At 60.8% G+C, this 46803-nt stretch carries 44 protein-coding genes, 2 tRNA genes and 2 rRNA genes (1 of these 48 cut by a window edge); 21 read left to right on the top strand and 27 right to left on the bottom strand.

Going from position 1 to position 46803, the window contains the following annotated elements; genetic code table 11:
* From CKW24_RS15415 to CKW24_RS15395, 5 genes are all read left to right on the top strand, one after another.
* Positions 1–107, top strand: a 23S ribosomal RNA gene (locus CKW24_RS15415); the annotation flags it as partial.
* Between the two features lie 168 nt (positions 108–275).
* Positions 276–391, top strand: a 5S ribosomal RNA gene (rrf, locus tag CKW24_RS15410).
* Positions 392–542: 151 nt separating this feature from the next.
* Positions 543–1202, top strand: a complete 660-nt coding sequence (locus tag CKW24_RS15405; protein ID WP_095169033.1) for a paraquat-inducible protein A — start codon at positions 543–545, stop codon at positions 1200–1202.
* Positions 1189–1812 (top strand): paraquat-inducible protein A, encoded by a 624-nt coding sequence (locus tag CKW24_RS15400; protein ID WP_095169032.1) that lies wholly within the window; start codon positions 1189–1191, stop codon positions 1810–1812. The genes CKW24_RS15405 and CKW24_RS15400 overlap by 14 nt, the downstream gene beginning before the upstream one ends.
* A complete protein-coding gene (locus CKW24_RS15395; protein ID WP_095169031.1) occupies positions 1805–4108 on the top strand; it encodes a PqiB family protein in 2304 nt (767 codons plus the stop codon). The genes CKW24_RS15400 and CKW24_RS15395 overlap by 8 nt, the downstream gene beginning before the upstream one ends.
* Positions 4109–4182: 74 nt before the next feature.
* Here the strand turns inward: CKW24_RS15395 and mksF are convergent, their stop codons facing one another.
* The 3 genes from mksF to mksB are packed head-to-tail and all read right to left on the bottom strand — an operon-like array spanning position 4183 to position 8988.
* Positions 4183–7023 carry an Mks condensin complex protein MksF gene (gene mksF, locus CKW24_RS15390; protein ID WP_095169030.1) on the bottom strand — a complete coding sequence of 947 codons (2841 nt, stop codon included), beginning with the start codon at positions 7021–7023 and terminating at the stop codon, positions 4183–4185.
* Entirely contained in the window at positions 7020–7721 is a 702-nt protein-coding gene (gene mksE, locus CKW24_RS15385) for an Mks condensin complex protein MksE (RefSeq protein ID WP_095169029.1), read from the bottom strand. Before mksE ends, mksF begins: the two co-directional genes overlap by 4 nt.
* Positions 7711–8988 carry an Mks condensin complex protein MksB gene (gene mksB, locus CKW24_RS15380; protein WP_177440657.1) on the bottom strand — a complete coding sequence of 426 codons (1278 nt, stop codon included), beginning with the start codon at positions 8986–8988 and terminating at the stop codon, positions 7711–7713. Before mksB ends, mksE begins: the two co-directional genes overlap by 11 nt.
* A gap of 217 nt (positions 8989–9205) precedes the next feature.
* Here mksB and CKW24_RS15375 point away from each other — a divergent pair, with 217 nt between their 5' ends.
* Positions 9206–9964: an energy transducer TonB gene (locus CKW24_RS15375; RefSeq protein ID WP_095169028.1), complete on the top strand. Its 759-nt coding sequence runs from the start codon at positions 9206–9208 to the stop codon at positions 9962–9964.
* A complete protein-coding gene (gene rimI / locus CKW24_RS15370; RefSeq protein WP_095169027.1) occupies positions 9957–10409 on the top strand; it encodes a ribosomal protein S18-alanine N-acetyltransferase in 453 nt (150 codons plus the stop codon). Before CKW24_RS15375 ends, rimI begins: the two co-directional genes overlap by 8 nt.
* A gap of 48 nt (positions 10410–10457) precedes the next feature.
* Here rimI and CKW24_RS15365 read toward each other — a convergent pair whose 3' ends face one another.
* Positions 10458–10862, bottom strand: coding sequence for a serine kinase/phosphatase (locus tag CKW24_RS15365; RefSeq protein WP_095169026.1), 405 nt, complete (start codon positions 10860–10862; stop codon positions 10458–10460).
* Positions 10863–11001: 139 nt separating this feature from the next.
* On the opposite strand from CKW24_RS15365, the gene can reads away from it, so the two are divergent.
* Positions 11002–11646 carry a carbonate dehydratase gene (can, locus tag CKW24_RS15360; RefSeq protein ID WP_095169025.1) on the top strand — a complete coding sequence of 215 codons (645 nt, stop codon included), beginning with the start codon at positions 11002–11004 and terminating at the stop codon, positions 11644–11646.
* 18 nt (positions 11647–11664) lie between these two features.
* On the opposite strand, the gene CKW24_RS15355 is transcribed toward can, so the two are convergent.
* Positions 11665–12189 (bottom strand): SET domain-containing protein-lysine N-methyltransferase, encoded by a 525-nt coding sequence (locus CKW24_RS15355; protein ID WP_177440655.1) that lies wholly within the window; start codon positions 12187–12189, stop codon positions 11665–11667.
* Positions 12190–12472: 283 nt separating this feature from the next.
* Here CKW24_RS15355 and CKW24_RS15350 point away from each other — a divergent pair, with 283 nt between their 5' ends.
* On the top strand, positions 12473–13789 hold the full coding sequence (locus CKW24_RS15350; protein ID WP_095169038.1) for an MFS transporter: 1317 nt from the start codon (positions 12473–12475) through the stop codon (positions 13787–13789).
* 5 nt (positions 13790–13794) lie between these two features.
* Here CKW24_RS15350 and CKW24_RS15345 read toward each other — a convergent pair whose 3' ends face one another.
* A complete protein-coding gene (locus CKW24_RS15345) occupies positions 13795–14310 on the bottom strand; it encodes a RidA family protein (RefSeq protein WP_095169024.1) in 516 nt (171 codons plus the stop codon).
* Positions 14311–15176: 866 nt separating this feature from the next.
* Here CKW24_RS15345 and CKW24_RS15340 point away from each other — a divergent pair.
* Positions 15177–16493, top strand: a complete 1317-nt coding sequence (locus tag CKW24_RS15340) for a PAS domain-containing methyl-accepting chemotaxis protein (RefSeq protein WP_095169023.1) — start codon at positions 15177–15179, stop codon at positions 16491–16493.
* On the opposite strand, the gene CKW24_RS15335 is transcribed toward CKW24_RS15340, so the two are convergent.
* The 3 genes from CKW24_RS15335 to CKW24_RS15325 form a co-directional block, all read right to left on the bottom strand.
* On the bottom strand, positions 16478–17041 hold the full coding sequence (locus tag CKW24_RS15335; RefSeq protein ID WP_095169022.1) for a GNAT family N-acetyltransferase: 564 nt from the start codon (positions 17039–17041) through the stop codon (positions 16478–16480). The genes CKW24_RS15340 and CKW24_RS15335 overlap by 16 nt on opposite strands.
* A gap of 36 nt (positions 17042–17077) precedes the next feature.
* Entirely contained in the window at positions 17078–17446 is a 369-nt protein-coding gene (locus CKW24_RS15330; RefSeq protein ID WP_095169021.1) for a cupin domain-containing protein, read from the bottom strand.
* A gap of 77 nt (positions 17447–17523) precedes the next feature.
* A complete protein-coding gene (locus CKW24_RS15325; RefSeq protein ID WP_095169020.1) occupies positions 17524–18333 on the bottom strand; it encodes an AraC family transcriptional regulator in 810 nt (269 codons plus the stop codon).
* A gap of 141 nt (positions 18334–18474) precedes the next feature.
* On the opposite strand from CKW24_RS15325, the gene CKW24_RS15320 reads away from it, so the two are divergent.
* The gene (locus CKW24_RS15320) at positions 18475–19116 is read left to right on the top strand and encodes a LysE family translocator (protein WP_095169019.1); all 642 of its coding nucleotides are present in this window, start codon (positions 18475–18477) and stop codon (positions 19114–19116) included.
* 25 nt (positions 19117–19141) lie between these two features.
* Positions 19142–19618 (top strand): GNAT family N-acetyltransferase, encoded by a 477-nt coding sequence (locus tag CKW24_RS15315; RefSeq protein WP_095169018.1) that lies wholly within the window; start codon positions 19142–19144, stop codon positions 19616–19618.
* Positions 19619–19686: 68 nt separating this feature from the next.
* On the opposite strand, the gene ggt is transcribed toward CKW24_RS15315, so the two are convergent.
* Together ggt and CKW24_RS15305 are read right to left on the bottom strand one after the other, a co-directional pair.
* Positions 19687–21531, bottom strand: a complete 1845-nt coding sequence (gene ggt, locus CKW24_RS15310; protein WP_095169017.1) for a gamma-glutamyltransferase — start codon at positions 21529–21531, stop codon at positions 19687–19689.
* A gap of 147 nt (positions 21532–21678) precedes the next feature.
* Positions 21679–21755: transfer RNA gene (locus CKW24_RS15305), tRNA-Met, on the bottom strand.
* A gap of 250 nt (positions 21756–22005) precedes the next feature.
* Here CKW24_RS15305 and CKW24_RS15300 point away from each other — a divergent pair.
* A complete protein-coding gene (locus tag CKW24_RS15300; RefSeq protein WP_095169016.1) occupies positions 22006–23211 on the top strand; it encodes an MFS transporter in 1206 nt (401 codons plus the stop codon).
* A 101-nt stretch (positions 23212–23312) separates the two neighbouring features.
* Here the strand turns inward: CKW24_RS15300 and aceE are convergent, their stop codons facing one another.
* A complete protein-coding gene (gene aceE, locus CKW24_RS15295; RefSeq protein ID WP_095169015.1) occupies positions 23313–25982 on the bottom strand; it encodes a pyruvate dehydrogenase (acetyl-transferring), homodimeric type in 2670 nt (889 codons plus the stop codon).
* A gap of 175 nt (positions 25983–26157) precedes the next feature.
* On the opposite strand from aceE, the gene CKW24_RS15290 reads away from it, so the two are divergent.
* Complete coding sequence (locus tag CKW24_RS15290) at positions 26158–26604, top strand: MarR family winged helix-turn-helix transcriptional regulator (RefSeq protein WP_095169014.1); 447 nt, start codon at positions 26158–26160, stop codon at positions 26602–26604.
* An 11-nt stretch (positions 26605–26615) separates the two neighbouring features.
* Here CKW24_RS15290 and CKW24_RS15285 read toward each other — a convergent pair whose 3' ends face one another.
* From CKW24_RS15285 to CKW24_RS15245, 9 genes are all read right to left on the bottom strand, one after another.
* A complete protein-coding gene (locus CKW24_RS15285) occupies positions 26616–27734 on the bottom strand; it encodes a pyruvate dehydrogenase (protein ID WP_095169013.1) in 1119 nt (372 codons plus the stop codon).
* A gap of 210 nt (positions 27735–27944) precedes the next feature.
* Positions 27945–29045 carry a redox-regulated ATPase YchF gene (gene ychF / locus CKW24_RS15280; protein WP_095169012.1) on the bottom strand — a complete coding sequence of 367 codons (1101 nt, stop codon included), beginning with the start codon at positions 29043–29045 and terminating at the stop codon, positions 27945–27947.
* Positions 29046–29067: 22 nt separating this feature from the next.
* On the bottom strand, positions 29068–29652 hold the full coding sequence (gene pth / locus CKW24_RS15275) for an aminoacyl-tRNA hydrolase (RefSeq protein WP_095169011.1): 585 nt from the start codon (positions 29650–29652) through the stop codon (positions 29068–29070).
* Positions 29653–29820: 168 nt separating this feature from the next.
* Complete coding sequence (locus CKW24_RS15270; protein WP_095169010.1) at positions 29821–30420, bottom strand: 50S ribosomal protein L25/general stress protein Ctc; 600 nt, start codon at positions 30418–30420, stop codon at positions 29821–29823.
* A gap of 139 nt (positions 30421–30559) precedes the next feature.
* On the bottom strand, positions 30560–31501 hold the full coding sequence (locus CKW24_RS15265) for a ribose-phosphate pyrophosphokinase (protein ID WP_003171603.1): 942 nt from the start codon (positions 31499–31501) through the stop codon (positions 30560–30562).
* Positions 31502–31547: 46 nt separating this feature from the next.
* Positions 31548–31622 (bottom strand) — tRNA-Gln (locus CKW24_RS15260).
* 36 nt (positions 31623–31658) lie between these two features.
* On the bottom strand, positions 31659–32510 hold the full coding sequence (ispE, locus tag CKW24_RS15255; RefSeq protein ID WP_095169009.1) for a 4-(cytidine 5'-diphospho)-2-C-methyl-D-erythritol kinase: 852 nt from the start codon (positions 32508–32510) through the stop codon (positions 31659–31661).
* A 1-nt stretch (position 32511) separates the two neighbouring features.
* Positions 32512–33129 carry a lipoprotein insertase outer membrane protein LolB gene (lolB, locus tag CKW24_RS15250; protein ID WP_095169008.1) on the bottom strand — a complete coding sequence of 206 codons (618 nt, stop codon included), beginning with the start codon at positions 33127–33129 and terminating at the stop codon, positions 32512–32514.
* A 4-nt stretch (positions 33130–33133) separates the two neighbouring features.
* Positions 33134–34858, bottom strand: a complete 1725-nt coding sequence (locus CKW24_RS15245) for a tetratricopeptide repeat protein (RefSeq protein ID WP_095169007.1) — start codon at positions 34856–34858, stop codon at positions 33134–33136.
* 304 nt (positions 34859–35162) lie between these two features.
* Between CKW24_RS15245 and hemA the strand changes: the two genes are divergently transcribed.
* The 6 genes from hemA to CKW24_RS15215 all read left to right on the top strand — a co-directional run bounded on the left by hemA (position 35163) and on the right by CKW24_RS15215 (position 40520).
* Positions 35163–36452, top strand: coding sequence for a glutamyl-tRNA reductase (hemA, locus tag CKW24_RS15240; protein ID WP_095169006.1), 1290 nt, complete (start codon positions 35163–35165; stop codon positions 36450–36452).
* Positions 36449–37531, top strand: a complete 1083-nt coding sequence (prfA, locus tag CKW24_RS15235) for a peptide chain release factor 1 (protein WP_095169005.1) — start codon at positions 36449–36451, stop codon at positions 37529–37531. Before hemA ends, prfA begins: the two co-directional genes overlap by 4 nt.
* Complete coding sequence (gene prmC / locus CKW24_RS15230; RefSeq protein ID WP_095169004.1) at positions 37532–38362, top strand: peptide chain release factor N(5)-glutamine methyltransferase; 831 nt, start codon at positions 37532–37534, stop codon at positions 38360–38362.
* Positions 38356–39111: a molybdopterin-synthase adenylyltransferase MoeB gene (locus CKW24_RS15225; protein ID WP_095169003.1), complete on the top strand. Its 756-nt coding sequence runs from the start codon at positions 38356–38358 to the stop codon at positions 39109–39111. Before prmC ends, CKW24_RS15225 begins: the two co-directional genes overlap by 7 nt.
* Entirely contained in the window at positions 39104–39895 is a 792-nt protein-coding gene (gene murI, locus CKW24_RS15220) for a glutamate racemase (RefSeq protein ID WP_095169002.1), read from the top strand. Before CKW24_RS15225 ends, murI begins: the two co-directional genes overlap by 8 nt.
* 106 nt (positions 39896–40001) lie before the next feature.
* Entirely contained in the window at positions 40002–40520 is a 519-nt protein-coding gene (locus tag CKW24_RS15215) for an acyloxyacyl hydrolase (RefSeq protein WP_095169001.1), read from the top strand.
* 24 nt (positions 40521–40544) lie between these two features.
* Here the strand turns inward: CKW24_RS15215 and CKW24_RS15210 are convergent, their stop codons facing one another.
* From CKW24_RS15210 to CKW24_RS15185, 6 genes are all read right to left on the bottom strand, one after another.
* Complete coding sequence (locus CKW24_RS15210; protein WP_095169000.1) at positions 40545–40850, bottom strand: YkgJ family cysteine cluster protein; 306 nt, start codon at positions 40848–40850, stop codon at positions 40545–40547.
* Positions 40851–40942: 92 nt separating this feature from the next.
* The gene (locus CKW24_RS15205) at positions 40943–41725 is read right to left on the bottom strand and encodes an SDR family oxidoreductase (protein ID WP_095168999.1); all 783 of its coding nucleotides are present in this window, start codon (positions 41723–41725) and stop codon (positions 40943–40945) included.
* Between the two features lie 72 nt (positions 41726–41797).
* Positions 41798–43243, bottom strand: coding sequence for a deoxyribodipyrimidine photo-lyase (gene phrB / locus CKW24_RS15200; protein ID WP_095169037.1), 1446 nt, complete (start codon positions 43241–43243; stop codon positions 41798–41800).
* A 20-nt stretch (positions 43244–43263) separates the two neighbouring features.
* Positions 43264–44202, bottom strand: coding sequence for a MerR family transcriptional regulator (locus CKW24_RS15195; protein WP_095168998.1), 939 nt, complete (start codon positions 44200–44202; stop codon positions 43264–43266).
* Positions 44203–45165 carry a DUF523 and DUF1722 domain-containing protein gene (locus CKW24_RS15190; protein WP_095168997.1) on the bottom strand — a complete coding sequence of 321 codons (963 nt, stop codon included), beginning with the start codon at positions 45163–45165 and terminating at the stop codon, positions 44203–44205. It abuts the gene before it with no gap.
* A gap of 146 nt (positions 45166–45311) precedes the next feature.
* On the bottom strand, positions 45312–46298 hold the full coding sequence (locus tag CKW24_RS15185; RefSeq protein ID WP_095168996.1) for an NAD(P)/FAD-dependent oxidoreductase: 987 nt from the start codon (positions 46296–46298) through the stop codon (positions 45312–45314).
* Between the two features lie 196 nt (positions 46299–46494).
* Here CKW24_RS15185 and CKW24_RS15180 point away from each other — a divergent pair, with 196 nt between their 5' ends.
* On the top strand, positions 46495–46803 hold the 5' portion of the coding sequence (locus CKW24_RS15180; protein WP_095168995.1) for a TIGR01777 family oxidoreductase. It continues 594 nt past the right edge of the window; only the first 309 of its 903 coding nucleotides appear in the window; its start codon is at positions 46495–46497; its stop codon lies beyond the right edge, outside the window.

Here is a 46803-nt window from a genome sequence, read left to right as displayed (position 1 = left end):
TGAGTCCCCTGAAGGGCCGTCGAAGACTACGACGTTGATAGGTTGGGTGTGTAAGCGCTGTGAGGCGTTGAGCTAACCAATACTAATTGCCCGTGAGGCTTGACCATATAACACCCAAGCAATTTGATTACTCGAAAGAGCATCAGATTGCGGTGTGTGAAGACGAAACGAACCGAAAGTTCGAATCTGCTCAAAGCAGCACACAACACCGAAAGCTATCACATACCCAATTTGCTGAAGCGAGGCCGTCTGGCCACGACTCAGTACCCGAATTTCTTGACGACCATAGAGCATTGGAACCACCTGATCCCATCCCGAACTCAGCAGTGAAACGATGCATCGCCGATGGTAGTGTGGGGTTTCCCCATGTGAGAGTAGGTCATCGTCAAGATTAAATTCCGAAACCCCTATCTGCGTATGCAGGTAGGGGTTTTGTTTTTGTCCGCGAGAAAGTTTCATTGCAGGATCGACACAAAATTGCACAGTTATTTCTCAGCCAGAACACTAGAATAGAGCCCTTATTTTCACAATCAGAGCCCTCTATGCCAGATCCGGTTGACGCCTACGGGCTGTCAGATTTACCGCTGGACAACTTGGTGGCGTGTCATGAATGCGACTTGCTGATGCGCAAGCCACACCTCGCTCATGACGAGAAAGCCTTATGCCCGCGTTGCGGTTATGAGCTCTACGCTCATCGGCACAATGTCGTGGAGCGTAGCCTCGCCCTGGTGATCGCTGCGCTGCTGCTGTTCGTCCCTGCGAACTTTTTACCAATCATGGAACTCAATCTACTCGGACAGACGTCACACGACACTGTCTGGAGCGGTGTTGTCGGTCTGTTCGATACTGGCATGCAAGGCGTGGCGGTGGTGGTGTTCCTGTGCAGCATGGGGATCCCCCTGCTCAAGCTGCTCTGTCAGTTATTGGTATTGTTGAGCATTCGATTTGACATCGGACGCAGCTACGGCCTGCTGCTGTATCGCATTTATCACCACCTGCGTGATTGGGGGATGCTCGAGGTTTATTTGATGGGGGTGCTGGTGGCCATCGTCAAACTGGCTGACCTGGCGTCCATCACCATTGGCTTGGGCCTGGGGTGTTTTATCAGCTTGTTGTTGGTTCAAGTCTGGCTTGAAGTGGTGATGTCACCGCACCAGATCTGGGAAGCGTTATCCGGGGAGGATGCTCATGCGGGCGATTGATGCAGGCATTCTGATCTGTGCTGAGTGCCATCAGTTGAACAAACAGGAACCCGACACCGACGAGCAGACCTGCACGCGCTGTGGCGCGATGGTCCATGCCCGCCGGCCCAATAGCCTGGTGCGCACCTGGGCGTTGTTGATCACCGCCGCGATTCTGTATATCCCCGCCAATCTGTTGCCCATCATGACGGTCAGCGCCTTGGGGCAGGGGGAGGGCGATACGATCATGTCCGGCGTGATCACCCTGGTGCAGCATGGGATGCTCCCCATCGCGGCCGTGGTGTTCGTCGCCAGTATCCTGGTACCGACCTTCAAGCTTGTCGGCATCGCCCTGCTGCTGTTTTCGGTGCAGCGCCGCCAGCCTTTATCCGCGCGGCAACGCATCCTGATGTACCGCTTCATTGAGTTCATTGGCCGCTGGTCAATGCTCGACATCTTTGTCATCGCGATTCTGGTGGCAGTGGTCAACTTTGGTCGGCTCGCCACCATCGAGGCCAATCTCGGTGCAGTGGCCTTCGCCAGTGTGGTGATTTTGACAATGCTTGCTGCAGTAACTTTCGATCCCCGACTGATTTGGGATAACACGGAGTCGGACGACGACCATGACTGATTTGCCTAAAGCTAAAACCCGACCGGCTTCCAACTGGTCGGCCATCTGGGTGTTGCCCCTGATCGCCTTGGTGATTGGTGGGTGGTTGGGCTGGCGTGCCTATAACGAGACCGGGATCCAGGTCCAGGTCCGTTTCGAAAGCGGTGAAGGCATTCAGGCCAACAAGACCGAAGTGGTCTACAAAGGCATGTCGGTGGGCAAGGTCAAAAGCCTGGCGCTCGATGATGAAGGCAAGAGCCGTGGGGTGATCGCCACGGTCGAGATGAACAAGGACGTCGAGCAGTACCTCAAGACCAGCACGCGCTTCTGGCTGGTCAAGCCCAGCGTAACCCTGGCGGGTATCACCGGTCTGGAAACCCTGGTCTCGGGTAACTATGTGGCGATCAGTCCGGGTGAGGGCGAACCTACCCGCAAGTTCAAGGCCCTTGCCCAGGAGCCGCCCCTGTCGGACTCCAAGCCGGGTCTGCACCTGACCATCAAGGCCGAACGCCTGGGCTCGCTGAACCGTGGCAGCCCGGTGTTCTATAAGCAGATCCAGGTCGGTCAGGTGAAGAGCTACCTGCTGTCCGAGGACCAGAGCACCGTCGAGATCAAGGTCTTTATCGAGCCCACTTACGCCAACCTGGTGCGCAAACACACGCGCTTCTGGAATGCCAGCGGGATCAGCATCGACGCCAACCTGTCGGGTGTGAAGGTACGTAGCGAATCGCTGGCCAGCATCGTAGCCGGCGGTATTGCCTTTGCGACGCCGGAGAACCGCAAGGACAGCCCGCCCACCGACCCGAGCCTGCCGTTCCGTCTGTATGAAGACTTCGACGCGGCCCAGGCCGGCATCCGGGTCAAGGTCAAACTCAGCGACTTCGAAGGCCTGCAAGCCGGTCGTACGCCGGTCATGTACAAAGGCATTCAGGTCGGCAACCTCAAGGCCTTGAAGGTCGACTCCGACCTGTCCAGCGCCACCGCCGAACTGACCCTCGACCCGCTGGCTGAAGATTACCTGGTCGATGGCACGCAGTTCTGGGTGGTCAAGCCGTCGATCTCCCTGGCCGGTATCACCGGGCTCGAAGCCCTGGTCAAGGGTAACTACATCGCCGTGCGTCCGGGTGACAAGGGCAGCCCACCCAAGCGCGAGTTCGAGGCACGGCCGAAGGCGCCGCCATTGGACCTGCGCTCCCCGGGCCTGCACCTGGTGCTGTTCACCGAGAACCTCGGCTCGCTGGAGGTCGGCAGCCCGATTCTCTACAAGCAGGTCAAGGTCGGTTCGGTGCAGAGCTATCAGTTCTCGCGGACCAAGAAGCAATTGGTCATCGGCGTGCACATCGAGAAGGAATACGAAGGCCTGGTCAACGCTTCGACGCGTTTCTGGAATGCCAGCGGCATCACCCTCACCGGTGGTCTCACCGGCGGGATCCAGGTCAAGAGCGAGTCCCTGCAAAGCCTGATGGCCGGCGGTATTGCGTTCGAGACTCCGGAAGCCAAGGCGCCGCTGCAAAAGCGTATTCCGCGCTTCCGCCTGTTCACCAGCCATGACGAGGCGACGGAGAAAGGCACCGTGGTCACCCTCAAGCTCGACCGCGGCGACGGACTGCGCAATGGCACGCCGATTCGCTACAAAGGCCTGGACGTCGGCAAGGTGGAAGACGTCGACCTCAGCGACGACCTGCAATCGGTGCTGCTCACTGCGCGTATCACCGTCGTGCCGGAACGCATTGCCCGGGTAGGCAGCCAGTTCTGGGTGGTCAAGCCGCAGTTAGGCCTGATCAAGACCTCCAACCTGGAAACCCTGGTGACCGGGCAGTACATCGAAGTGCAGCCCGCGGTGAAAAACCTCGGCCCGCAAAAGAACTTCGTTGCCCTGCCACAGCCACCCGAAGCCACCGCGCAAGAGGCAGGCCTGAGCCTGGTGCTGAGTGCCGCGCGCCGTGGCTCGCTGAAAACCGGGGTGCCGGTGACTTACCGGGAAATCACCGTGGGCAAGGTCACCGGTTACGAACTGGGGCAGACCGCGGATCGGGTGTTGATCCATATCCTCATCGAGCCGAAGTACGCGCCATTGGTACGCAGCGGCACGCGCTTCTGGAATACCAGCGGTTTTGGCCTGGATTACAGTCTGTTCAAGGGCGCGACCGTACGCACCGAATCCCTGGAAACGCTGATCCAGGGCGGCGTTGCCTTTGCCACTCCGGATGGTGAGCGCATGGGTAACCCGGCGCGGCCGCAGCAGACCTTCCCGTTGTTCGACAAGTTCGAAGACGAGTGGCTGGAGTGGGCGCCGAAGATCTCCCTCGGCAAGTAAGTCAAACCCGCTGTACAAAAAAGGCCGCGATCCAATGGATCGCGGCCTTTTTTGTTTATCCACCGCTAGAGCATTTAGACGGCGTCCAGCTCGGCTTCGGTCGACTCGACGCTGACCGCCGGTTTCACTTCGTCATGCCGACGGATGTACTTCCAGTCTGCCTCGTCGATGTAGATACCGTTCGGCCCGCTGCCACCTTCCAGGTCAATCGCCACACTGGCGCAGACCTGTGGCTTCACACTGGCGAGGATCGGCACAAAGCCCAACTGCAGGCTGGTTTCCAGCAGGGCGGCCTGGTTCTTCTCGTCGATGTCCGCGGCTTCGTCGAGGTAGTACGGCAGGCGCACACGCCCGGCCTGGTCGCGGTCCATCAAGTGCAGCAACAAATACATGTTGGTCAGTGCCTTGATGGTCATGGTGGTGCCGTTGGACGCGGCGCCATCGATGTCAGTGTGGATCACTGGCTGACCGTTGACCTTGGTGATCTCGAACGCCAGCTCGAACAGGTCCTTGAGGCCGAGCTGGTTGTGGTTCGCCGCCACCAGACGCGCCAGGTACTCCTTGGCCTCTTCGTTCTTGTTGTCCTGCTCGGCACTCTGGCTCAGGTCGAACACCGACAGGGTTTCGCCTTCTTCATACTGACCGGCACTGTGGATGATCTGGTCAATGTGCTTGAGGGCTTCCTTGTTCGGCGCCAGGACAATGCGGAAGCTTTGCAGGTTGGACACCTGGCGCTTGTTGATCTCGCGGTTGAACAGCGCCAACTGGTGCTCGAGGCTGTCGTAATCGCTGCGAATATTGCGCAGAGTCCGGGCGATGTCGGTGACGGCCGCACGCCGGGCCTTGCCCAGGGTCAGGGCTTCGTCGGTACGGTGGGCGTAAGCGTTGATCAACAGTTGCAGGCGACGCTCCATGTCGTCTTCGCTGTCGAACTTGGCCACGCCCTTGAGGCGAACCTGGGCGTACAAGGCGTCGATCTGGCCGTCGACACGCAGCAAGCCCTGCCAACTGTCCTGGTAGTCATTGAGCAGCGGCAACAGGTTGTCCATGGAGTCGTCGATCGGGTCCATGCACGGCGTGCCGAATGGCAGGTCGGCCGGCAGCAGCTGACGGCGGCGCAGGGCGTCGTCGAGGGTGCGTTGCTTGGCTTCCATGTCGCCGATCTGCCGGCCGACCAGTTGCAGCTTGGCCGACAGTTGCTGGACGCGCTCAGTGAAGGCATCGCTGGAGCGTTTCAATTCGTCCTGGGCCGCTTCCATCTGCGCCAGTTGCTCGAGCTTGTCACCTTCTTCGGCGCTCAGGGTTTGCGCGCGGCGGAAGTCCTCGAGGGCTTTTTGCGCGTCCAGCACCTGCTGGTACAGCGCTTCAGTCTGGGTCTTGCTGGCAGCGCGGTCCGCGGCGACGGCTTGCTGGGTTTTCAGTTGCTTGAGTTCTTTGTCCAAGCGTTCTTTCTGGTCGCGCAACGCGGCACGGTCAGCCAGGGCTTGCAGGGCGGGCGGTTCGATGTGGGAAATGTCGATCGACAGCCCCGGTACTTCGAAACGCTCACCCTTGAAGCCGTCGAGGATCAGCTCCAGGGATTTGACCCACTGGCCGTCCTCGTCCAGCGTAATGCCATGCTCACCCAGCGGCAGGCTGAACAATGCGCTGTTGAACAGGCGCATCAGGCGTTCGACGTCCTGTTGCGAAAACTCTTCGCGCAGGCGCGCGTAGCTGTTGTTGTCGGCGTGATCGAGTTGCTGCTTGACCGACTTCAGGCGCTTTTCCAGATCCCGCAGGCGCTCTTCCAGGTCTTCGGCACTGAACTGCCGGGACTGGGCCAGCGCGCCGGCCAGTTCATCGTGCGCATCCTTGGCGGCCAGCAGTTGTTGCTCCAGGACTTTGACGTCTTCGACCAACGCGAAGCGATGCTTGAGCACCGACAACTCGCCGAGCCAGCGCTGGATGCCGGTGATTTCGCGTTCCAGGCGCATCAGCTCCTGGGTGCCGCCGCGTTGATCGTTTTGCAGGGCGTCCTGCTCGTTGCGGTAGTGCTCGGCCTGGATCGTCAATTCTTCCTTGCGCGCACTGGCGTAGTCCGACCAGGTGCCCAGCAGGGAATCGAGCAGCGGCGAGATGCGGTGCAACTTGCCGCGCAGAATATTGCGCTGGGTCACGCCTGCCGATAGGGCTTCGACCAAGGGGCCGGCGGTGACCAGCGAGTTGTAGTCCTGCTCCATGCGGCGCACATCGCGGAAGGCTTCTTCGCACGCGGCGATGTAATCGACGCTGCCGGAACGCAGGCTGTGTTCGAAGGCATCGAGGAACAGTTGCTTGAGCTTGGCCGCGGTGATTTCCCGCATGTGCAGCAGGTTGATGAACAGCGCACGGAAGGTCTTCAGGCTCTGCTCACTGGTGGAGCGCAGCGGAATCAGGGTCAGGTCCAGCGGGATCGACGTGTGGCCGCCCACCAGCAGGCGCCGCAGTTCATCCGGCTTGAGCTCGTAAGCCTTGAGGCCTTCGCGTTCGAGGTTGCTGAACAACTCTTTCTGGCGCAGGCACGTGTCGTTTTTCTGGTAATGGGCCAGGTCCAGCTTGCCGGCATAGGCGAAGAACTGGTGGCCAAAACCACCGCCGGGGCCACGCCCAACCACGCCGATCACGTGTGGACCGTGTGGCAGCGAAACTTCCACCAGGATGTAGCTGGTGTCGGAGGCAAAGTAGAAGCGCCGCGATTGCTCCAGGCTGTACTTGCCGAAGCTCATGTCCGACATGCGTGCCAGGATCGGGAACTGCAGGGCGTTGATCGAGGCGGACTTGCCCAGGTTGTTCGCCCCGTAGACCGACAGCGGTTCTTCCAGCGGGAACAGGCCGAGGCTGTAACCCGCGGTATTCAGAAGGGCAAAGCGGCGAATGCCGTAGCGTTCCTTGCTCATGCGTCGAGCTCCTGTTCTTCGGCAATGGCGCGGGCCAAGGCGTCTTCTTCACTGTCTTCGGCGAAGTCGCTGAGGTCCAGCGGGTCATCGGTCTGCAGCAGTTTTTCGTCGCTGTCGTCGTCAATCAGCACCGGCGCCGGCAGTGGCAGCACACTGTGCAGGCTGGCGGCCAGGTCGCGGTCCTGTTGCACCGACAGGCAGACGTCGAGGAAGCGGTGCATCGGTGGCAGGAAGCGGTAGATGCCGTTCTCTTCCCCAGCAAAACCGAGCTGGGTCATGCGCCGCATGATCTTTTCTTCGAGCTCTTCCACGGTCTGCACTTCAGCCTGGATGAACAGGTCGCGGTATTTTTCCAGCAACGACGGCAGTTCATCGCGGCCCAGGCTACCGCCGTCGAGCACGGCGATCGGGTCGCGGCCCTGGTCGGCCAGGTGTTCGACCAGAATGAAGGTGAACAACGCCAGGCGCTGGGCAGTCTTGTTCACGGCCGCTGCGGCGAGGTCCGGAACGAAGTAGTAGAAGCCCCGGGTATCGCACACCAGTTCAAATCCCAGGGCGCGGAACAAGGTGCGGTACTGGTCCTGAAAGTTCGACAACTGTGCGTACAGCTCAGGATCGCGACGGCTGACGTGATAACCCTTGAACAGCTCGCGAAAGATCGGCGCCAGCTGAGACAGTTCGGAAAGATCAAGATGCATGGGGAATGCTCGCAGAATTCTCGCTGGCATCGGTGCCGGCCGAGAGCAGGGCGAAGGAGCGCAGGCTGACCTGATGCTCGTGAGTGTGGTAATCGCGGCGTTCCAGGCGCTCGCGCTTGAAGCGTTTTTCCCGCGACAGGCGCGAGAACCAATACAGCAGCTCGTCGGTCGCGCCATCCGGTTCCTGCTCCAACAACCAGGTCATCAGGTCTGGCATCGGCAGGGCGTCTTCGCAGCGCTCGAGCATTTCCCGAACCGTGCGTGGCGCACGCGGGGCTTCGCCGGTCTGGACTTTGTGGGCCTTGGGGAAACGCGCAGGCTTTGGCTCGAAACGTGCCAGGGCGTAGACATAGGCTTCAACCTGGCTGGCACTGCCAAGGAAGGTGCTTTGCGGGCGAGTGAACATCGGCATCGCCGCTTGTGGCACCGCATCGATGCCCTTGCGCCGGATCATCGACAGGGCCAGTGCCGCGCCACGGGTCACAGCGTTGTGCCGGCGGGCTTCTTCGCGCAGCGGCAGCAACAACTCGCGGGCGTGGCGCAGGGTCAGTTGGGCGCTGGTCTGCATTTCGAGGATGCGCGCGTGGGTCCGCAGGAGCATGTCGTCGTCGACCAGATGGCCCAGGCGCTGCTGCTCGGTGAGCATCTTCAGCAGGACGTTCTCGACCTTGCGCACGCCTTGTTCGAAGGCGCCGTCGGCGTTGACCAACTGGATCATCGGCTCGACATACTCGTCCCAGGTCGCCAGTACTTCGGCATAACGCTGGCGCAACGGAATCTGCCGGTCGCTGGTCTTGGCCCGCTCGGCGACGGCCACCAGGGCCTGTTCGTCGTTGGCGAGTTTTTTCAACACGTCGCGTACGCGCATGTCGAGCAAGCGCAACTGGCGCGCCAGGTCGTTGCCATCACGAATATCGAATGCGTCTTGGATGTAGCCGGCCAGCCGCTCCAGGTGCCGCAGGTAGGCTTCGATTTCCAGGCACAGGCCCAAGCGGTGCTCGCGGCGCAGGTAAGCCAGGAAGTCGTGGATCTGCGCGTTCAGTTCAAAGCGGTTCGGGCTTTTTGCCACCGGAACCAGAATGTCGAGGCGGATCCACACGTCCAGCAGGCTGGTGATGTCCTGTGGCGTGCTGTCCAGTTGCTGGGCGGCCAGTTGCGTGCGCAGTTCGTTGAGGCTCAGGGTGCCTTGGTCGAAATGCTCACACAGTGGCTCCAGGAGTGCCCAGTGTTCGGCGAGGGCGCGCAAGACGCGCTTGGGTTCGATCATTGGATTGGCCGGCTGGTTGGCGATTAAAAGCAGCGATTGTACTGCATCGCAGGCTATGGGAATCCCCCTCGGCAGATCGACGGGACGGACTGTCGTTTTTCTCTGCTCTACTGCGGGCGATCTTCGGCGAAGGGCGGTAGAATCCCTGCACTTTAAGTTATCCACAAGTGGCCGACCTTTGCTAATCGAGTCCCGTCGCCGCGCTTATTTGACTGCCATGCAGGTGGTCAACTGGCTGCCGCGCACCGAATTGCCCTTTGCCGCCCCTTCGCGGCCCGAGCTGCTGGAGCTGGTTGAGCCGTTGGTCGCCGAGCCGCCAGTGCCGGGCGTTGCGCCTGTGCCAGCGGCCAAGGTCGCCGTCGCGGTCGAGCCGGTAACCGCCCCCGCCGCGCGCCCGCGGATCGAAGTGCCGCGCCCATCGCTGGCCAGTACCCGGACCAATGCCAAGGTCGAGGAAGAAGCCGCCCCCGCCGTGGTCAAGGCCCCGGTCGTGCCGCCACCGCGGTTTGCCCTGCAACTGTTGCGCGCGGGCCGTTGCCTGCTGCTGGTGGAGTTACCCACAGGCGACACGTTCCAGACGCGCGACCCGGCCTACCTGCTGCTCAAGGACATGTTGCGCGCCGCCGGCCTGCCGGACAGCCCGCAGATCGTCGGCGAGCCGGTGCGCTGGCCGCTATTGGCGCGGGGCACCATGGATCAGGGGCCGGAAGCGGCGCGCGATTTCGTCCAGGGCTTTGTCTCGGCGCGCCTGGAAGATCAACCCTGTGTCTGTCTGTGGCTGGTGGGGCTGCCGGCTGTGCGGTTTGCCGGCGAGGCGGATGCGCAAGCGTACAATCGCGAACTTCAGGTCGAAGGCCTGGGGTCGGTCTGGGCGCTGCCTGGCCTGGAATTATTAATGGAAGAGCCACAGCGTAAGGCTGATGTCTGGCAAGCCATGCGTCGGCTGATGGCGCGCTGGAAAGAATCAAATGAGTGACGCTGTATCGTTCCGCCCGATGACCGAAGCCGACCTGGACGCAGTACTGAAGATCGAATACGCGGCGTTCAGCCATCCCTGGACCCGCGGGATCTTTCTCGATGGCCTGGGCAAGTACCAGATCTGGCTGATGTTCGAGGGGCAGCAACAGGTGGGCCACGGGGTGGTGCAGATCATCCTCGATGAAGCGCACCTGCTCAATATCACGGTCAAGCCGGAAAACCAGGGGCGCGGCCTGGGGCTGACCTTGCTCGAACACCTGATGTCGATTGCCTACAAGGCGCAAGCACGTGAGTGCTTCCTCGAAGTGCGCGACAGCAACCGCGCGGCCTTCCGACTGTATGAACGTTATGGTTTCAACGAAGTGGGGCGCCGCCGCGATTACTACCCGGCAGTCGGTGGGCGTGAAGACGCCGTGGTCATGGCCTGTACCCTGGTCGACTGAGCCGTTCGACCTTTGCTGGCAAGCCTGATGCTCGCCCGCGCAAGCGTGTTAACGATTGCCGTCGACCGGATCGCGCCGCGCCAGCTCCGCCTCATCCAGGCCATTGCCGCCGCCAATCTCGTCTTCATCGACAATGCTCAAGTCCCAGTCGGCCTGATCACCTTCGCCGACGTCCTGGGCGTCCCGTGCGCCGTCTTCACGAATCAGGTTGCCCGGGGTCAGGTCATCATCGGTGGATTCGTCGTCATCGGCCGAAGTCTCGTGCATCCCCGCTTCGGCTGCAGGTTGGCGCGGCACGGGTGGTTTGCGCAGGTGTTCGGGTAATTCATCGCGAATAATGGCGCTGGAGGGCTCCTCGTCGAAGTCCAGTTCACGCATCGAGCCCATGCGGTCTTCGTTGTCGTCGATGGGCTCGGGCTGTACCGCGCCATACGGACGTCGTGAATCAGTCATGGCAAATCCTCATAATGTGGGGCTTATAGGGTGGACAGGCGCTACCCTTGAAGATTCCAAGCCATTTGCCCTAATAACGGCGTGACCCCGGCGCATGCTGGGGTGTCAAACCAGCGCATCATTCTTGAGGCTTCAGAACATGAACGAATTACAAGATCTGATTGATAACAACGAGCGCTGGGCTGATGCGATCAAGCAGGAAGATCCTGACTTCTTCGCCAAACTGGCCCGCCAGCAGACGCCTGAATACCTGTGGATCGGCTGCTCCGACGCGCGCGTGCCGGCCAACGAGATCGTCGGCATGCTGCCCGGCGACCTGTTCGTGCACCGTAATGTGGCCAACGTAGTGCTGCACACCGACCTCAACTGCCTGTCGGTGATCCAGTACGCGGTCGACGTGCTCAAGGTCAAACACATCCTGGTCACCGGCCATTACGGCTGTGGCGGGGTGCGGGCGTCCATGCAGGACCGTCAGTTGGGGCTGATCGACGGTTGGCTGCGCTCGATCCGCGACCTCTACTACGAGCACCGCGAAGCGTTGGCCCAATTGCCGACTGAAGAAGAGCGGGTCGACCGTCTCTGCGAACTGAACGTGATCCAGCAAGTGGCCAACGTGGGCCATACCAGCATCGTGCAAAATGCCTGGCATCGCGGGCAAAGCCTGTCGATCCACGGCTGCATCTATGGCATCAAGGATGGCCGCTGGAAGAGCCTGAACGCCACCATCAGTGGTTTCGAGCAACTGCCGCCGCAGTATCGCTTGCGTCCGGTGGGTGCCATCTAGCACTTCCCAGGTAGGCGTTCAGCAAAGGCTATGGCGATGCCATTGCTGCAGGAAAAGCCGCCCCTCGGCGCTGGGCTGTTCATCGTAACCGGTGATCCAGCCACGGCACCGGGGCGAGCCGCATTTACAGGCAAACTGGCGCAACACGCTGGCTTCGGTGCTGACATAGTCCATGCACAGTGGGCTGCCTGGCGTAATGTCCTGTAGCGCCCATAGCCAGAGTTCGCTCATGTCGAGGAAGACATTGGGGTCGCAGGAGTGGCGCAGTCGTCCACAGAAGTAGGGGTCATAGACGTGAATGCCCACCGCTAACTGGACGCTGTGCAACTGCGGGGCGTGGACCAACTGTCCGGAGACCCGGCACATTCGGGTAATCCGCTGATAGTGACGCAGGGCCATGACGCCGCGGTTTTTTGCGCCATGGCCGGACTCCACAATGAAGTCGGCCATGGACGGGTAGCCCTGCTTGGGGCTGAGCCCCTCGAAAGGGTAGATGCATCCGTTCGCCAAAGACTGGGCATTGACCTGGGGGTTCATAGACATCCCTGCCTGGATCAAGCCTGCGACAGCCGTAGACGGGGCATCCTGTCTGCCCTGCAACGCTTGAGTGTTGCTCAAGCGTCTCGCAAATGACACACATCGTCTACTGTCAGGCCTGACAGGGGATAGTGACGACTTTTACTGTAAGCCATGACTTACAGCGCTATCGAAATCATTGCGCCAGTGGTGTTTTATGCGCTTGCGACTAAGGTGTAACGGGTTGTCCGGGAGCGCATTTGCGTAGACCATGGGCGCCGCGATTTTTTGCCTAATTTCGAGCCTGTTTATGACTGCCATTGCCGACACTCGACCTGCGCCATTCTCCCGGTCTGACTACAAGACCCTGGGCTTGGCGGCACTGGGCGGGGCGCTGGAAATCTACGATTTCATCATTTTCGTGTTTTTCGCCCTGACCCTCAGCCAACTGTTCTTCCCTCCGGAAATGCCCGAATGGCTGCGCCTGCTGCAGAGTTTCGGGATCTTTGTCACCGGGTACCTGGCGCGGCCGCTGGGTGGCATCCTGATGGCGCACTTTGCCGACCGGTTGGGGCGCAAGAAGGTCTTCAGCTTGAGCATCCTGATGATGGCGCTGCCGTGCCTGCTGATCGGCATCATGCCGACCTACGCCCAGATCGGTTACTTCGCCCCCTTGCTGCTGCTGGTGCTGCGAGTGTTCCAGGGCGCCGCGGTCGGTGGGGAAGTGCCGAGTGCCTGGGTGTTTGTCGCCGAGCATGCTCCTGCCGGTCACCGCGGTTACGCCCTGGGATTCCTGCAGGCAGGGCTGACGTTCGGTTACCTGATCGGCGCCTTGACCGCGACCTTGCTGGCACAGGCCTTTACCCCGGCGGAGATCCTCGATTACGCCTGGCGTTATCCGTTCCTGCTGGGCGGGGTGTTCGGCGTGCTTGGCGTGTGGCTGCGCCGCTGGCTCAACGAGACTCCAGTGTTCATGGCGATGCAGGCCAGTCGTGAGCTGCACGTCGAGTTGCCGTTGCGCACGGTGCTGCGTGAGCACCGCCTGGCGATGTTGCCGGCGGTGATCCTTACCTGCGTACTGACTTCGGCCGTGGTGACTTTCGTGGTCATCACCCCGACCATGATGCAGAAAACCTTCGGCATGACCGCCAGCCACACCTTTGCGCTGAGTAGCCTGGGCATCGTATTCCTGAACATCGGCTGCGTGATTGCCGGGTTGATCGTCGACCGGATCGGCGCCTGGCGTACGGTAATGCTCTATAGCCTGCTGTTGCCGCTGGGCATCGGCGTGCTCTACAGCAGCCTGATTGGCGCAGCGCAGTGGATCGGCCTGGCCTATGCGATTGCCGGTCTCGGTTGTGGGGTGGTGGGCGCGGTGCCGTCGGTGATGGTCAATCTATTCCCGGCACGGATTCGCGTCTCGGGGATTTCCTTCACCTACAACATTGCCTACGCGATCTGGGCCAGCATCACACCGCTGTTGCTGATCGGCCTGATGCCGTGGAGCCCATGGATCTGCGTGATTTTCTGTGCCGTGATGGGCGCCGTGGGTATCGGTGCGGCGCTGTACTTCGGCTCGCGCCTGCCCCAGGTCGCCCAGTCGGCTGGCGCGACCTGCTGCCCCTGAGGGTGTCAATCGCTGATCGAGTCTTCATCCAGCGGCGCCGCGAGCGGTTTGAGTGCGACGATCATGTCGACTTCGACCGCGGCGCCCTTGGGGAGCTGGTACACCCCCACCGAGGTGCGGGTATGCACGCCAGCGTCGGCGAAAATCCCGTACAGCACCTCTGAGGCGCCGTCCGCCACTTCACTTTGCTGGGTGAAGTCTTCGGCGCTGCGCACGTAGACATTGATGCGCAGGATCTTGTCGATCCGCTCCAGGTCACCGAGTTGCTGCGTAAGAATGGCCAGGGCGCGCATCGTGCAAATCTTCGCGGCCAACCGGCCTTGCTCCAGCGACACCTCTGCGCCCACGCGGCCCACCACCATTACCGTATTGTCGATGCGTGGGATCTGCCCGCTGATGTACACCTCATCGCCATTTTGCACCACCGGCACGTAGTTGCCGCCAATGCGCATTTCACCGTCAAAACGATGACCCAGCGCCTGGGCGATACCGTCGAACAGCGCTTTACGTGATTGATCCATGCCGGGCATCTCCTGTGTATGGGGGGGGCTGCGCCGACTATAGCGGGTTGTTTGCTGTCCCAACATAGGCATAGGCATCTACACAACTGTGGTGCGACGTTGCACCTGTGGGCCTCTGGGGTGTTGGATTAGACCGAGTACATATCCATTTCTTCGGTAACGGCCACTTATGGTTCCGCCTGACGGCGGCTCACTTTTGAACAGCGCAAAAGTAAGCAAAACGCTCTTACCCCCACCACTCGGTGCCTCGCTTAGGCTCGGCATGCCCGTACTCCGACATTGATTTGGGGGGCCGCCGCAATGGGCCCTCCCTGGCCCAGTGCGGCTAAACCGGCGTCCTGCCGGTTTACCCCCCAAATCAATATCGAAGTACGGCCAGCGTGGTTAACGGGGCGCCCAGGATCAAAAACAAAGCGAGGCGGCCTTAGAGCCGACCTGATCGCTAGGGCATGCGCGGTGTAGCTTCTACTTCCTAAGACGCTGACGAAGTCAGCAATCTTTTGATCTGGCTCTGGCTCTGGCTCTGGCTCTGGCTTTTGATCCTGGGCACACCGAGCCTAAGCGAGGTGCCGAGTGGTGGGGTAAGAGCGTTTTGCTTACTTTTGCGCTGTTCAAAAGTGAGCCGCCGTCAGGCGGAACCATAGGAGGCCATTACCGCAAAAATGGATATGTACTCGGTCGAATCCAACATCCTGGTCGCACCACAGTTGTATAGATACCAATGCCAACATAGGGCCGCCAACCAGGGGCGAGGGGCAATCGCCGAGTATTTTTGTCGGACAAGCCGGCCTGGCTCTTCAGAAAATCCGCGCAAAGCCGATGGCTAGGCACAGCGATGCACTCAACTCGGCCCTTTGGTGTCCCCCATGTTCAACAAACGCTTGAAGCAGGAGCTGTCGGCTCTGCGCGAGGAACTCTCCAGCCTTCAACAAGTGAAGGAAAGCCTGGACAGCGAGATGCTGGTGCTCACTCTGGACCCGGATGGTCGAGTGCAAGCGATCAACCACAATTTCGCCGAGCAAATGGGCTACAAGGGCAACGAACTGATTGGCCGGCCGATCGACGATATAGTTCCGCCGCACGTCAAGAGCGACGAATTTCACCAACGCTTTCGCCATGCCTTGACCCGTGGCGAGCACTTCGCCGGTGCCCTGCGTTTGCTGCGCGGCAGCGGTGAAGAAGCCTGGTTGCGCTCGATCTCCCAGCCGGTGCGTGGCCCGGATGGGCGCGTCAGGCACGTATCGATTTATGCCAGCGACCTGACTCGCACCATCGAAGCCTCCCGTGAGCACGAGAACCTGATCGGCGCACTGCTGCGCTCCACCGCGGTGATCGAGTTTGACCTGGGCGGCCATGTACTGATGGCCAACGAGCGATTCCTCAGCGGCATGGGCTACACCCTGGCGCAAATCAAGGGCCAGCACCATCGCCTGTTTTGTGAACCGCAGGAATACCAGAGTGCTGGCTACCAGGAGTTCTGGCGGCGCTTGAATGCCGGTGAATTCGTCGCCGACCGCTTCAAACGGGTCGATGGTCACGGGCGGACGGTCTGGCTGGAAGCGTCCTACAACCCGGTGCGCGATGCCAACGAAAAGCTGTACAAAGTGGTGAAATTTGCCACCGTCATCACCGACCAGGTCAAGCAGGAACAGGCGGTCGCCGAGGCGGCGAACATCGCTTATACCACCTCGTTGCAGACCGACAGCAGCGCACAACGCGGCACGGCGGTGGTGACCCAGGCGGTCGATGTGATGCGTGAGCTGGCCCGTCACATGCAGCAGGCCGGAGAAGGTATCGAGGCACTCAACGAGCAGTCACTGGTGATCGGCAGCATCGTCAAGACCATCAGCGGCATTGCCGAGCAGACCAACCTGCTGGCGCTTAACGCGGCCATTGAAGCCGCCCGCGCTGGCGAGCAGGGCCGTGGGTTTGCCGTGGTCGCGGACGAAGTCCGGCAGTTGGCTTCGCGTACCAGTAAAGCCACCGACGAAATCGTCGGGGTGGTGCGTCAGAACCAGGACATGGTGCGCGATGCGGTGGTGCTGATGACTGACGGCAAACTCCAGGCTGAGCAAGGCTTGGCGCTGGCGGCGGAGGCGGGCACGGTGATTGTCGAGATCCAGGACGGTGCGCAGAAAGTGGTCAGCGCGGTCGGGCAGTTCGCCAATCAGCTCGCCACTTGAGGGCTGCAGCGATCGCTGCGCAAGCGTGACAGCATCAGTAAATCGCAGTGCCTGCCGGACCAGAATCCGGCCTCGCGCAACCGTCCTTCCTGGCTGAATCCCTGGCGTTCGAGCAGGCTCAGGCAGGCCTGGTTGCGTGGATGGACCAGGGCCTCCACACGGTTCAGTTGCATGTGTGTGAAGCCCCAGGCCAGCACCGCCTCCAGTGCCTCGCCCATCAGTCCGTTGCCCCAGGCCGAGGGCAGCAGGGCGAAGCCCAGGGAGCAGCTCTGCCAACCACGATTCCATTTGAACAGGCCACAATTGCCGATCAGCCGGTCCTCGCCCTTGCGCTGCAGGCCCCAGCGGGTACCGGGGTTGGCGTGGGTGCGCCAAGCCGCAAAGGTCTCGACCAGTTCCTCGGCCTGGGCCAGCTCGGTCAGGGGGTCGATCCCGAACCACTTCATGGCCTGTGCGTCGCCATGAATCGCCAGTAATTGCGGCGCGTCGTCCATCTGGATCTCACGCAGGTGCAAGCGCGGGGTGTCGAGGATGGGGAAGGCGTGCATTGAATCTCCTTATTCAGCGTTTAGCCGCGTCGCGCTTCAGATCCACTGATCATTTTGCGCCGTGCGCGAACCACCGGCCTCGCCAGTATTGAGTACGCCGCGGGGTTCGATCAGCATCAGGCTGACTTCCTGCTCGGCATAGGGCTTGTGCTCGACGCCCTTGGGCACCACGTACATTTCGCCTTTGCGCACCAGTACCTGGCCATCGCGAAAGTCGATGCGCAACTGGCCGTCGAGGACGATGAAGGTTTCGTCGGTGTCCTGGTGATCATGCCAGATGAAGTCCCCCAGCAGTTTCACCACTTTGAACTGGTAGTCGTTCATTTCGGCAATCACCCGTGGCGACCAGTGCTCGGTGATCTGTTGCAGTTTGCTGGCGAGGTTGAGGCTTTGATGGGACGGCATGGCACGGCTCCTGAAGGTTGATGGCGAACCCAGGGTAGCCGGGACCTGCAGCAGACTCTTGCACGATTGTGCGGCGCTCAGGCGCGGTGCATGTTCATCCAGCGCGCGGGTGACAGGCCGTAGGCCTTGCCGAATTGCCGAGTCATGTGGCTTTGATCGCTGAAGCCGGCGATCAGCGCGGCGTTGCTCAGCGACTCGCCCTGCATCAGCAGCGCGCGCACCAGGTCCAGGCGGCGCATGGTCAGATAGCGGTAGGGGCTGGTGCCGAACAACAAGCGAAAGTCCCGTGACAGGCTCCAGCGGTCGCGCCCGCTGTGCTCGGCCAGTTGGTCGAGGGTCACCGGCTGATCGAGAGCACTGTGCATGAACTCGCGCGCGCGCTCCGCCGCCACATAATCGAAGCGCTGACGCCGCGCGCAGGCGCCGGAAACGACGTGCAGGGCCTGGGCCAGGTCAAACAGGGCATCCTGCTGCTCCAGCGCGTCGAGCGGGCGATCGAGGCTTTGCAGCAGCGCTCCGGTGGCGGCGAACAGGCGTGGATCATTGCTGATCCCCGTCTTGATGAATGGCAGTGGCTGACCACCGAGCATCTGCTGGATCAGCGCCGGCTCGACGTAGAGCATCCGGTACTTGAAGCCTTCTTCGGTACCGGCCTCGCCATCGTGGGCTTCGTCCGGGTGCAGCACCATGGTGCTGCCGGGCAGGCTGTGGCGCCAACCGCCGCGATACTGAAAACTCTGGACCCCGGCCAGGGTATGGCCGATGGCGTAGGTGTCGTGCCGGTGAAGGTCATAGCCGTGCCCCGAAAAATACGCCTCGATCCGCTCCAGCCCAGCACTTTGGGGGGCGCGATGGAACCAGTCGGTGAGGAGTCTTGGCTTGCTCATGGGCAGTCATCATTCATGGGGTTGGCACTGGTTCCCACGGTATCCCAGGTGCGGGTGGGCTGTCAGCCGGATAACCGGTTGCCTGATGGGCTCAAGGTCGAGTAAAAACGCTATTCCAGCAATCACACAGGTGACTGACAAATGGATGTCCAACCCCTGACCTACGTCGCGCCCCTGTTATCGCTGGCGTTGCTCTGGACCGTGGCGGTGATTACCCCGGGGCCGAATTTTTTCACCACGGCGCAACTGGCCGCCAGTTGTTCGCGCCGCCATGGCGTCGTGGCCGCCATGGGAGTCGCGACGGGTACGGTGTTGTGGGGCCTGGCCGGTGGCCTGGGAATCAAATCGCTGTTCACGGCGGCCCCGACCTTGTACCTGGCGTTCAAGATTGCCGGAGGGGTCTACCTGATCTATCTGGGGCTCAAACAGTTCAAGCGCAAGCCAGCGCTGGAGCTGGGCGCCAGTGAGGGCCTGGGGCAGGCGCAGCGCAGTTTGTTCAGCGCCTATCGCCTGGGTTTCCTGGGTAACATGACCAACCCCAAGTCCGCGCTGTTCGTCGCCACGATATTCGCCACCTCGATGCCGGCTTCGCCACCGCCAATGCTGCTGGCGCTGGCAGTGCTGACCATGGCTACGTTGTCCTTCAGTTGGTACTGCAGCGTGGCGCTGTTGTTTGCCAGCCGAAGAGTTGCCCAGGCTTACGGCCGCTCGCGGCAGTGGCTGGATCGTTTTGCCGGTAGTTGCTACCTATTGTTTGGCGCCCATCTGGTTGCCAATCGTTGAAAAAAGGGACAAGGAGACCCCACCCATGACCATCACTTTCAGAGCGGTAGACGCCCAGGATATTCCGCGAATCCGTGGTTTTGCGCGCAATCAGGAAGAACAGTTTTTCTTTTTCCCGGCCGCGACCTGGCCGCTGACCGACCAACAATTACAGGGTTCGATCGACAAACGTTCGGACTCCACAGTGATCGAGCTGGACGGTGTGGTGGTCGGTTTTGCCAATTTCTATCAATGGGCAACGGCGGGCACCTGCACCATCGGCAACGTGATCGTCGACCCTGAGGTGCGGGGCAAGGGAATCGGTGCGCAATTGATCGAACAGATGATCACGATTGCCCGCACCCGGCACCAGGCCCGGGAGGTGACGCTGTCGTGCTTCAACACTAACGTGGCCGGGTTGTTGCTCTACCCCAAACTGGGGTTTACCCCGTTTGCCATTGAAGAACGCCAGGACCCCGAGGGCCGCCGGCTGGCCTTGGTGCATTTGCGTATAGCGGCGTAGACGGCGGGCAGTGGCGAGCAAGCGTGCTCGCCACTGCCGCGAAGGGCAGTTTGTGTCCCGTTTTCCGATCAATCCCCCAGCGCTGCACCTTCACGCCGTGGATCGGCGCCACCGGCCCAGGCAGCCTTGCCCTGCGCGTCGCGGACGCGAATGATGGCCTGGGTGCCGCTGGTCATGTCGATCTCGTTTACCGTATGCCCCTTGTCCTTGAGCGCCTGGATCAGCGCCGGGCTGAACTGGCCGCGTTCCAGTTCGGTGGGGCCGTTGCGGCTGCCGAAGTTGGGCAGGCTAATGGCGGCTTGCGGGTCGAGTTGCCAGTCGAGCATGCCGATCAGCGACTTGGCGACGTATTCGATGATTTGCGAGCCGCCGGGCGAACCCACGGTGGCCAGCAGTTCGCCGCTCTGGCGATCGAAGACCAACGTCGGCGCCATGGATGAACGCGGGCGTTTGCCCGGCTCGACCCGGTTGGCCACTGGCTGGCCGTGTTCTTCGGCGATGAACGAGAAGTCGGTCATCTGGTTGTTGAGCATGAAGCCCTGCACCATCAGGTGCGAGCCGAAGGCAGCTTCCACGGTGGTGGTCATCGACACCGCCCCACCCAAGTCATCGACCGCCACCACCTGGGAGGTCGAGATGCGCAGCGGCGAACGATCCGCCGCGTACGCCACCTGGATGCCCGCCGGTGTGCCCGGCTTGGCGGTGCCCATGCTGCGCTCGCCGATCAAGGCGGCGCGGCTGTCGAGATAAGCAGGGGAGAGGAGGCCGGCCAGCGGCACCGGCACGAAGTCCGAGTCGGCGATATACAGGGCGCGGTCGGCGTAGGCCAGGCGTTCAGCTTCGGCAATCAGGTGCACGGCCTCAGGAGCGGGCTCAAGGCCGGCCGGACGCTCATTCTTGATCGGCCTGAGGGGCGCCAGGGCAAAACGGCTGTCGCGGCCTTCCAGGGCCTGCAAGGTGCCGAGGATCTGCGCCACGGCGATCCCGCCAGAAGAGGGCGGCGGCATGCCGCAGACCTGCCAGCGCTTGTAGTCGCTGCACAGCGCGGCGCGCTCCTTGGCCCGGTAGCCCTTGAGGTCGTTGAGCGACAGGCTGCCGGGGTTGGCGTGGCCCTGGACCTTGGCCACGATTTCCTCGGCAATCGGCCCCTGATACAGGGCGTCCGGACCTTCCTTGGCAATGCGCTCGAGGACCTTGGCCAGGGCCGGGTTTTGCAGCAGGGTACCGACGGCTTTCGGGCTGCCATCGCGGTTGAGGAAATACCCGGCCATGTCGGGGGAGCGCGGCAAGAACGGATCGGAGGCAATCATCGTGTGCAAGCGTGGCGAGATCGCAAAGCCCTTCTGCGCCAGCGCGATGGCCGGCTCGAACAGCCTGGCCCATGGCAGGCGCCCGTGTTCGCGATGCGCCATCTCCAGTGCGCGCAAGACCCCCGGCGTGCCGACGGAACGCCCACCGATCTGTGCCTGCGGGAACGGCATGGGCTTGCCATCAGCCTGCAGGAACAAGCGTTCGTTGGCACCCGCCGGTGCGGTTTCACGGCCATCGTAGGTGCGCACGGCCTTGCCGTCCCACAGCACGATCATGGCGCCGCCGCCAATCCCCGAGGACTGGGGTTCTACCAGGGTCAACACTGCCTGCATGGCGATAGCGGCGTCGATGGCCGAGCCACCCTGGCGCAGCATCTCCCGCCCGGCGGCAGCGGCGAGTGGGTTGGCCGCTGCCGCCATGTGTTTGCTGGCGTATTGGGTGCTCAGGTCGGTGCGAAAGCCCGAGGCCATTTCCGGCGCTGCGGGCAGGGTGCTTACGGTGGTCGAGGCGGGTGGCGCGCTACAGGCGGCGAGAGTCAGTGCGGTGGCGAGCAGCGACAGGGCGCCAAGGCGCAAGCGGCGTGTAGGGAAGGCTGGGAACACGAGGGCACTCCGTCCGTGGGGAAATAGAGTGGGCGACTGTATCGGCGGCAGACGCCAGCTGCAACGTCGGGGCGGATGTCGGCGGGGTGGCACTTTTCTCCAGGCATAAAAAAACGGCCTACCTTGCGGTAAGCCGTTTTTAGTACTTGGTGGCTACACAGGGACTTGAACCCCGGACCCCAGCATTATGAATGCTATGCTCTAACCAACTGAGCTATGTAGCCAAGTGGCGCGCATTATTGGCTTGGAACGACGATGTGTCAAGCATAAATCTAAAATATTTCTCTACGCTTTCAACCGCTTATCCTCCGACCGCGGAAAAACCCCGGTTTTTCTGCTTCGCTCCCGGGCAAATCATCCCATAGGTGGATTGTTTCAAGTCGTTAGCAGGCTAAGGGGATGGCGTTGCCGCACTGAAAAATGGCACATTGGCGCACCTGCACTTGCGCACCCATCTGCTGTTTGGAAACTTTCATGGCAACCAGTAATCCTCAAGTGGCCGCCCCTGCGGCGCAAAGTAGCCCCTTGGTCATGCGCATCATCGGCGCGGTGGCGCTGGCGCATTTGATCAACGACCTGATCCAGGCGGTGCTGCCGTCGATCTATCCGATGCTCAAGGAGAACTACGGGCTGACGTTCACTCAAGTCGGTCTGATCACCTTGACCTTCCAGCTCACTGCCTCGCTGCTCCAGCCCTGGGTCGGCTACTACACTGACCGTCACCCCAAGCCTTATCTGCTGCCGCTGGGCATGATCTGCACCCTGATCGGCATCCTGATGATGTCCCAGGTCGGCAGCTTCCCCTTGATCCTGCTGGCGGCGGGGTTGATCGGTATCGGCTCCTCGACCTTTCACCCGGAAGCCTCGCGAGTGGCACGGCTGGCCTCTGGTGGACGCTTTGGCCTGGCGCAGTCGACCTTCCAGGTGGGCGGTAACGCCGGCTCGGCATTCGGCCCCTTGCTGGCCGCTGCAATCATCATTCCGTTCGGCCAGGGCAATGTGGCCTGGTTCGGTCTGTTCGCCGTGTTCGCCCTGCTGGTGCTGTACCGCATCAGCCGCTGGTACGCCAACCACTTGAGCCTGTTCAAGCTCAAGCAAGGCCAGGCGGCGACCCACGGGCTGTCGAAGGGCAGGGTACTCAGTGCGCTGGTGGTGCTTGGCCTGCTGGTGTTCTCCAAGTACTTCTACATGTCCAGCCTGACCAGCTACTTCACCTTCTACCTGATCGAGAAGTTCGACCTGTCGGTGGCCAGCTCCCAGTTGCACCTGTTCCTGTTTCTCGGCGCGGTGGCGGCGGGGACCTTTTTCGGTGGGCCGATCGGCGACAAGATCGGCCGTAAGGCGGTGATCTGGTTCTCGATCCTGGGTGTGGCGCCGTTCACCTTGCTGCTGCCCCATGTCGACCTGTTCTGGACCAGCGTCCTCAGCGTGGTGATCGGCTTCATCCTGGCCTCGGCCTTCTCCGCCATCGTGGTCTATGCGCAGGAATTGGTGCCGGGCAATGTCGGAATGATCGCCGGGGTGTTCTTCGGCCTGATGTTCGGTTTTGGCGGGATTGGTGCGGCGCTGCTGGGCTACCTGGCGGACATCCACGGCATCGAGTACGTGTATTACCTGTGCTCGTTCCTGCCGCTGCTCGGGGTGTTGGCGATCTTCCTGCCGCGCACCAAAAAGGCCTGATCCGCCACATTCCTTGTAGGAGCGTGGTTTGGCTTTTGAGTATGTCAGGCGCAAAAAAGCCGCGTATCAAACGCGGCTTTATCTTGGGTGCGCAAGCACTGTCAGACTTTGGCGGGGTTCTGTTTCTCCGGGTCAATGCCATAGAGGGCAATTGCTTGTGCCACTTTTTCTCTTGGCAACGTGCCTTCATCGGCCAGCGCCTTCAAGGCGGCTACAGCAATAAAGTGACGATCGACCTCGAAAAACTTGCGCAATGATTCGCGAGTATCCGATTGGCCGAAACCATCTGTGCCCAGCGCGATGAAGCGACGCTTGAGGACGAACGGACGGATTTGATCGGCAAATATTTTCATGTAATCGGTCGCGACTACCATCGGCCCCTGTTTGTCCTGCAAGCAACTTTCCACATGACCGACTCGTTGCGTATCTTGCGGGTGCAGCAGGTTCCAGCGCTCGACCTCCTGGCCTTCTCGACGCAGTTCGGTCAGGCTCGTCACGCTCCAGACCTCACTGCTGACGCCGAAGTCCGACTCCAGCAACTGCGCAGCGGCGATGACCTCCAGCAGGATCGAGCCGCAGCCCAGCAGTTGCACATGCTTGCCTTCGCACTGTTGCACGCTGGCTGAGAGCGGGTACATTCCTTTGAGAATCCCTTGCTCGGCACCCTCGGGCAGGTCCGGATGCGCGTAGTTTTCGTTGAGCAGGGTGATGTAGTAGTAGATGTCCTCGTTTTCGACGTACATGCGCCGCATGCCGTCCTGGATGATCACTGCCAGCTCATAGGCGTAGGTCGGGTCGTAGGACACGCAGCAGGGGACGGTCGAAGACAGCACGTGGCTGTGGCCATCGTCGTGTTGCAGACCTTCACCCATCAAGGTGGTCCTGCCTGAGGTTGCGCCGAGCAGAAAACCCCGGGCACGAGCATCACCGGCGGCCCAGGCGAGATCGCCTACGCGCTGGAAGCCGAACATGGAATAGAAAATATAGAAGGGCACGGTCATCACGCCGTGGTTGCTGTACGAGGTACTGGCCGCGATCCAGGAGGAGATGGCGCCGGATTCGTTCAGGCCTTCCTGCATGATTTGACCGTTCCTGGCCTCTTTGTAGTAGCTGAGTTGACCAGCATCCTGGGGCGTATACAGTTGGCCGACGTGGGAGTGGATACCGATTTGGCGAAACAGGCTTTCCATGCCGAAGGTCCGTGATTCATCTGGGACGATGGGGACGATCACCTTGCCGATATTCGGATCCTTGAGCAGCGTACCAAGGATGCGCACGAAGGCCATGGTGGTGGAAATCTCGCGCTCGCCGGTACCTTTGAGCTGGGTATTGAGGGTCGATAACGGTGGGATCAGCAGGGGCTCTGCCACACTGATTCGTTGTGGAATGTAACCACCCAGTTGGGTGCGCCTGGCTTGTAGATAGCGCGCTTCAATACTGTCCGGAGCAGGCTTGAAGTAGGGCATTTCACCCAGTTGATCGTCAGTGATTTCCAGCGAAAAGCGATCACGGAAGGCCCTGATCGCATCGTTACCCATCTTCTTCAGTTGGTGATTGATGTTCTGTCCTTCGCCCGCTTCACCCATGCCAAAACCTTTGACGGTCTTGGCCAGGATGACGCTCGGCCCCGCGGTGTGGCGCATGGCGGCCGCATAGGCGTTGTAGACTTTTTCCGGATCGTGGCCGCCGCGAGAAAGCTTCCATATTTCGTCGTCGCTCATGTCACTGACCAGTTGCAGCAACTCGGGGTATTTGCCGAAGAAGTGTTCGCGTACGTAAGCACCGTTCTGGGATTTGTAGTTTTGATACTCGCCGTCGACGCACTCCATCATGCGCTGACGTAGCAGGCCGCTTGAGTCCTTGTCCAACAGGGCATCCCAGCCACCTCCCCAGATCACCTTGATGACGTTCCAGCCGGCTGCCCGGTAAAGGCTTTCGAATTCCTGGATCACCTTGCTATTGCCACGTACCGGGCCGTCCAGACGCTGCAGGTTACAGTTGACGACGAAGATCAGGTTGTCGAGCTTTTCCCGGCCCGCCAGCGAAATGGCCGCTAGAGACTCCGGTTGGTCCATTTCCCCATCCCCCAGGAACGCCCAGACTTTTCGACCTTGATGTTCCTTCAGGCCGCGATCCTCGAGGTATCGCATGAAGCGCGCTTGATAGGCCGCGGTGATCGGCCCCAGCCCCATGGACACGGTGGGGAATTGCCAGAAATCGGGCATGAGCCGAGGGTGAGGGTAGGAAGAAACGCCATCGCGATCGGTCTCGCGTCGGAAGTTATCCAGTTGATCTTCGCTCAAGCGACCTTCGAGGTAGGCACGCCCATAGATGCCCGGTGAGGAGTGACCCTGGATATACACCATGTCGCCACCGAACTGCTCGGTCCGGCCACGGAAGAAATGCTCGAAGCCGACGTCGTAAAGGACGGCTGCCGAGGCATAGGAGGCGATATGCCCGCCAACGTTCGAATGTTTGCCGGCACGCAGGACCATAGCCAGGGCGTTCCAGCGGATATAGGCATTGATCCGTCGCTCTACGGCTAGATCGCCGGGATAGGCTTGCTGGCGGTCCGCGGCAATTGTATTGACGTAGGGCGTGGTGACGCGCCCGTAAAAGTCACCATGCTGGCTGACATCGAAATCCAGCAACTGATCGATCAGGTAATGGGCTCGAGGGCGGCCTTCGACGCTCAAGACCGATTCGATGGATTCGAGCCATTCGCGAGTTTCTTGTGGATCTTCGTCGAGAAACACGGGTTGTTGTGCCATCGTCGTCTCCTGGATAGTGCAGCGCTAGCACCGAGTCATTCGGTGATGTGGCGAAGGGGGATTGGTGTGCACCAATCCTTCAAAATGAATATGATTGCAATTGCAATCACATGCGGAATTTATCGTGCTGCGCGTTACAATTGCAACTAAATCGATTTCATTGGAAGGGTGAAGCATGTCTTCAAGCGAGCCGGATACCTGGTTCAGATTCGTCAGGGCTCACCGCTGTCTGATACGGGAAATCGAGCGCCGTCTGGCCGCAGCCGGGTTACCGGCCTACGCTTGGTACGATGCGTTGTGGGGGCTGGAAAGCGGTCCCAATGGCACTCGGCGCATGAATGAACTGGCCGATGTAATGGCTATCGAGCGCTACAATCTCACGCGCTTGATCGACCGCCTGGAGGCCGAGGGCTTGGTCGAGCGCAGTCGTGCCAGTGATGACGGCCGCGGAGCCTGTGCCTCCATCACCGAGAGCGGCAAAGTGTTGCGCAAAAAGATGTGGAAGATTTACGAAGGCGCGGTGGACGAATTGTTTCTGTCGCAATTCGATGATCAGCAACAACGCTTTTTCAGTGACGCCTTGGAGCGTGCCGCCAGTGCCGCACGCAACAGCGCGCACTAGCTGCGAATGCTTCATTGCAGCAGATAGCGCCGCATCGCCTGCTCGACGTACTCCTGGGGGATCTTGTCTTCCTGGGCCAGCGCTCGCAGCGCCAGCGTGACAATCCAGTGCTTGTCCACCGTCTTGCCCGAGGTCGGTTCGCCAGGTAGCGATTCGGTTGAGTCGGCGCCGAGCGCTACAAAGCGCGAGGTTATGTGCGCGCCGATCTGATCGGCTACATGCTGTGCGTATCCGGTCACGGCAATGACCGGGGAGTCCTTGGTATTCAGGCAATCGCGCAAGTGCGAGGAACGCCGAAACCTACCGGGATGCATGCGGTTCCAGCGTTCGGCGCTATTGGCATCTCGCGCCAGGCGGGTATAGCTGGGGCAACTCCAGAGCTCGCTGGCCACGCCCCAATCCTCACGCAGCATCCGCGCCGCTGAAATCACTTCGCGCAAGGCCAGTCCCGCACCCAGCAGGCGAACCCGAGGCTGCTGTATGTCGGTATCCAGCTCGCTGACCTTGTACATGCCTTTGAGCGCCTGGTTCGCACTGAGGCTACTCATTGGCCCTGTGAAGTCATTGGGATCATCATGAAGCGCCATGTAATAAAATCCGTGGCGACCTTCTACATACAGGCTCTGCAAGGCTGCAATTGCAATGGCGCGTGCTTCCGCGCCGCTGGCTGGATCGAATGGCAGGCATTGCGGGTTGGCGGCCAGCCAGAGTGGGAGCCAGGGATGAGCGCCCTTGGGCCAGTTGGAGGATAGCGTTTCAATGTCGTTGCAGAAAATCCCGCGCTGGGCGGACTCACTCGATAGCGCACAGAGCTCTGCCGAGGTCACGGAACTGCTCAGATACAGCAAGGGTTTTTCGCTGGCATGGGCCTGTGGGCTGAATCGCAGTGGCCAGGCGCTGATTCGTGTGTGCGTTGTCTCAGCGCCGGACTGCTGGTTGGATCGCACTACCCAGATATTCCTTGCCGTTTGCGGATCCCTTTCCAGGCGATCGGCGATATCGATCATGGCGTAGAGCGGCGAAGAGAATCCTTTATTGGCCTGATGGGCAAGCGTCTGGATTTTTTCGATGCAGGCCTGGGCTGCCAGACCGGTCTCCCGGGTTGTCCTGAAACTGGAAAATCCGATCATATTGCAATGCACTCCATGTGTTCCGTGGTCCTTGCACCATACTGCATCCATTAATATGATTGCAAATGCAACGAATTTTCGGAAGCCAAAAAATGCCTGGAGACGGGCGAGCATCACCTAGTAGAGAGCTTGGCCCAGAAACGACAAAACCGCGCCATGGCGCGGTTTTGTCGTTTGGCTTCCTGATGTTTCAGGAAACCAACGCTCTGCTTACACGTTGAAGCGGAAGTGCATCACGTCGCCGTCTTTGACGATGTAGTCCTTGCCTTCCAGGCGCCATTTACCGGCTTCCTTGGCACCGGCTTCACCCTTGAACTGGATGAAGTCGTTGTAGGCGATGACTTCGGCGCGGATGAAGCCTTTTTCGAAGTCGGTGTGGATCACGCCAGCAGCTTGCGGGGCGGTGGCGCCGACGCGTACGGTCCAGGCGCGGACTTCTTCGACACCGGCGGTGAAGTAGGTCTGCAGGTGCAGCATCTCGTAGCCGGCACGGATCACACGGTTCAGGCCAGGCTCTTCCAGGCCCAGGGCCTCGAGGAACATGTCTTTCTCTTCGCCGTCATCGAGCTCGGCGATTTCCGCTTCGATCTTGTTGCACACCGGGACAACGATGGCGCCTTCTTCTTCGGCGATGGCCATCACCACGTCGAGCAACGGGTTGTTCTCGAAGCCGTCTTCGGCGACGTTGGCGATGTACATCACTGGCTTGGTGGTCAGCAGGTGGAAGCCCTTGATCACCGCTTTTTCGTCGGTGCTCATGTTCTTCATCAGGCTGCGCGCCGGTTTGCCTTCGGTGAAGTGGGCGATCAGTTGCTCCAGCAGACCCTTCTGGACCACGGCGTCCTTGTCACCACCCTTGGCGTTGCGCGCGACTTTCTGCAGTTGCTTCTCGCAGCTGTCGAGGTCGGCGAAGATCAGTTCCAGGTCGATGATCTCGATGTCGCGTTTCGGGTCGACGCTGTTGGAGACGTGAATCACGTTGTCGTCTTCAAAGCAGCGGACCACGTGGGCGATAGCATCGGTTTCGCGGATGTTGGCCAGGAACTTGTTGCCCAGGCCTTCACCTTTCGAGGCGCCGGCTACCAGGCCAGCGATGTCGACGAACTCCATGGTGGTCGGCAGGATGCGCTTTGGATTGACGATGGCCGCCAGGGCGTCCAGGCGTGGATCCGGCATCGGCACGATACCGCTGTTCGGCTCGATGGTGCAGAAGGGGAAGTTCTCGGCCGCGATACCGGACTTGGTCAGGGCGTTGAACAGGGTGGACTTGCCGACGTTAGGCAGGCCGACGATGCCGCAATTGAATCCCATGGTGTTTCCCCTCGGGTAAAAGTCAGGCCTTCTGGCTGTGCAGGTTTTTCATCGCGCGGTTCCATTCTCCGGCGAGGATATCCGGCAGCACGCCGAGGGCAAAGTCGATGCTGGCATCGAGTTTTTCCTGTTCGGCGCGTGGCGCACGACCCAGGACGAAATTTGAAACCATACTGGCGACGCCCGGGTGGCCAATGCCAAGCCGCAGGCGGTAGAACGTATTCTGATTGCCCAGTTGCGCGATGATGTCGCGCAACCCGTTGTGACCGCCATGGCCGCCGCCTTGCTTGAGCTTGGCAACGCCGGGAGGCAGGTCGAGTTCGTCATGCGCCACGAGAATTTCTTCAGGCTTGATGCGGAAGAAACCTGCAAGGGCCGCTACGGCCTGGCCGCTGCGGTTCATGTACGTGGTGGGAATCAGCAGGCGAACATCCTGACCCTGGTGCGAGTAGCGCCCGGTCAGGCCGAAATATTTGCGATCGGCGACAAGGTTGACCCCTTGCGCGTGCGCGATGCGCTCAACAAAAAGGGCCCCTGCGTTATGCCGGGTCTGTTCGTATTCGGCGCCTGGATTTCCCAGGCCAACGATCAGTTTTATGGCAGTCACGTCAGGGGCCCTTCCTTGGAGTGGTTAGTAACATCGCAGCCATGGAGATGTGCGGCGAAAGTGGACGAAAAGTGCTCATTTACCATGATGTAAACTCCGCGTTCCGCCCGCTTTCTCGCTACGTTCCAGCCCGCGATGTTACTCGGTCACTCCGGCGTACAGAGTAAATTACTCTGCAGCGCCTTCTGCAGCTTCTGGAGCAACACGTGGAGCGTGAACGTTGGCAACAGCCAGGTCGTTACCGTGAGCCAGAGCAACAAATTCAACGCCTTTAGGAGCGCTGATGTCGGACAGGTGAATGATCGAGCCGACTTCGGCGTTAGCCAGGTCAACTTCGATGAATTCAGGCAGGTCTTTTGGCAGGCAGGAAACTTCGATTTCTGCAACAACGTGCGAGATCTCGCCGCCTTTCTTCACTGGAGCAGCTTCGTTGATGAAGTGCACAGGAACGATAGCGGTCAGTTTCTGACCAGCAACAACGCGTACGAAGTCAGCGTGCATCACGTGGCCTTTGGCCGGGTGACGTTGCAGAGCTTTGATGATTACGTTTTGCTTGGTGCCGCCAACGTTCAGCTCGATGATGTGGCTGTAGGCCGCTTCGTTTTCGAGCAGTTTGGCAACTTCTTTGGCCAGCATGCTGATGGATTCAGGGGCTTTTTCGCCACCGTAAACTACAGCTGGAACCAGGCTTGCGAGACGACGCAGGCGGCGGCTCGCACCTTTCCCCAGGTCGGAACGCGCTTCAGCATTCAGAGTAAAATCGTTCATGTTGTATCTCCAAAATAACCACATTCGCCCCAGCGTTTGCGACCAGCGCTAAAGGCGATATGGGCAAAAAAGCCCCGCCCCGACAGGTATGCCGGGGCGGGGCGCTTTTCGTCATCGAGAAGTCCGAAGGGCAGGGCCCTTAACGGAACATCGCGCTGATCGATTCTTCATTGCTGATGCGGCGAACCGCTTCGGCAACAACCGGTGCGATATCCAGTTGACGGATACGTGCACAGGCTTGTGCTGCAGCGGACAGCGGGATGGTGTTGGTCACCACCAGCTCGTCCAGCACGGAATTTTCAATGTTCTCGATAGCCCGACCCGACAGCACAGGGTGTGTGCAGTAGGCAAAGACTTTGGCAGCGCCATGCTCTTTCAAGGCTTTAGCCGCGTGGCACAGGGTGCCGGCGGTATCGACCATGTCGTCAACCAGGATGCAGGTACGCCCTTCGACATCACCGATGATATGCATCACTTCAGAGTGATTAGCTTTCTCACGGCGCTTGTCGATAATCCCGAGATCCACGCCCAGGGATTTGGCAACGGCACGTGCACGCACGACGCCGCCAATGTCCGGGGACACGATCATCAGGTTTTCGAAGCGTTGGTCTTCGATGTCATCCACCAATACAGGGGAGCCGTAGATGTTATCTACCGGAATATCGAAGAAGCCCTGGATCTGGTCAGCATGCAAATCAACCGTGAGAACACGATCGATGCCGACTACGGTAAGCATGTCAGCAACAACTTTCGCGCTGATAGCTACACGTGCGGAACGCGGACGGCGATCCTGACGGGCATAACCAAAGTAGGGGATCACCGCAGTGATTCGAGTGGCTGAGGAGCGGCGGAAGGCGTCGGCCATCACTACCAGTTCCATCAGATTATCGTTGGTCGGAGCGCAAGTCGGCTGAATAATGAAGACGTCTTTACCGCGGACATTTTCATTGATCTCGGCTGTAATTTCGCCGTCGGAAAATTTACCGACAGAGATGTCACCGAGAGGGATATGCAGCTGACGTACGACACGTCGAGCCAGATCGGGGTTGGCGTTCCCCGTAAAGACCATCATCTTGGACACGCGCAGTACCTGAAGGCTGAGGGTAACCTGGATGAGTATAGGAAAATGGCAGGGGCGGCTGGATTCGAACCAACGCATGGCAGGATCAAAACCTGCTGCCTTACCGCTTGGCGACGCCCCTGTATCTGTTGCAACGATTACCCAGTAATCGATTCCTTTAGAGCAGACTTTGCAGCTTGCGATGCAACATCGAAATGTTGCTTCCCTTTGCTACAAACCCTGTAAGGGTCTCTGTAAGAAGGGCCGAGACTTTATCAGCTTCAGCTTTGCTTGGGAAGCCCCCAAACACACAACTTCCAGTTCCGGTGAGTTTTGCTTCGGTAAATTTACCTAACAAATTCAAAGCGTTACGTACCTCTGGATAACGCCTTGCTACCACCGGTAAGCAGTCATTTCGACTGTTTCCCTTGGGAACGGGGCGCACTTTAATGGCAGACGAGTTACGTGTCAACAACCGATCGGAAAAAATTTCTGCTGTACTTACAGATACTTGCGGTACCAGTACGAGATACCAGGGTTCTTCGGGTTCTACGGGGGTCAGTTTCTCCCCCACGCCCTCGGCAAACGCTGCATGTCCGCGCACAAAAACCGGAACGTCCGCGCCCAGTGTCAGGCCGAGCGCGGCCAGGCGATCTTCATCCCAGCCCAGTTGCCAGAGGTGGTTGAGACCCAGCAGGGTGGTGGCCGCATTTGAACTGCCGCCACCGATTCCGCCGCCCATGGGCAGGACTTTGTCGATCCAGATATCAATGCCCAGTGCCGATCCGGATTGCTCTTGGAGTTTTTTCGCGGCCTTGACGATCAGGTTGCTGTCGTGGGGTACGCCTTCGAACTCGGTGTGCAACTGGATGATGCCGTCTTCGCGTACGGCAAAGGTGATTTCATCGCCGTAGTCGAGAAACTGAAACAGCGTCTGCAGTTCGTGGTAGCCGTCTTCGCGGCGCCCAAGAATGTGCAGCATCAAGTTGAGTTTTGCTGGCGAAGGTAATGTCAGGCGAGTGGCCGGCATGTCATTGCCCCAGCTTGCGCGGTTGCCAGGCCTTGATCACCAGCGTGACATCAAGGTTGGTGCCGTGCAGCTTGATGCGCTCGGGCAGCCAGTAGCCGTTTTGCTGGGTATAGGCACTGTATTGCACCTGCCAGCCGTCCTGCTCAAGACTGGCCAGGCGACTGTCGGCATCCAGGGTCAGGCGGCTCTTGCTGCTCGGTGCCGGCAGTCCGCGAACCCACCAGGCCAGGTTGGAGACCGGCAGTTTCCAGCCCATCTGTTCTTCGAGCAGGGTTTCCGGGCTCGCGGCGCTGTAGCGACCCTGATTGGCTACTTCCAGGCTGACATCGCCGGGGCGGCCGGTCAGGCGTGCGGCCCCACGACCCAGTGGACCGGACAGGCGGATGTCGTAGTAGTCCTGGCGCTGCAGCCAGAACAGGGTGCCGCTGCCTGAGTCTTTCGGGGCGCGAATACCGATCTTGCCGTCGATCTGCCAGCCATCGAGGGCCGTCAATTGCAGTTTGTGCTCGCGCCATGACGCGGGGTCGCCGTGGCCCTCGACCGATTCACGGGCGCCAAAGCCGGCGCAGCCGGCGAGCAGGGCGATGAAGCTGAAAACGATGATGTGGCGCAAAAACATGATTTTAAAGAGTCTCGGATCCGGTCAGGCGCTTGATGGTGCTGCGCAGGATAGGGCTGTCAGGCTGTTCCTTGAGGAATTTGGCCCAGATTTGTTTGGCTTCTCGCTGTTTGCCCTTGGCCCACAGGACTTCACCCAGATGCGCGGCGACTTCCTGGTCGGGAAAACGCTCCAGGGCCTGGCGCAGATACCGCTCGGCTTCGTCGAGGTTGCCCAGGCGGAAATTGACCCAGCCGAGGCTGTCGAGGACGGCGGGATCTTCCGGGCTCAACTGGTGCGCCTGTTCGATCAACGTCTTGGCTTCGGCGTAGCGGGTCGTACGGTCGGACAGGGTATAACCCAGGGCGTTCAATGCCATGGCGTTATCCGGGTCGCGCTTGATGATTTGCCGCAGGTCACGCTCCATCTGCGCCAGGTCGTTGCGTTTTTCCGCCTGCATGGCGCGGGTGTAGAGCAGGTTGAGATCGTCCGGGTACTGCTTCAAGGCTTTATCGAGCACGCTCCAGGCGCGGTCTTCGTGTTTGTTTGCAGCCAGGGTCTCGACTTCGATCAGGTACAGCTGGATCGCGTAGTCCGGCTGCTCGTCACGTTCCTTGGCCAGGCGGCTCTGGGCTTCGACGCTACGGCCGTTTTCCATGAGGATGTCGGCCTGGCGCAATTGGGCTGGCAGGTACTCGCTGCCTGGCGTGACCTGGGCATACTCGATCAAGGCACCTTGGGGGTCGCCGCGCTCTTCGGCAATGCGCCCCAGGTTCAGGTGCGCGGAGTCGACGTGGCTGTCCCGGGCAATCAGGTCTTCCAGGTAACCCTTGGCCTCGTCCCAGGCCTTGGCTTCCAGGCATACCAGGGCCAGGGAGTAGCGCAGCTCATCGTCATCCGGGTACTGCTGGACCAGGCTGGAAAACTCGGTCTTGGCGTCATCCATGCGGTCCTGTTCCACCAGCAGGCGGGCATAGGTCAGGCGCAGGCGCTTGTCGTCCGGGTACTGGCGGATGCTTTTTTCCATCAGCGGCAGTGCTTCATCGCCCCGGTTGAGGCTCTGCAGCAAGCGCGCACGCAGCAGGATCGGCGCCACTTCGCCAGCTTCCGGCGGGTTTTTCTCCAGCAGGCTCAGCGCCCCTTGGGAGTCGCCATTCTGTTGCAGCAGCAGGGCCTTGCCGAAAATCAGTTGGCCGTTGTTCGGGTGGCGCTGCAATAAACGGTCGAAACTGTTCATCAGGCCGTCGCGGGTGTCCTGGTCGGTGTCGGCGGCCGACAGGGCGAGAAAGTCGAAATGGGTATCACCCTTGCCCTGCAGGACTTTCTCCATGTAAACCATGGAGTCGTCATAACGGCCGCTGCGCGCCAGCTGGATGGCGGCGGCGCGTTGTGCCTCGAGGTCCTCTGGGGCATTTCTGGCCCAGATCAGTGCGCTATCGAGTGCCGCCTGGTCAGCTCCCAGGTATTCGGCAATGCGAAATGCCCGCTCGGAAATGCCCGGGTCCTGGGTGTTGATGGCCTGGGTCACGTAGTTGTCCAGGGCAATGTCGTAACGATTGCGCTGGCCAGCCAGTTCGGCACTCAGCAGGCTGAAGATCGTCTCTTCGCTGAAGGAGCTGTAAACCTTGGGCTTTTCAGGGGCTGCTGTGCTGCCTGCGACCGGCGGCGTACCGTCCGTCGAAACGGGCGCCAAGGCCTGGCAGCCGCTGAGGAAGACAAAAGCGAGGAGCAACGCGGAAGATCTATTCATATAGGAAGAGGACGACTAACCTGCGGTCGGATCATCATGACACAAGCCTTCGGCCAAACATAACCGGGGCGCTCTTTATCTCTTTATGTAGGAGCGGGCACCCGCTTGCGGCTTGCTCGCGATGGTTGTCAACGCTGACGCGGGCACCCTGAAATAGCGCGATGCCTTGAGTTTTTCGCGAGCAACCTCGCTCCTACATGCACCTATAAAGGCACAAGGTAGTAGGACAATAGTTAACGGTGGTTGTTCTCGGTCTGGCGAAGTAGGACAATTGTCGGCTTCTCGACATCATCAGCGATCTTGAATGGCCTTCCTTGCACTCGGTATTAACCACAAGACTGCTTCCGTAGACGTCCGCGAGCGCGTGGCCTTTACTCCGGAGCAGCTGGTTGAGGCCTTGCAGCAGCTCTGCCGACTCACCGACAGCCGCGAAGCTGCGATCCTCTCCACCTGCAATCGCAGCGAACTCTATATAGAACAGGATCAACTGAGTGCCGATACCGTGCTGCGTTGGCTGGCCGATTATCACCATTTGAGCCTCGAAGAGCTGCGCGCGAGTGCTTATGTGCACGAAGATGATGCGGCAGTTCGTCACATGATGCGGGTCGCCTCCGGGCTCGACTCGCTGGTCCTGGGTGAGCCGCAGATCCTCGGCCAGATGAAATCGGCCTACGCCGTGGCGCGTGAGGCCGGCACCATCGGCCCATTGCTCGGGCGGTTGTTCCAGGCGACGTTCAATGCCGCCAAGCAGGTGCGCACCGACACGGCCATCGGCGAGAACCCGGTGTCGGTGGCGTTTGCCGCCGTCAGCCTGGCCAAACAGATTTTCAGTGATCTGCAACGCAGCCAGGCGTTGCTGATCGGCGCCGGCGAGACCATCACCCTGGTCGCCCGCCATTTGCACGAACTGGGGGTCAAGCGCATCGTGGTCGCCAACCGAACCCTGGAGCGCGCGAGCCTGTTGGCTGAACAGTTCGGCGCCCACGCGGTGTTGCTCTCGGACATCCCGGCGGAACTGGTGCGCAGCGATATCGTGATCAGCTCCACCGCCAGCCAATTGCCGATCCTGGGCAAGGGCGCCGTGGAAAGCGCCTTGAAACTGCGCAAGCACAAGCCGATATTCATGGTCGATATTGCCGTACCGCGAGATATCGAGCCGGAAGTGGGTGAGTTGGACGACGTCTACCTGTACAGCGTCGACGATCTGCACGAAGTGGTCGCCGAAAATCTCAAGAGTCGCCAGGGTGCAGCCCAGGCAGCGGAAGAGATGGTGGCAATCGGCGCCGACGACTTCATGGTGCGCCTGCGCGAACTGGCTGCGGTCGATGTGCTCAAGGCCTATCGTCAACAGAGCGAACGCCTGCGTGATGAAGAATTGCAAAAGGCCCAGCGCCTGCTCGCCAATGGCAGCAGCGCCGAGGACGTGCTGGTGCAACTGGCTCGTGGCCTGACCAACAAACTGCTGCACGCGCCCAGCGTGCAGTTGAAAAAGCTGACTGCCGAAGGCCGCCTCGATGCGCTGGCCATGGCCCAGGAACTCTTTGCCCTCGGTGAGGGCGCGTCGGATAGCTCTTCGGATAAAAAACCGCAATGAAAGCGTCACTGCTCAATAAGCTGGACATCCTCCAGGACCGTTTCGAGGAACTGACCGCCTTGCTTGGCGATGGCGAAGTCATTTCCGATCAGAACAAGTTCCGCACCTATTCCAAGGAATACGCGGAAGTCGAGCCGATTGTCGCCACCTATAAACAGTTGCTCAAGGTTCAGGGCGACCTCGAAGGGGCCCAGGCCCTGCTCAAGGACAGCGACCCGGACATGCGCGAAATGGCCGTGGAAGAAGTCCGCGAAGCCAAGGAGCAACTGCTCGAACTGGAAGCCAGCCTGCAACGCATGCTGCTGCCCAAGGACCCGAATGACGGGCGCAACGTGTTCCTCGAGATTCGTGCCGGCACCGGTGGCGACGAGGCGGCGATTTTTTCCGGCGACCTGTTCCGCATGTATTCGCGTTATGCCGAACGGCGTGGCTGGCGGGTCGAGATCCTGTCGGAGAACATCGGTGAGCACGGTGGCTATAAAGAAGTCATCGCCCGGGTCGAAGGCGACAATGTCTATGGCAAGCTGAAGTTCGAATCCGGTGTGCATCGCGTGCAACGGGTCCCGGCCACCGAATCCCAGGGCCGGATCCACACCTCGGCTTGCACCGTGGCGGTGTTGCCGGAGCCGGACGAGCAGGAAGCGATCGAGATCAACCCGGCGGATTTGCGGGTCGACACCTACCGCTCCTCCGGTGCGGGCGGTCAGCACGTGAACAAGACCGACTCGGCGATTCGTATCACCCACTTGCCATCCGGCATCGTGGTCGAATGCCAGGAAGAGCGTTCGCAGCACAAGAACCGGGCGCGGGCGATGTCCTGGCTGTCGGCCAAGTTGAACGACCAGCAGACCAGCGCGGCGGCCAATGCCATCGCCAGCGAGCGCAAACTGCTGGTGGGGTCGGGTGATCGCTCCGAGCGGATCCGTACCTACAACTTCGCCCAGGGGCGGGTCACCGACCACCGGGTCAACCTGACCCTGTACTCCCTCGATGAAATCCTCGCCGGTGGCGTTGATGCCGTGATCGAGCCACTGCTGGCCGAGTACCAGGCGGACCAACTGGCGGCGATAGGTGAATAAATGACCATCATTGCCAGTTTGTTGCGCGCAGCCGACCTGCCTGACTCGCCTACCGCGCGCCTGGATGCCGAACTGCTGCTGGCCGCTGCCTTGGGCAAATCCCGCAGCTTCCTGCACACCTGGCCCGAGCGCATCGTGCCCAGTGATGCCGCGCTGACCTTTGCCCACTACCTGCAGCGTCGTCGTGGCGGTGAGCCGGTGGCTTATATCCTCGGGCAACAGGGCTTCTGGAAGCTGGACCTGGAGGTCGCACCGCACACGCTGATCCCTCGTCCGGACACCGAGCTACTGGTGGAAACCGCTCTTGAACTGTTGCCGGCGACACCGGCCAAGGTGCTCGACCTGGGTACCGGCAGCGGGGCGATCGCCCTGGCGCTGGCCAGCGAGCGTCCGGCCTGGCAGGTGACGGCGGTGGACCGCGTGCTGGAGGCGGTGGCCCTGGCCGAGCGCAATCGCCAGCGCCTGCATTTGCATAACGTCACGGTGCTCAGCAGTCACTGGTTCGATGCCCTCAAGGACCATCGCTACAGCCTGATCATCAGCAACCCGCCGTACATTGCTGCCGCCGACCCGCACCTGATTGCCGGTGACGTGCGCTTCGAACCGGCCAGCGCGCTGGTGGCCGGGACCGATGGCCTGGATGATTTGCGGGTGATTATCGCCCAGGCGCCGCAACACCTCGATGCCGGTGGCTGGTTGATGCTCGAACATGGATACGATCAGGCGGCAGCCGTACGTGATTTACTGCTGGCCCAGGGTTTCGTAGAGGTCCACAGCCGCGTGGACCTCGGCGGTCACCAACGGATCAGCCTGGGGCGCCTGCCGTGCTGAATGATCAAGAGCTGTTGCGCTATAGCCGGCAGATTCTGTTGCAGCACGTCGACATCGACGGCCAGTTGCGACTCAAGCAAAGCCGCGCGTTGATCATCGGCCTTGGTGGCTTGGGTGCACCGGTGGCGCTGTATCTGGCGGCTGCGGGCGTGGGTGAATTGCACCTGGCGGATTTCGACACAGTCGACCTGACCAACCTGCAGCGCCAGATCATCCACGACACCGACAGCGTCGGCATGAGCAAGGTTGATTCGGCGCTCCATCGCTTGAGCGCGATCAACCCCGAGATCCAACTGGTTGCCCATCGCACCGCGCTGGACGCCGACTCGTTGGCGGCGGCAGTAGCGGCGGTCGACCTGGTGCTCGATTGTTCCGACAACTTTGCCACGCGCGAAGCCGTGAATGCGGCCTGCGTGGCGGCGGGCAAGCCTCTGGTCAGCGGCGCGGCAATTCGTCTGGAAGGTCAGTTGTCGGTGTTCGACCCGCGTCGCGCCGAAAGCCCCTGCTACCACTGCCTGTACGGGCACGGCAGCGAGGCCGAACTGACCTGCAGCGAAGCCGGCGTGGTCGGCCCGCTGGTGGGCCTGGTCGGCAGCCTGCAAGCCCTGGAAGCGTTGAAACTGCTGGTGGGCTTTGGTGAGCCGCTGGTGGGCCGCTTGTTGTTGATCGATGCCCTCGGCACGCGGTTCCGTGAGCTGCGGGTCAAGCGTGATCCGAGCTGCAGCGTCTGTGGTGCCAAACATGCGTGAGGCGCCTATCGGCGTGTTCGATTCCGGCGTTGGCGGGCTGTCGGTGCTGGCGGAGATTCACCGGCTGCTGCCCAATGAGTCGCTGCTGTACGTGGCCGATTGCGGCAACATTCCCTACGGCGAGAAGTCCCCGGCGTTCATCCGCCAACGCTGCGCAGTGATGGCCGATTTTCTCCAGGCCCAAGGCGCCAAGGCCATGGTCGTGGCGTGCAACACGGCAACCGTGGCCGGCGTGGCGGATTTGCGTCGCGACTACCCGTCGTGGCCCATCGTCGGCATGGAGCCAGCGGTCAAGCCGGCAGCGGCGGCGACCCGCAGCGGGGTAGTCGGCGTGCTGGCCACCACCGGAACCTTGCAGAGTGCCAAGTTCGCCGCCTTGCTCGACCGCTTCGCCACCGATGTACGGGTAGTCACCCAGCCGTGTCCGGGCCTGGTGGAGTTGATCGAAGCCGGTGACCTGCAGAGCCCGGCGTTGCGCCAGTTGCTGGGCAGCTACCTGCAGCCCCTGCTGGACGAGGGCTGCGACACGATTATCCTCGGCTGCACCCATTACCCCTTCCTCAAGCCAATCCTCGCGCAAATGCTCCCCGCCGACATCAGTCTGATCGACACCGGCGCTGCCGTTGCCCGGCAAACCCAGCGCTTGCTCGCTGAGCGTGAACTGCTGGCGGACGGTCCTGCCCAACCCGCGCAATTCTGGACCAGCGCCAGTCCCGAGCACCTGAGAAATATCCTGCCGCTGCTCTGGCATAACGGTGGCGTTGTGCAAAGCTTCAACCAGTAGACACGCTGAAATTCAGCTGAACTTCTGCTTGGGGGCGAGATTCTATTACAGCGTCTGTTACGCAAAAAAACCTAAAACAATCGTTCGCATAAAAAGGATGTTTCCTATGAAGCGAGTGTTCTGTCTGGCTGCGCTTGCGGCCGTATTGTTGGGGCATGGCTACAGCGCACAAGCGGCGGGTATCGAGTTTGCAATCGGGCAAACCAGTGACTCGACCATGACGTATCGCCTGGGGCTGCAGTCTGAATGGGACAAGAGTTGGTGGCAGAGCGAAGTGGGGCGTCTGACCGGCTACTGGGACGGGGCATACACCTTCTGGGATGGTGACGAGACGGCAAGCAACCACAGCCTGTCGTTCTCGCCAGTGCTGGTGTATGAGTTCGCCGGGGAATCGGTCAGGCCCTATCTTGAAGTCGGCATCGGGGTGGCTGTTTTTGCCCATACGGAAGTGGAGAACAACAAGCTCGGCTCGGCCTTCCAGTTCGAAGACCGCTTTGGCGCCGGCCTGCGTTTTGCCGGTGGACATGAGGTGGGGATCCGCGCCACCCATTACTCCAACGCCGGGATCAGCAGTCCCAACGACGGCGTCGAAAGTTACGCCTTGCACTACACCATGGCCCTATAGGACCTTGCTGGCGAAGGAACGCCATCACCTGTAGGCGGTAGTTATCCCCTGGCGTTCCTCGATGCATTCCGGTGCGCCCATTTCGAACTCCCGGCATATCAGCGGGCGTTTTTCGTAGATGGTGCACATCATCGTGTCCCGATCCAGCGCTGCGCACCAACCGTCGTCCAGGCGCAGCATGACTTCTCCACCCCAGTCGTCGGTATCGATAAAGCGCTCGGGCACGCCGGTGTCGGTGATCAGCATCACTTCGAGCTGGCAGCAACAGGCCGCGCACGTCGAGCAAGTGACCGCCGGCTCGACGATTTCGGTGAGGGGGATGGTATTCATGGGCGCCAGTGTAAGGCAGTGCGCTGCGCCTGTGTGAAAGCTCTGACGGACGCTCGCTTGTCGGGCGCCCAGGCGGGACCGTCCGTGGGGGGTTACGGTAGGTCCTTGATCGGCGGCGCGCTCCAGGCCATGGGTTTGCCAATCGCCAGTTGGCCTTCACCGGGGCGTTTCGACAGCGGCCACAGCGCGGTCATGGACAGCGCCGGCAGGGGCAGTTCCAGCGGGCGCAACTTGAGGTTGTCGATGATGTAGCGGGCAGCCTTGTCGGCGGTCCAGCTCAACGGCAGTGGCAAGACATCGTGTCCGCCAAGGGGGCTGGCGATAAAATCTGGGGTGACCACGGTGACTTCGATGCCGTCCTCGGCCAGCGTGATGCGCTGCGATTCGAACAGGTGACGCAGGCCGGCTTTCGACGTTCCCTGGGCTTCGCTTCGCGGCAGTGACAGGTAAGTCGCAGTACTGGTTATGCCCACCAGGTACGGCGCGATGCCCGTGCGCAGCAGCGGCAAGGCAACGTCGATGCAATAGTTGCTGGCAAGCAGGTTGCAGCGCACCAGGTGTTCGATCAGGTTGGTGTCCAACTGCGCGGCGTCGACGTACGTGCAGGTCCCGGCATTGAGGATGACGGTGTCCAGCGCGCCCCAGTCCTGCTGGATCTGCTCACCGATCTCGCGCACGGTCTGGCTGTTGGTCAGGTCGCCAGGGGCTACCAGTACTTGCCCAGGGTAGCGGCGGGCGAAGGCTTTGAGGGGAGCCACGGCGCGAGCGCTCAACGCCAGGTGCGCACCGGATTTGAGCAGATGCTCGGCCAGGGCGGCACCCAGGCCATTGCAGGCATCGGTTAACCAATAACGTCGTGTGGGTATCCGAATCATCCTTTGCTCCTGTTCAAGCCGTCATCCCGAATCGTTGGTCTGGGGAAACTCTAGGCAAAGTATCGCCATCCGTCATCCCTCTGAACTGTTCACCTCAAGACGCGTGGGCAGACGTTTGAAGGCTGCCAGTGCGCGCTCGCGCGATTGGCCGAGGTTGACGATCGGCAGCGGATAATCCGCCACGCCAAACAACCCGCCCATGGCGGCCGGGTTGTGGATATCTTTTTTGTTCAACCCCGCCAGTTCCGGCAGCCAGTGCTTGATGAACAGGCCTTCGGTGTCGAATTTCTCCGACTGACTGATGGGATTGAAAATCCGGAAGTAGGGCGCAGAGTCGGTCCCGGTGGACGAACTCCATTGCCAGCCGCCGTTATTGGCCGCCAGGTCACCGTCGATCAGGTGACGCATGAAAAACCGCTCGCCTTCGCGCCAATCGATCAGCAGGTTCTTGGTCAGGAACATGGCCACCACCATCCGCAGGCGGTTGTGCATCCAGCCGGTTTCCAGCAACTGGCGCATGGCGGCGTCGATGATCGGCAGGCCGGTGCGCGCCTCCTTCCAGGCGGCCAGTTCGTCGGGCGCATCCCGCCAGGCCAGGGCTTCGGTTTCCGGGCGAAAGGCGCGGTGCCGGGAAACACGGGGGTAGCCGACCAGAATGTGTTTGTAGAACTCGCGCCACAGCAGTTCGTTGATCCAGGTAACAGCGCCGACGCTGCCGCTTTCGAACTCGCCCTGATTGGCTTGCAACGCCGCATGCAGGCACTGGCGAGGCGAAATCACCCCGGCTGCCAAATAGGCTGAAAGCTGACTGGTACCGGGTTTGGCCGGTAAATCGCGTTCGTCCTTGTAGTAGTTGATCTGGGCATCGGTGAAGTGCTCCAGGCGTCGCTGCGCCTCATCCTCACCGGCCGGCCAGAGTGCGCGAAGCTGCTCGCTCGAGGGCTTGAAGCCTTGCACTTGCTCGGGTACCGGGTCGCAGTCGATACCCGTCGGCGCTTGCATCCCGGGTGCCGTCACCAATCGTGGCAGAGCGCCGTGCAGGCGGGCGTAGCAGACTTTACGGAACTGGCTGAAGACCTGGAAGTAGCCACCGGTCTTGGTCAGGACGCTGCCAGGTTGGAACAGCAACTGATCCAGATAGCGATGCAGGGTGATGCCTTGGGTGTCGAGGGCCAGGCGGACGGCGGCATCCCGGCGGGTTTCGTGAACGCCGTACTCTTCGTTGGCATGAACCGCTTCGACGTTCAGTTCGCTGCACAGCTGTGCCAGCACTCGGGGTGCATCGTCCCAATCAGGGGCGCTGCGGATCAGCAGCGGGATGTTCAGAGCGCTCAACGCCTGGCTCAGTTCGCGCAGGTTGCGCAGCCAGAAATCCACTTTGCAGGGGGCATCGTCATGGGCCAGCCATTGCTCGGGGCTCAACAGATACACCGCGACGCTCGGGCCACGATTGGCGGCGGTGCTCAGAGCCGTGTTGTCATGCAGGCGCAGGTCGCTGCGCAGCCAGATCAATTGCAGGGTCGCTTGCGCACTGGACATCAGATCAGTCCTCGCTGAATCAATACCTGGTGAGCCGACAGGGGATCGTCGGCCAGTAATACATCAGCGATTTCAGTGGCGATCTCGGACAAACCGGCCTGGTGGATACATACCGTTGGTCCGACGATGAGCTTTGGGCAGCTGACATTGTTCAGGAGTTTCGTTAGCTGTTTCAGGTTGCTGGTTTTGCTCGAATACAGCAGCACCGCGCGCGCTTGCAGGTGTTCGACCGCCAGGGCCAGCTCACCGACCGGCAAAGGCCAGTCGAACACTTCCACCGGACAATCGACGCTGCTGATCAGCCAGGCGCAGAGCCACAGGTGAGGTTCGAGCGGCAGGTCGGAGTGATTGACCAGCAGCAGTGGGGCGCCGCGTAACTGGCGGTTGTTGTGGTAGATCCGCGCACCGAACTTGCTGCGCAGCCAGCTGTAGAAAAACGTGCGCTCCATCTGTGCGCCGAATTGCCCTTGCCAGCGTTGTTCGAGCTCTGCCAGCAATGGCATCAGCAGTTGCTCGCACAAGGTCCGTGGTGGGTACAGGGCCATGGCCTGGTTGAACAGGTCATCGACCTGGCGCTCGGCCAGGCGAAAGATGGCCTGGGCGAGGTTTTGCCGCAGGATCTGCCAGTCATTTTCCACCGGCGAACTGAACGCTTGCGGTGTGTCCAGCAACTGCTTGACCTGGCTCACCGCGACGCCGCGATTGAGCCAGGTCAGGATGTCGTGAATGCGTTGCACATGCTCGGCCGAGAACAGCCGGTGACCCTTGGGGGTACGTTGCGGCACCACCAGCCCGTAGCGACGCTCCCAGGCGCGCAGGGTGACCGCGTTGACGCCGGTCACGCGGGCGACTTCGCGGATCGGCAGCCAGCCTTCGTCCAGCGCCTGCTGGTAGTCGGTGTCGGGCTCTTGGGTGTGAGTAGCGCTGGGCATGTTCATTCAAATCGCATTTCTGAGGCTGAGGTTTTCCGGGTGCGGCTGCAGGTAGACCTGTTGCGCGATGTACGGATCGGGATGATGACGCAGGTGATGCTTGAGCAGGGTCAGCGGGACCACCAGCGGCACGACGCCGAGGCGGTATTGGCCGATCACGTGCTGGACTTCCTGTTTGTCCTCGACGCTCAGGCTCTGTTTGAAATAGCCGCACAGGTGCTGCAGTACATTGCTGTGGGTCCCGCGGGTGGCGCATTGCTTGAGCGCCTTCATCAACAGACTGAAATAGCGCGGGCCAAGTTCTGCGGGGTCGCTCTGGCCCATGCTGCCCAGGAGTTTGCCCAGGGCCTTGTACTGCAGCGGGTTGTGGGCCATCAGCAGGTACTTGTAGCGCGCGTGGAAGTCGGTCAGGCCATGGCGGCTGAGACCCTGCTGCAGCAAATCCTGCCAGGCGGCGTAGGCAAACACTCGGGTCAGGAAGTTCTCGCGCAGCACCGGATCGTTGAGTCGGCCGTCTTCTTCCACCGGCAGGTCCGGGTGGCGGGCACAAAACGCCGCGGCATAGATACCCCGGCCACCACCGTCCTGCGGATTGCCGTTGGCGTGATAGACCTTGACCCGTTCCAGGCCGCAGGACGGGGATTTGTGCATGAAGATGTAACCGCACAGATCGGTCAATTCAGCGGCCATGCGTTGCCCGTAGTCGGCCAGCGGCTGAGTGACGTCGAGTTGTCGGTTGACGCTGCCGATGGCGCTCGGGTGCTGCGGATCGCCGACCAGGCGAATCGGCTCGCGGGGAATTCCCAGGCCAATGGCGACTTCGGGGCACACCGGGACAAACTCGAAATAATTGCTGAGGGTACGACTGCAGAGCTGGGATTCTTTATGCCCACCGTTGTAGCGCACCTCATCGCCCATCAGGCAGGCGCTGATGGCAATTTTCGGCTTGCGCGGGGATTCGCTCGACATCGGCAGACCTCGGATTAAAACCTGTACAAGCGCTGTTCGCTGTACAACATGTTTTGATCATAGGTCGAAAGGTGTACAAGTCAATTTTTTTGTATAGCTTTTATCGAGCGCCCCCGTAGCCGCCAAAGCCTAGCTACGGGAAGCGACTACTGCAGATGCTCGTGCAAGCGGCGGGCGGCTTCCTGGCCACTCAGCCAGGCGCCTTCGACCCGCCCTGACAGGCACCAGTCGCCGCACACATACAAGCCCAGGTCGGCATCGGCCAGTACGCCCCATTCGTGACTGCTGGCAGGGCGCGCATACAGCCAGCGGTGGGCCAGGCTGAAGGTCGGGGCGGGCATGGCGCTGTGCAGCAGTTCGGCAAAGGCGCCGTGCAGTTGTTCGATCACCGCTTCCTTGGACAGGTCGATGTGTTGTCGGCTCCAACTGCTGGTGGCGTGCAGCACCCAAGTGTCCAGGCTGTTGTCGCGCCCCGGTTTGCTGCGGTTGCGGGCCAGCCAGTCGAGCGGGCTGTCCTGCACGAAGCAGCCTTCCATAGCGGTATCCAGCGGCGTATCGAATGCCAGGGCGACGGCCCAGGTCGGGTCCATTTTCACCCCGGCGGCGACTCCGGCCAGCTTCGGTGCGGCAGCCAGCAGGGCTGTGGCCTGCGGGGCGGGCGTGGCGATGACCACATGGCTGAAGGGGCCGTGGGTGAAGCCTTCGGCATCCTGCAGATGCCAGTGCTGTTCACCGCGATAGACCTCGGTGATGCGGCAGGCGAAGTGCACTTCCAGGTCGCCAATCAGGGCGCGGGTAATGGCGCTCATGCGCGGCGTGCCGACCCAGCGGGTCTGCTCGTCTGGCGACGGGCTGAGCTGGCCGCCCTGAAAGTTGTAGAGCTGCGGTGTCCACTCGGCGACCCAGCCGTTGGCTTGCCAGCGCTGCACTTCAGTGACAAAGCGCCGGTCGCGGGCGGTGAAATACTGCGCCCCCATGTCGAGTGCGCCAGCGTCGCTGCGTTTGCTCGACATGCGCCCACCGCTGCCACGGCTTTTATCGAACAGTTGCACGACGTAGCCGGTCTCTTGCAGAGCCTGGGCGGCGGAGAGTCCGGCGATGCCGGTGCCGATAATTGCAATGGGTAGAGTCATAGGGGCCTCGTTTACCTTTCTCTACAGGCTACGCTTAGGGTTAAACCTGTACAATTATATTTTTTGGTATAACTTTCAGCGTTCTCGTTCTGACAGCTTGGCCTATTGTTAATCACAGAGCCCGCCCGATCCGAAACATCCCTGCTTATAAAAATAGACTAGTGATCGAGGTAAAACGCCACGCGAGGAACATGTCATGCACATATTGCTGACCGGCGGTACTGGATTGATAGGACGCCAGCTTTGCCGACTCTGGTTGAGTCAGGGCCACAGCCTGACGGTGTGGAGTCGCAAACCCGAAAAAGTGCCGACCCTGTGTGGCGCCCAGGTGCGAGGCATCGCGCGTCTGGAGGAGATCGGACAGGAGCCGGTGGATGTCTTGATCAATCTGGCGGGTGCGCCGATTGCCGATCGACTCTGGACCCATAGGCGCAAGGCGTTGCTCTGGAGCAGCCGGATCAGCCTGACTGAAACCCTGCTGGCCTGGCTGGAAAGCCTTGAGCAA

This window comes from Pseudomonas sp. Irchel 3H3 (assembly GCF_900187635.1).
Lineage (GTDB): Bacteria > Pseudomonadota > Gammaproteobacteria > Pseudomonadales > Pseudomonadaceae > Aquipseudomonas.
The sequence above is the reverse complement of the archived record's forward strand: the minus strand, read 5'-3'. Positions and strand labels throughout refer to the sequence as shown.

Excerpts from the sequence above, each read along its gene's own strand:
- CKW24_RS15405 (WP_095169033.1), top strand. The coding sequence starts at position 543 with ATGCCAGATCCGGTTGACGCCTACGGGCTGTCAGATTTACCGCTGGAC.
- CKW24_RS15400 (WP_095169032.1), top strand. The coding sequence starts at position 1,189 with ATGCGGGCGATTGATGCAGGCATTCTGATCTGTGCTGAGTGCCATCAG.
- CKW24_RS15395 (WP_095169031.1), top strand. The coding sequence starts at position 1,805 with ATGACTGATTTGCCTAAAGCTAAAACCCGACCGGCTTCCAACTGGTCG.
- mksF (WP_095169030.1), bottom strand. The coding sequence starts at position 7,023 with ATGAGCAAGGAACGCTACGGCATTCGCCGCTTTGCCCTTCTGAATACC.
- mksE (WP_095169029.1), bottom strand. The coding sequence starts at position 7,721 with ATGCATCTTGATCTTTCCGAACTGTCTCAGCTGGCGCCGATCTTTCGC.
- mksB (WP_177440657.1), bottom strand. The coding sequence starts at position 8,988 with ATGATCGAACCCAAGCGCGTCTTGCGCGCCCTCGCCGAACACTGGGCA.
- CKW24_RS15375 (WP_095169028.1), top strand. The coding sequence starts at position 9,206 with ATGCAGGTGGTCAACTGGCTGCCGCGCACCGAATTGCCCTTTGCCGCC.
- rimI (WP_095169027.1), top strand. The coding sequence starts at position 9,957 with ATGAGTGACGCTGTATCGTTCCGCCCGATGACCGAAGCCGACCTGGAC.
- CKW24_RS15365 (WP_095169026.1), bottom strand. The coding sequence starts at position 10,862 with ATGACTGATTCACGACGTCCGTATGGCGCGGTACAGCCCGAGCCCATC.
- can (WP_095169025.1), top strand. The coding sequence starts at position 11,002 with ATGAACGAATTACAAGATCTGATTGATAACAACGAGCGCTGGGCTGAT.
- CKW24_RS15355 (WP_177440655.1), bottom strand. The coding sequence starts at position 12,189 with ATGTCTATGAACCCCCAGGTCAATGCCCAGTCTTTGGCGAACGGATGC.
- CKW24_RS15350 (WP_095169038.1), top strand. The coding sequence starts at position 12,473 with ATGACTGCCATTGCCGACACTCGACCTGCGCCATTCTCCCGGTCTGAC.
- CKW24_RS15345 (WP_095169024.1), bottom strand. The coding sequence starts at position 14,310 with ATGGATCAATCACGTAAAGCGCTGTTCGACGGTATCGCCCAGGCGCTG.
- CKW24_RS15340 (WP_095169023.1), top strand. The coding sequence starts at position 15,177 with ATGTTCAACAAACGCTTGAAGCAGGAGCTGTCGGCTCTGCGCGAGGAA.
- CKW24_RS15335 (WP_095169022.1), bottom strand. The coding sequence starts at position 17,041 with ATGCACGCCTTCCCCATCCTCGACACCCCGCGCTTGCACCTGCGTGAG.
- CKW24_RS15330 (WP_095169021.1), bottom strand. The coding sequence starts at position 17,446 with ATGCCGTCCCATCAAAGCCTCAACCTCGCCAGCAAACTGCAACAGATC.
- CKW24_RS15325 (WP_095169020.1), bottom strand. The coding sequence starts at position 18,333 with ATGAGCAAGCCAAGACTCCTCACCGACTGGTTCCATCGCGCCCCCCAA.
- CKW24_RS15320 (WP_095169019.1), top strand. The coding sequence starts at position 18,475 with ATGGATGTCCAACCCCTGACCTACGTCGCGCCCCTGTTATCGCTGGCG.
- CKW24_RS15315 (WP_095169018.1), top strand. The coding sequence starts at position 19,142 with ATGACCATCACTTTCAGAGCGGTAGACGCCCAGGATATTCCGCGAATC.
- CKW24_RS15300 (WP_095169016.1), top strand. The coding sequence starts at position 22,006 with ATGGCAACCAGTAATCCTCAAGTGGCCGCCCCTGCGGCGCAAAGTAGC.
- aceE (WP_095169015.1), bottom strand. The coding sequence starts at position 25,982 with ATGGCACAACAACCCGTGTTTCTCGACGAAGATCCACAAGAAACTCGC.
- CKW24_RS15290 (WP_095169014.1), top strand. The coding sequence starts at position 26,158 with ATGTCTTCAAGCGAGCCGGATACCTGGTTCAGATTCGTCAGGGCTCAC.
- CKW24_RS15285 (WP_095169013.1), bottom strand. The coding sequence starts at position 27,734 with ATGATCGGATTTTCCAGTTTCAGGACAACCCGGGAGACCGGTCTGGCA.
- ychF (WP_095169012.1), bottom strand. The coding sequence starts at position 29,045 with ATGGGATTCAATTGCGGCATCGTCGGCCTGCCTAACGTCGGCAAGTCC.
- CKW24_RS15270 (WP_095169010.1), bottom strand. The coding sequence starts at position 30,420 with ATGAACGATTTTACTCTGAATGCTGAAGCGCGTTCCGACCTGGGGAAA.
- ispE (WP_095169009.1), bottom strand. The coding sequence starts at position 32,510 with ATGCCGGCCACTCGCCTGACATTACCTTCGCCAGCAAAACTCAACTTG.
- lolB (WP_095169008.1), bottom strand. The coding sequence starts at position 33,129 with ATGTTTTTGCGCCACATCATCGTTTTCAGCTTCATCGCCCTGCTCGCC.
- CKW24_RS15245 (WP_095169007.1), bottom strand. The coding sequence starts at position 34,858 with ATGAATAGATCTTCCGCGTTGCTCCTCGCTTTTGTCTTCCTCAGCGGC.
- hemA (WP_095169006.1), top strand. The coding sequence starts at position 35,163 with ATGGCCTTCCTTGCACTCGGTATTAACCACAAGACTGCTTCCGTAGAC.
- prfA (WP_095169005.1), top strand. The coding sequence starts at position 36,449 with ATGAAAGCGTCACTGCTCAATAAGCTGGACATCCTCCAGGACCGTTTC.
- prmC (WP_095169004.1), top strand. The coding sequence starts at position 37,532 with ATGACCATCATTGCCAGTTTGTTGCGCGCAGCCGACCTGCCTGACTCG.
- murI (WP_095169002.1), top strand. The coding sequence starts at position 39,104 with ATGCGTGAGGCGCCTATCGGCGTGTTCGATTCCGGCGTTGGCGGGCTG.
- CKW24_RS15215 (WP_095169001.1), top strand. The coding sequence starts at position 40,002 with ATGAAGCGAGTGTTCTGTCTGGCTGCGCTTGCGGCCGTATTGTTGGGG.
- CKW24_RS15210 (WP_095169000.1), bottom strand. The coding sequence starts at position 40,850 with ATGAATACCATCCCCCTCACCGAAATCGTCGAGCCGGCGGTCACTTGC.
- CKW24_RS15205 (WP_095168999.1), bottom strand. The coding sequence starts at position 41,725 with ATGATTCGGATACCCACACGACGTTATTGGTTAACCGATGCCTGCAAT.
- CKW24_RS15195 (WP_095168998.1), bottom strand. The coding sequence starts at position 44,202 with ATGAACATGCCCAGCGCTACTCACACCCAAGAGCCCGACACCGACTAC.
- CKW24_RS15190 (WP_095168997.1), bottom strand. The coding sequence starts at position 45,165 with ATGTCGAGCGAATCCCCGCGCAAGCCGAAAATTGCCATCAGCGCCTGC.
- CKW24_RS15185 (WP_095168996.1), bottom strand. The coding sequence starts at position 46,298 with ATGACTCTACCCATTGCAATTATCGGCACCGGCATCGCCGGACTCTCC.